Raw genomic sequence first — 54,778 nt, 5'->3', positions numbered from 1 at the left:
TCGGAGCGCCGGTGAGCGACATCCGCAACGTGCTGTCACCCGCCGCCCGGCCAGTGTCAAGATCGGCGAGCAGTTGGGAGAGCGCCAGCCAGTTGAAGGGATCGTAGAAGGCGCCCAGCGCCGCGTTAGCGATCACGAACGCGGTCACCGGGACGTCGGGCTCCCCCGGTACGTGCAGTTCACCGCGATCGGCCCGCTCCAGCAGCCCCCGCCAGAACGCCTTGACGTCCTGGCCGTGCTGGAGACAGCGGCTGTCCCGGTCGCACCAGGCCGCGAACTCGTTGAAGGCGTCCTGCGCGCCCCACGTCTCGGTGTCCATGAACGCCTGCGTGCCCAGGCTGTGGTCCATGGTGCTGTCGAGGACGAAGGCGCGGACCCGCTTCGGGTAGCGCTCGGCGTACAACTGGCCGAGGAGGGTGCCGTACGAACCGCCCCAGAACGACAGTTGCCGCTCACCGAGCGCGGCGCGGAAGGCGTCGAGGTCGGCCGCCGTGCTGAGCGAGTCGACGTGGTCGAACAGCGGGCCGGTACGCGCCCGGCAGTCGTCGCGCAGGCGCTTGTTGTAGGCGACCATCCGGTCGAAGTCGGCCTGGCTCTTCATGAGCGGCTCCGGCGCCTGCGTCAGCAGGTCCGTGGAGCAGAGGATGGGGTGGCTCCGGTTCGTGCCGCGCGGGTCGAGGCCGACGATGTCGAAGCGGCGCAGCACCTCGGGGCTGAAGCGGCGCGGGCTCGTGAGGACCAGGTTCACTCCCGAACCACCTGGGCCACCGGCCCCCAGCGTGAGCACACCGATCCTGGCCGCCGGGTCGGTGGCCTTGCGGCGGGCGACCCCGACCTGGAAGGTGCCGCCTTCCGGATGCTTCCAGTCGACGGGAACGGTGATCGTCCCGCAGTCCACCTCGGGAACCTCCGGACACGGCGTCCAGGAGATCGCGGCAGGGGCCGGTTCGGCCCGCTCGGCGGTGGCCGTGGCCGGCGTGATCAAGAGGAGCGGGATTGTGAGCCCCGATAACAGGGCGACGAATCTTCGCATGCCCCGATCTTTGACCGCCTCCGGTCAGAAGGGAATCGAGCGAAGGTATGGACGTGACCTCATCCGCAGGTATGACGGCCGGGCGGATGCGAGGTGCTTCACACGGCATCACAGCCGGGCGGAACGTGTCGTCCATGGGGCATGACGAACTCGCGACAGACCTCGGTGCTGATCACCGGAGGCAACAAGGGACTCGGCTTCGAGGCGGCCCGCCGGCTCGCCGAACTGGGCTGGACGATCTTCCTCGGCTCGCGCGTCGGTTACGAATCGATGCCGCTGGATGGCACCCTGGCCCAGCGTTTCGTCATGTTCTACGCCGAGCCGGGGACAACCGATCACGACAAGATGGTTCTGCTCGACATGGACAGGTCCGCACCCGCGACGGCCGACCCGTGATCACCACGCGCCCTCGCCGAGCCGGACGGCAGGTGAGTCTAAGCGTCGCCGGTCAAGGTGTAACCGCGGGTGACCGCGATGAGGCCGCCGTCCTCTCTGGTGGCCGCGACCAGGTGCGGTGGCCTGGGGACGAAGCCCGGCACCGCGGTCAGCCCGTCGGTCTCGCCGATGACGGTGAGGCGAATCCGGTCCGCTTCCGGTACGCGCAGGGTGATCTGGACTCCCTGGGCGGGGATGCCACGGAAGCGGATCTCTGAGGGCCAGGTTCCGGCTCGCGTACCGGTCACGGGGACGCTCGCCGACCCGAACCGGCCGGCCGACGCGGTGGTGTGGCTGATCGGCTGGTCGAGCCTCAGCGTCAGCGAGCGCGCGCCCTTCCCCGCTGTCACGTGCAGTTTGAGCGTGCCCTCGCGGTGGGCCAGGACGGTGGCTCGCGGGCCGTCGGCGGCGATCGCGGGTGCGGGACCGGTCCACAGCGTGCCTCGCGCGTACCCGGTGGGCAGCGTGGTGGTGTCGTGGCCGGTCACGTACTGCCTGGTCCACTGTGGCGGGTCCGTGTCGGCGCTGACCCAGTGAGCGGTGCGGGTGTCGGCGTTCATGACGTAGGCCAGGTGTGTGCGCTGCGGCTGACTGGCGTCGAAGTCGTCCGCCACGAGCCCGGTGGCGATCAGTCCCGTCGTCAGGAGAAGGGCCGCCAGAGACACGGGGAGGAGGACGGCGCGTTTCGGCCGGGCGGCGGGATCCGGCAGGCGGCGGGTGGCGGAATCGGGCAGGAACAGTTCCGCGATCGGCACCACGGCCAGTCCGAACAGCGCCAGTATCAGCGCGCTCACCCCGCCGAGTGCCAGCCCCATCCCGTCGAAGACGTCCCCGGCCAGGGACGGCAGCAGCATCGCGGCCGTGACCGGGCCCAGCAGCGCCGCGGCCGCCCGCGCCCAGGCAGGTCCGCGCGACAAGGCGGCGGCCAGGCAGCCGAGCGCGCCCAGCAGTGCCGGCAGGGCGAACAGGAAGGACGCGCCGGGAGCGACCTGAGCGCACAGCACGCCCAGCCCGGCGAGCCAGGTCAGCGCCCCGACGGTCAGCGCCGCCGGACCGAGCCTGCGCCGCAGCACCAGATACCAGCCGAGAACCGCCAGCGCGCACAGGACCGCGATCGCCGCCTGGTACGGCCGCGGGCGGTGCAGCAGCCCACCCATCAGGTCATAGGCGGGCCGCCAGGCCACCAGCAGTTCCCACAATCCCTGGGCCAGGGCGACCGACAGCACCAAGGGCACCACGGCCGAGACCGCGGCCGCGATCAGCCGGGGCAGGCTCAGCAGTCGCCTGATGCGGGCCAGCACCGCCAGGCCCGCCACCGCGAGGAGGGCCAGCACCGCCAGCGGCCAGACGAGCCGGTCCGGGTAGGTGATCATGGTGCCGAGGGCGCGGAAGTAGGTGACGTCCTGATCGGAGGTCAGCGTCCGCAGGTCCGCGTCGCCGAGGGCGCGCGTCAGCGCCAGCATGTTGGTGCCGTGATGTTGCAGGCTGCCCCGGTTGAGGTTGGCGATGGAGTCGCCCGCGGTGTGATACAGCGAGGAACGCTGGATGTAGGCGAAGTTCATGCCGGTGAAGCCGGCCTTGGTCAGCGGGGTGAAGTCGGTGTTGTTGGGCAGCAGCCGATAGACCTCCACCATGGCGGAGTGACCGCGCGGCGCGGGGACGGCGTTGACGAAGGTTTCGACCAGGTGGGAGTTGCCGGCGGTGGTCTCGAACATCAACGAGGGGCCGCTGACGCCGCGGGCCTCCCAGTTCAGCAGCACGCCGCCGGCTTTGCCCAGGGGGTGGTCGCGGACGAAGGCCTCGGCGCCGAGCACGCCGTCCTCCTCGCCGTCCGACATGAGCAGCACGATGTCGTTACGCATGCCGGGACCGGTGCGCAGCGCCCGGACGGTCTCGATCATCGCGGCCACCGCGGCGCCGTCGTCGGAGGCACCCGGTCCCATGGCCGCGGAGTCGTAGTGCGCGGCGATGAGCACGGTGCCGGTCGAGCCCGTTCCCGGCAGCCGGCCCACGATGTTGTCGACCTGGCCGAACGCCGCCAGCCCAGCGGAAGACCAGGCACCGACCGAACGCTGGATCTCGACCTGAAGCCCTGCCGCCCGCAGTTGCCGGGCCAGGTAGTCCCTGGCCCGGCCGCTCGCCGGGCTGCCGATGGGCCGCGGCTCAGCAGCGAACTCCTTCAGGTGCGCCAGCGCGCGTTCGGCGCTGAACCGCGCGCTCGGGGCGCTGGCCGGCAGGGGTTGCATGGTGCTGTCGGCCATGGCGGACAGCATGATCACCGCCATCAGGGTGAGCAGGGCCGCCAGCCCGGCCGGCAGCCGCCGTGGGACGTCGAACAACTTTCCGATCATGGCCAGGAAGGCTAGGCCGGGCCACGCACCTCGCGGAATGAGGCGCTCACCCGTTCACACCTGCGGTTTTCCGCAGCCCTGTTCCAGCTGGGGCAGCAGAGCGCCGAGCGGTGCGTGATCGAGGCTGAACGTCCGACGGATGGCGGATGATCCCGTAGGTCGCAACCATGAAGATGGCTGACATGGATCCCGAACTTGAAGCATTCATCCCGCTGTTCCCCAAGGCCGACCTGACCGACCCGGTCGCCGAACGCGAGAACTTCGCCGCGCTGGCCGCCGCGCTGCCGCCACCCGACACCGGTGACCTGGAGATCGAGGACCGCATCGTGCCCGCCGATCCGGACGTGCCGGTACGGATCTACCGCCCGCGCCACCCGCAGGGCGCCATCGTCTGGCTGCACGGCGGCGGATTCGTCATGGGTGACCTGAACACCGAGCACCCCTGGGCCGCCCGGCTCGCGGCCGTCTCCGGCGCGGTGGTGGTCTCGGTGGGTTACCGGCTGGCCCCCGAGAATCGGTTCCCGGCCGCCCTGGACGACGTCTACGCCGCGCTGACCTGGACGGCCAAGAACGCCGCCGAGCTCGGCGGCGACCCGGAACGGATCGCGGTCGGCGGCCACAGCGCCGGTGGCGGACTCGCGACGGCGGTGGCGCTGCGAGCGCGTGACGAGCAAGGGCCGCCCATCCGCTTCCAGCTGCTCAACCAGCCCGGACTCGACGACCGGCAGGAGACCTGGTCGGCGCGGCACTTCACCGACACGCCGTGGATGAATCGCGACAAAGTCACCGCGATTTGGCGGCACTACCTGGGCTCCACGCCCGCCACGCCGTACGCCGCCCCAGCGCGGGCCGACGACCTGTCCGGACTGCCGCCCGCCTACATCGCCACCGCGGAATTCTGCCCGAACCGCGACGAAGGCGTCACGTACGCGCTGCGGCTGCTGCGGGCGGGCGTGTCGGCCGAGCTGCACCAGTGGCCCGGCACCTTCCACGGGTCACAGGCGATCCTGTCCGCCGAGGTGTCGCAGCGGCAGATCGCCGAACTCGGCGCCGCCCTGCGCCGCGCCCTGGCCGAGTGAGGCGACCCTCTCTGGTAGCCGGCCCAAGGAAGGCTGCTCGGTGAAGACGAAGAGCTGTCCGTGGCCCGCGACCGCGCCGGCCCGGCGAGCGGCACGCGGCCGGTGTCGCGCTACTTCGCGATCGCCTCGCGGACGGACGGGACGATCTCCTGGGCCCAGCGGGCCAGGACGGTGAGGTCAGCGGCGCCATGGCCGTCGGAGAAGAGCGTGAAGCCCGACGCGCCGTGCTCCAGCACGGCTCCGGTCAGCTCCTCGACCCACTGGCCGACGGAGCCGCCGAGCCAGCGGCCGTCGCGGTCGCGGGTGGCGGGCAGCGGCTGGTCGGTGATGCGTCCGGGGAAGTTGAAGACCGTACGGATCTCGCTCGGATCGCGGCCGACGGACGCCGCCGCGTCGTCGATGATCGGCCGGGAGGTTCGGTAGCGTTCGCTGAGCCAGTCGGCCGCGTGGCCGGGGATCCAGCCGTCGGCCACCCGGCCGGTGGCGGCCAGGGACTTCGCGCCGACCGAGCCGGTCCACACGGGCGGCGCGGCGACGGGAGCGGGCTCGATCTGGTGCACCTGGTAGTGGTTGCCCTCGTAGGTGACCGGCGGGCCGCCGCCCGACAGCAGCTTGATCAGGACGATCGCCTCCTCGAAGGCGTCCACGGCCGCGCCGGGCGTCAGCCGCGGCACTCCCATGTCGGCGATGCGATCCCACAGCCCGCCCGCGCCCATGCCGAGCACGATCCGGCCGTCCGACAGCGCCGACAGCGACGTCACCGTCCTGGCCAGCATGGCGGGCGGCCGGGTCGGCAGGTTGGTGACGTTGGCGAAGCCGGCGATGTGCCGGGTACGACCGAGGATGAAGCCGAGCGCGGCATAGGCGTCCAGGCGCCCGCCTATGTAGGGATGGTCGGACAAGGTGAAGATGTCCAGCCCGTCCTGGTCGGCCTGCTGGACCAAGCGCAACAGCTCGGGGATGTCGTCGATGCTGGAATGCGCGCCAAAACCGAAGACGACGTTATGTGCGGACAACGTGCCGCCTTTCTCTGCGAATGATCGTCAGCGCGCCCCGGTGTGCCGCGCGGCGCGTTGAGTTCGTACTACGAACCATATTAGTTCGTAGTACGAACTGCAACTCTCGCGCAGCGGTTCAGCGCGGGCGATCCGGTTCCACGAAGACGGTGGGCACCTTGTTGTCCGCCACGATCCGGCCGAGCAGCGCGGCGAGCGTGTCGCGTTCGGCCGGGGCGAATCCCGAGGTCAGTTCCTCGACGCGGCGGCAGGTCTCGGCGTAGAACTCGTCGACCAGCTTGGCGCCCCGTGGGGTGAGCGCCACTCGCACCGCGCGGGAGTCCTGCGGGTCGGGCCGGCGTTGGACCAGGCCGTTGCGTTCGCTGCGGTCCACCAGGCCGGTCAGGCTCGACTTGGCCAGGCCGAGCATCGCGCCCAGCTCGCTCATGCCGTACGGCTGCGGCATCAAGACGCACAACAACTGGCCCTGCTGCTGGGTGAGACCGTACTCGCGGGCGGAATCCGCGTACACGGCATTCACCAGAAAGGTAGACCGTACGAGCGCGGCCACCGTCCCGATCTGGCCTTCGACATCTTTACTCACCGGCCCAGGCTAACAAACTTCGTGGGACGAACTACCGCTATGAGCGAGCCGTCTCGTAATCGGGAAGTGCGGCCGGGGTGGTCCGGGTCGCCGGGCGCATGGTCAGGATCAGTACGGCCAGCCCGGCGAAGATGACGGCGGCGATGGCGCCGGTGACGTGCACGCAAGCGGTGAACGCCTCCCGCGCTGCGTGCAGCAGTTCCGCGCCCTGGCCGGCGGGCAGGTGCCGGCTGGCGGCGACCGCGCCGGCCAGCGAGTCGGACGTGCCGTCCATCTGGCCGCGGTAGACCACCGCGGCCACCACGCCGAGCAGCGCGAAGCCGAGGGAACCGCCGAAGTAGTTGCTGGTCTCCGACATCGACGCCGCCGATCCGGCGCGCTCCGGCGGTACGGCCCCGACGACCAGCCCCGTGCCCAGCGCGAACAGCGGACCGGTGCCCAGAGCCAGCACGGTGATGCCGATCATCACCAGCGGCAGGGCGCTCGCCCCGCCGACGCCGACCAGCAGCAGGCTGCCCAGCGCCGACACCACCAGCCCGCCGGCGATGGCGGTCGGCTGCTTCATCCGCCGGGCCAGCGTGGGCGCGGCCATGGTGCCGAGCGCCGTACCCAGGCCCATGGGCGCGAACAGCAGCGCTGACGCGACCGGCGAGAAGCCCAGCACGCTCTGCAGGTACTGGGTCACCAGCAGGCCCGTACCGGCCATGGCGATGCCGGCGAAGACCAGCGCGATGAGTACGGCCGTGAACGGGCGGTTGCGCAGCAGCCGCAGGTCCAGCAGCGGCGTGTCCAGCCGCAGCTGCCGGCGTACGAACAGCACTCCGATGGCCGCGCCGACGACCAGGGCCACCGCCGGGACGACCGGTACGCTCTCGACCGGCAGCTGCTTGATGCCGTACACCATCAACAGCACAGCCACGAGCGACAGACCCACGCTGGCCAGGTCCAGCCGACCGGCCCGGTCGGTGCGGAACTCCGGCAGCAGGACCGGCCCGGCCAGCAGCAGCAACGCCATCGCCGGCACGGCGACCAGGAACACCGATCCCCACCAGAAGTGCTGGAGCAGGAATCCGGCGAGCACGGGCCCGAGCGCGCCGCCGGTGAACTGGCAGGTCGCCCAGATCGCGATGGCCTGCCCACGCTGCCGTTGATCGTGGAACATGTTGGTGATCAAGGCGAGTGTGGACGGCATCAGGGTCGCGCCGGCGACGCCCAGCAGCGCACGCGCGATGATCAGCATCAGCGGGCTGACCGAGAAGGCCGCGGCGACCGACAGCACCGCGAACGCCGCTCCCCCGATCATCAGCAGCCGGCGGCGGCCGATCCGGTCGCCGAGCGTACCCATGGTGATGACCAGGCCGGCCACCATGAATCCATAGCTGTCACTGATCCACAGCTGCTGGACGTTGGTGGCGCCCAGGCCGGCGCTCAGCTGTGGGAGCGCGAGAAGCAGCGCCGTCATGTCCATCGCGACGAGCAAGGTCGGCAGCACCAGGACGATCAGTCCCAGCCACGCCCGGTTGACTCGCATATCCGAAACTCCCGTTTGTTGTTCGATCGACGTTTCGCCGGGTGGTCGGAGCGGTCGCGAGCTTCTTGACATCGCCGCGGTCGCGCGACAGCGAAAAAGACGCGGGTAAGTTTTGGCGGGGGGATGTCAAGACGACGGCGGCGGCTCCGACCAACCGGTCGAAGGGCCCCGGCCGGGGCTCGCGACCACGAGGAGTACAAAATGAAGTTCCTGATCAGCATGCACATCAACCCGGCCGTGCTGGACGCGCTGACCGACGCGGAGAAGGCGGCGATCGGCGACGGCCACGGCGCGTTCATCGAGGCGCTGAAGAAGTCCGGCGAGCTGATCACCACCCAGGCGCTGGTCGACCCGTCGCAGGCTGCCGTGGTGTCCGTACGCAACGGCCAGCCGGTCGTGACCGACGGCCCTTTCCTGGAGGCGAAGGAGTATCTGGGCGGCTTCTACCTGATCGACTGCGAGAACAAGGAGCGGGCGATCGAGCTGGCGACGCAGATCCCCGACACCGCGATCGAGGGTCTGGGGGTAGAGGTGCGACAGGTGATGTTCGCTGACGGACAATTGGAGGCATGACGACATCGGCCATCGAGGACCTGCTGCGTGAGCTCACGCCGCAGGTCCTCGGCATGTTGGTACGGCGGAACGGGCAGTTCGAGGCGTGCGAGGACGCCCTGCAGGAGGCCGTCCTCGCCGCCACCGTGCAGTGGCCGGCCGAGGGGCTGCCGGACAACCCGCGCGGCTGGCTGATGACCGTCGCGTCCCGGCGGCTCATCGACCAGATGCGCAGTGACCACGCGCGCCGCGAACGGGAGTCGGCGACAGCCACCGAAGTGGTGCCCGAGGACGTGCCGGACACCGACGACACGCTCGTCTTGCTGTTCCTGTGCTGCCATCCGACGCTGACCGCGGCCTCTCAGACCGCCCTGACGCTGCGTGCGGTCGGCGGCCTGACGACCGCTGAGATCGCCCGCGCGTTCCTGGTGCCGGAGGCCACGATGGCGGCCAGGATCAGCCGGGCCAAACAGCGCATCAAGGCGGCCGGCAGCTCGTTCAGCCTGCCGGAGGGCGCGGAGCGCGAGGAGCGGCTGCGGGTCGTCCTGCACGTGCTCTACCTGATCTTCAACGAGGGTTACACCGCCTCTTCGGGCAGCGAGTTGCACCGCACCGACCTCGCGCACGAGGCGATCCGGCTGGCCAGGATGGTGCACGCGCAGCTGCCCGAGGACGACGAGGTGACCGGGCTGCTCGCGCTGATGCTGCTGACCGACGCCCGCCGTGAGGCGCGTACGACGGCGAACGGCGACCTGGTGCCGCTGGACGAGCAGGACCGTACGAAGTGGGACCGCGCGCTGATCGACGAGGGCACCGAGCTGGTCAAGGTGTCACTGGCCGGCCCCGCGCTGGGGCCCTACCAGCTGCAGGCCGCCATCGCCGCCACGCACGACGACGCGGACACGGCCGCGGCGACCGACTGGGCGCAGGTGCACGCGCTGTACCTGGTCCTGGAACGGATCGCGCCCAACCCCATGGTCACCCTCAACCGGGCCATCGCGCTCGCCGAGACCGAGGGCCCGCAGGCCGGGCTGGCCCTGCTGGCCACATTGGACAGTGACGAGCGGATGGCCGGGCATCACCGGTTGCTGTCCGTACGGGCGCATCTGCTGGAGAAGGCGGGAGACGCGGCGGGGGCGTACGAGCACTTCCGGCTCGCCGCGAAGTCCACGGCCAGTATCGCCGAGCAGCGCTACCTGGAGTCCCGGGCCGGCCGGGTGCGAACGTTCTAGGCGGCATGTCACAGATGGGCGGGCTGTCTCGTCTCGGGTTCCGAAGACAAGCTCTGGGATCCGGAAGGTGATGGTCATGCGGGTGTTCGTGGCGGGCGGGGCCGGGGTGTTGGGGCGGCGGCTGGTGCCGTTGCTGGTGGCGCGTGGCCACGAGGTGACGGCGACGACGACGAGCACGGCCAAGCGGGGCCTGCTGCGGCAGTTGGGCGCCGAGGCGGTCGTGATGGACGGGCTGGATGCGGTGTCAGTCGGTGAGGCGGTGGCCCAGGCCCGGCCGGACGTGATCGTGCACCAGATGACCGCCATCTCCGGCAAGCCGGATATCAAGCACTTCGACCGCTGGTTCGCCGCCACCAACCGGCTGCGCTCCGAGGGGACGGACCATCTGCTGGCCGCCGCCGAAGCGACCGGTGTGTCCCATTTCGTCGCGCAGAGCTATGGCTCCTGGAACGGCATCCGCGAGGGCGGATGGGTGAAGACCGAGGAGGACCCGCTGGACCCGACGAGCACGGGCAAGGGGGCGGCGGCGATCCGCCACCTTGAGGACGTGGTCGTCAAGGCCGGCGGCGCGGTCCTGCGCTACGGCGCGTTCTACGGGCCGGGCGCCACCGATGACCAGGTCGAGCTCGTGCGCAAGCGGCAGTACCCGGTCGTCGGGAACGGCGCCGGCTACAGCTCATGGGTGCATCTCGACGACGCGGCGAGCGCCACTCTCCTGGCCGTGGAACGCAAGGTGAAGGGCGTGTTCAACATCGTCGACGACGAACCGGCCCCGGCCCGTGAGTGGCTGCCCTACCTGGCGGCATGCGCGGGGGCGAAGCCGCCGATGCGGGTTCCAGTGTGGCTTGCCCGGCCGCTGGCCGGGAGTACGGCGGTGGCGATGATGACCCAGGGGCGCGGCTTCTCCAACGCCAAGGCCAAACGGGAGCTGGGCTGGCAGCTGCGCTACCCCTCCTGGCGGCAGGGCTTCAAGGAGGAGCTGGCATGACGCGCGCTGAGGAGTTCCTGGAGCTACGGCCGCTGCTGTTCTCCATCGCCTACCGGATTCTGGGCAGCGTGAGCGAGGCCGAGGACGCGGTCCAGGAGACCTGGCTGCGCTACGAGGCATCCCCGACGCGACCCGCCTCGACGAAGGCGTTCCTGTCGGCCACGGTGTCCCGGATCGCCATCGACGTGCTGCGCTCGGCACGCGTCCGGCGGGAGGAGTACGCCGGGCAGTGGTTCCCCGAGCCGCTGCTCGCCGATCCGTACGAGGATCCGGAGCGGTCGGCGGAGCTGGCCGACTCCGTATCGATGGCGGCCCTGTTGCTGCTGGAGCGGCTCAGCCCGCTCGAACGGGCGGTCTTCGTGCTGCGGGAGGTGTTCGGGTTCGGCTTCGGGGAGGTCGCCTCGGCGGTGGGCAGGTCGGAGGCGGCCTGCCGCCAGCTCGCCGTGCGGGCGCGCCGCCACATGGACGCGGGCCGCGCCCGGTTCGAGGCCGATCGACGGGAGCGAGCCGAACTCGCCGAGCGATTCTTCGACGCCTTCCGGGAAGGGGACGTCGACGGCCTGCGGAAACTGCTCGCCGCCGACGTCCAGATGATCGGTGACAGCGGAGGCAAGGCCCCGCTGTGGGGCAAGGGCGTCTTCGGCGCCGCGAACGTGGCCCGGACGCTGGCCGCGATCGTCGCGCCCTTCGCCCGGATCGGCGGCGTCGTGGAGCCGCACGAGGTGAACGGCCGGCCGGGCGCCATCTTCCGCGACCGGGACGGCAACGTCGTCAACATCCTGGCGCTCGACACCCTCGACGGGCAGATCCAGACGATCCGCGCGGTGCTCAACCCCGACAAGCTGCGACACCTGGGTCCGGTGGCGGACGCCTGGGCGGTCGTTCGCGAGGCGAACCAGGCCCGCCGGCCCACGAACTGACCATACGCGCCGACCTGATGGTGTCGTAACCAAGGAAGGACAGCCGTCATGTTCATCACAGTCTTCGGAGCCAACGGTCCGACCGGCCGCCTGCTCACCGGCCAGGCCCTCGCGGCCGGGCATCGGATCACCGCGGTCACCCGGCAGCCGGACTCCTTTCCGCTGCGCCATGATCGGCTCGAGGTGGTCGGTGCCGACGTGCTCGACGCGGCGGCCGTCGACGCCGCCGTGGCGAAGCGGGACGCGGTGCTGTCGACGCTCGGGGTGCCCGCCGGGAAGGAGCCGATCAGCACCTATTCGCGGGGTGTGGCGAATATCGTCGCCGCTATGGCGCGGCATCGGGTGCGTCGCCTCGCCGTGGTCAGCTCTAGCGGGGTCGCCCCGCACTCGTACTCCGACGGCGGTTTCCTGTTCAACCGAGTAGTGCTGCCGTACGTGACGCAGGTGCTGGGCAAGACGCTTTATGACGACATGCGGCGGATGGAGACGCTGGTCCGCGCCAGCGATCTCGACTGGACGATCGTGCGCCCGAGCGGGCTCTACCACCTGCCCTCGCCCACCGACTACACCCTCGTCGAGGGCCAGGCCGACGGCAGGTTCACCGCCCGTACGGACCTGGCCGCGAGCATGCTGGCGCTGCTGGACGACGATCGCTATTTCCGTACGACGGTGAGCGTCATCACCACTGTCGAAAACCCCACCCTGCTGCGGTGGATCCGCCGCGAAGCACTCGCCAAGAGCTGACCTTCATGGGCTCAGACCGCCGCGCTGCGAGAGACCGGCGACGCCCGGGTCGTCTCGGTCAGCTCATACCAGCACCGGCTCTCACCAGTCGTCTTCGACGCTCGTCCAGCCGACGCCACGCCCACAAGGCCGAACCTCGTGACTGACACTACGGCGCGGTGAAGGCTCCATAGGAACTCAGCTGACCTCAAGGTTGGCCATCATGCCCATGTCCTCGTGTTCGGCGTTGTGGCAGTGAAAGAGGTAACGGCCGCGGTAGCCGTCGAAACGGGTGATGATCTCCACCGATTCGCCCGGCCGAAGTGAGACGGTGTCCTTGAGCCCCGCGTCGTGCGGCAGCGGCGGCCGGCCGCCGCGCGAGAGCACCCGGAAGCCGACCAGGTGCAGGTGGACGGGGTGATGGACGTCGGCGACCAGCCGCCACACCTCGACATCGCCGAGACCGACGGTGACATCGGAGCGGGCGGGGTCGAACGGCAGCCCGCCGATCAGCCAGCCGTGGTCGCCGTGCATTCGCCCGGTGCGGAAGGAGAACTCGCGCGTCCTGACGGCCTCCGAGCGGCGCCAGTCCGGGAGATCCGTGGACAGGGTGCCGGGAATGCGGCTGTCGTCGGCGGCCTTGCGCGCGACGCGGAAGGCCATCACGTCGCGAGTACGCCCGGAGCCCAGCCGGTTGACGATTCTCACCCGGCTGCCGACCGGCAGGCCCGCGAAGTCGATGATCACGTCGTAGCGTTCGGCGGGGGCGATCGGCAGGAGCCGGTGGGTGACCGGCGCCGCGAGCAGTCCCTGGTCGGCGCCGATCTGGACGAGGTCGAGCGGGCGCCCGTCGTCGCTGACCGCTTCGAGCTCGTAGTGACGGGCGTTGGAGGCGTTGAGGACGCGCAGCCGGTAGCGGGCCGCGTCGACCTCGTGCACGGGCCAGGGGGCACCGTTGACCAGGATCACGTCACCGAGGACACCGGCGAGGTACGGCTCCTGTACGCCCGGCCGCCCTGGCAGGGCGGGGTAAGCGAGGCCGCCGTCGGCGGCGAACGCCCGGTCGGCGATCATGAGGGGCAGCTCGCGCCGCCCCGAGGGCAGACCGAGGGCGTCCTCGGCGTCGTCGCGGACGATCTGCAGCCCGGCCAGGCCGCGCCAGATCGCGGGGGCGGTGAAGTCCATCCGGTGGTCGTGGTACCACAGCAGCGCGGAGCGCTGATCCAGCGGGAAGGTGTAGTCGCGCGTCAGCTCGGTCACTGCCGCCCGCGGATCGTGTCCGTGCCCCATGTGCGAGGTTGCCTGCGGCCAACCGTTGGGCAGGACGAGGTCGGTCGGGTACCCGTCGGAGGCCGCCGGGGTCCGTCCGCCATGCAGGTGTACGACGGTCGGTACGGGCAGCTCGTTGTGGTGCGTCACAGTGATCGGCCGGCCGCGGCGCGCCTCGATCGTCGGTCCGGGGAAGGTGCCCTCGTACGTCCATAGTGCTGTCCTGACCCCGGGCAGGATCTCCGCGCTCGCTTCACGCTGGGTGATCTCGTACCGGTCGGCTCCGCCCGAGGTGCCGACCGGCGCCAGCACGGCGGGAATCGGCAGCGGCACCTGGAACGGCGGTGGCAGCGGTACGGCACTGCGCAACTCGGCACCGGTCATCGACGGGCGGCGGGCCAGCGCGGCCGAGGCGGACAGCCCGGTGGCCGCCATCAGCCCGAGCGCCCCGCCGATGCCCAGAATCCGCCGCCGGGTCACACCCTCACGCATGGTGGACCTCCCGCCGCGGCGCTTTGTCGTCACGTACGTGACCGCCGCCCAGCCAGACGGCGATGAACAGCACGACGAGCGCGACGACGGTCATCACACCCAACGGGATGTGCAACCACAGCGCGCCGTCCAACCCGGCGAAGTACTGCACGGTCTCGGCCGCCACCACCGCCATCGTGGCCAGGAACGGCCAGACCCGGCGCAGCCGAATCCACACCACGATCGCCACGACCACCTGCAGGTAGCCGATGGAGGTGACCACGTCGGCGCCGATCGCGTGCCAGCGCAGACTGTCGAAGTCACCGGTCAGGTACGCCCCGGCGAACACCGGCTGGCCGACGACCGCCACCACATGCGCGCTGACGACGGCCCGCAGTGTCCACCCCGTCGGTGTCGTCCGATGCGCGGGCATGGTGAGCATGGGATATCCCCCCCTTTCGTTGTCCGGCCTCGACGCTATGGCCCGTGGGTTATCTTGTCTAAGATCAATATCGCTATACTGTTATGTAATGAGGGGCATGATGGAGCTGAACACGCTCAAGCAGTTCCTGGTGGTGGCGCGGCTCGAACACCTCAGCCGCGCGGCCGACGAGCTGCGCGTCGCCCAGCCATCGCTGAGCCGTACCATCGCCCGCTTGGAGAGCGAACTGGGCACACCGCTGTTCGACCGCGGCGGTCGGCTCCGGCTGAACAACACGGGCAAGCTCTTCCGCGACTACGTCGAACGCTCTCTCGGCGAGCTCGACGCGGGCCGGCGAGCCGTCGCCGAGGCCACCAGCGAGGGCGTGGGCACGGTGCGGCTGGCGTCGGAGACGTTCCTCACCCTCACCCGGCCGCTGGCGGCCTACAAGCGAGCCCATCCCTCCATGGAGGTCGAACTCCGCTGGGCGGCGGCCGAGGACATGGCCCGCCACCTGCGGGCCCAAGAGGTCGATCTGTGTGTCGCCTCGCAGCCGATCCACGCCGAGGGCTTGGAGGCGGTTGAGCTGCTCGATGAGGAGGTGTGGGTGGCCACATCACTCGACCATCCCTTTGCGGGCCGTACCTCGGTGAGCATCGACGAACTCGCCGACCAGCCCTTCGTCGCCGCCCGCAAGGGGCACTGGCAGCGCCGGCTCCTTGACCGGCTCTTCGCCGCCAGAGGCCGCACACCGAAGATCGTCTGTGAGGTCGACGAGCTTAGCGCCATCGCCGACCTGATCGGCGCGGGGCTCGGCATCGGCCTCGTCCCTGCCTTCGCCCGGCACACCGCGGTCCGTGCTCCCCTTGCCGCGATCACCGTCGACAGCCCTGACTGCCGCCGCGCGCTCACGCTGTACTGGGGCGCCGACAGCCACCTGTCGACCGCCGCCCGCCTGATGCGCACCACGATCACCAGTTGGAACTGGGTCACCGGCGAACCGCAGGAGAGACCGCGGCACGCCCGGTAAGCGGTTCGGTCTATCGAGGTCACCAGCAACCTCCCAGACCGCCATCAACATGACGGCATGACCGAACCCCCAGCCCGTGCGGCCGGGGGTTCATTCTTTCAAGGTCGTTTGAGGCATGCGCGTGAGGGGCCGCCCCGAGAACGAGGCAGCCAGGCTAGGTCCTCCAAGCTCCCCAGATCATCCTGCTCGAGTTGTCCAGACCTTCAGCGCGGGCCTCGTCTCGCGCTTGGTGGCCGTGGTCCGATTAAGAATTCTCCACGCACTCGCCCATTGCTGCTGCTCTTGCGCGTCGCCCCCGCATCCACGGATAAGCCCCAGCAAGTACTGCATCTTCAGAGGCGGTTTTCCCGGCTTATCGTAGATGATCTTCGCTACAGTGGCGTGAGAGAACGCACCGCGGGACTGCTCGGCGAGCTGGCGAGTAGAGGGTGTACCAGCCCACCGCCAAAACTCCCGAGCGAGTTCTTCCAGTTCAGAGACGGAATTCGCGGTGAACGGATCGGGCTTGAGGTCATAGCCGGGCGCGTCCTGGATAACCGGTTCAGCAAGGCGCTCCGTTCTCCGGGGATATCGACGTTCGGCCTGAACATTGACTGTGCCGCCGGTGTTGTGGATGACGTACATGCCGGTGCCGGCATGGTCCGCGTCCTGGCTAATGCGGATGGTGTCGGACCATGGACGGTAGAGCTTCGCCCGTTCGTAGGCGGCGTGGAAGTCCGGCAGGCTCGATTCCGGCGCTCCCAGCTGGACCAGAAGGCTGTTGACCATCCGCCAGGCGGGGAGCTGAAGGCCCGAGTTGAGCGCCTGCCTCAGCACGCCGGTACTCGTGCCAGGAGGCCATGAGTATTGGCGCCAGTCCTGTCCCTGGGTCTGAATCTCCAAGAGGGCCGTCAACAGCCCTTCGAATGTTGCGAGGCTTTCCGATGCTGCGATGGGCGTCATGGCGGAATGCGCGGTTGGGGGTACGGGGCTACTCACGCGTGCCCGCTCTTGGTCTCGACTGCCCTGCGCCTGGCCGACGTGGTCAGAATGCGACCGTAAGACACACCCATGATGAACACGATCGCCGTCGTGACGACGGTCGGCTGTTGGGCGATCTCCATGTAGACCACGCCCCCACCGGCCACCACGGTGTGGATCACCGCCATGAGCCAGGGCGGTGGGCTGATCTCAGCCTTGAAGGTAAACTTCACTACCTCTCCCCTGCGTGAAAACACAAGGGAGGGCCCGTCAGCCACTCCCTTGTGCGACTGGAACACTTCGGGGCAAACATGTCTAAGGTACGCAGAAGGGTCGGCCTCGCACAGCCGACCCGTTGCGGAATGTCTTGCCCCGCAACACCAATAGTGGCCCTTCTCGCGCCCAGACGCAAAGTCGTAACAATTTATTTTCCATTTGTGGACATGTCGCATCCCGTCCGCACTTTAGGCCTTAGATGATCTTCCTGTGCATCGCCGTCCAAGGAAGTATTAAATATAGTCAAAACCGTAAACATCTGTCACAGACTGTAAAAGCTACTTTCGAGTAAGCGCTAAATGATTGATACTCGAACCTGTCGCGCGACAGAGGCAACAAGATCGCGGGGCGGTGCGTACCGGCTTTCCCTTGCTCGACTGGAACACGACAAGACGGCGGACGCGCAACCAAGGGGGGAAACCCGTCGCACCGGATCCCCCGGACGTGAGCGGAGGCTTGAGGCCTCCGCTCATTGTCATTTCAGGAACCCAGCACCCGGGCGGCGGCGAGGGTGGGTTAGGGCGGGACTCCTCGCCCGAACTGCGCTTGAGGATCGTCCCGAGCTTGGCCGTGGCCACGAGATGGAAGCCGAGGGCGTCGGCGATGATCGGGGTGGGGCCGTCGTGGATGTGCTGGAGGGGGGCAGACCAAGTACGAAAGAAAGGGATAGTCATGTCGCTGACCAGGGCGATCACACGGCCCCACTCAGCGTGCCGCATGGCTCGCCAGCACGTTGGCCACCGGCGCCAGCGCCTGGCAGATGGTTACCCCCAGACCCGGCACAGAGCGCCACCCGCGCCTTACACCGCACCGGGGCAACGACGTTCGGGAACCTGGTGCCCACCGAGCCGTCCCGGCTGGGGACGGTCAAAAGGCAACGGGGGTCCACCGACGTCTTGGTCAATGGGTGATCACGATCTTGCCGTTGGCCTTGCCCTGCTCGACGTAGGCGAGGGCGTCGAGGTTTCGTCGAAGTCGAAGGTGCGGTCGAGCACGGGGCGCAGCGTGCCGGCGTCATACAGGGCTGCCATGGCCTTGAGCTGGGCACCGTCGGCGCGCATGAAGAAGAACGAGTACCGGACGCCCAGTCGCTTCGCCCGGCTGCGGAGCTTGCGGCTCAGCACGGCCATGACCGGCTTGAGGAGCGGCTGGCCGAGCTGCGCGGCGAAGGCCGGGTCGGGTGGGCCGACCACGCTAATGGCCAGTCCGCCGGGCTTCAGGACCGTCAGCGACTTCTTCAGGCTGGCCGGGCCCAAGCGAGTCGAGGACGACGTCGTAGCCGTTGAGGACGTCGGCGAAGTCGGTCGTGGTGTAGTCGATGGCTTCGTCGGCGCCTAGGTCTCGGACCTTGTCGATGTCGCGGGTGTGGGCGGTGGTGGCGACGTACGCGCCGAGGTGCTTGGCGAGTTGGATGGAGGTCGAGCCGAGGCCGCCGGCGCCGGCGTGCACCAGCATCTTCTGTCGGGGGCGGACGTCGGCGAGGTCGACGAGGCTCTGCTGAGCGGCGAGCGCCACCAGGGGTACGGCGGCGGCCTCGGCGAAGGAGAGCGAGGAGGGCTTGATCGCGACGTCGTCGGCGTCGATCGCGATCGACTCGGCGAAGGTGCCGATCCGCAGGTCACGTGGTCGTGCGTAGATCTCGTCGCGAAGTCGGCCCCGCCCTGGTCGCGCGGGGATAAAGATCGTGGCTATGAGTGAGCCTTACCCGGACGAGCTGGTCGACGCGGTGGACCTGTATGTCGATGTCCAGCAGGTTCTGCTCCTTCCTGCAAACGCGGTCCGAGTTGGCGGAGCGGCGGCCGAAGTACCACCGTCTGCTGGCGGCGAGGCGTTCCGCGACTGACCGTGCAGTTCAAGCCCGGCGACACCGCGCATGCGGTGGAGCAACTCGACTGGATGCGGGCGCAGTTCTTCGCCAATCGCCCAGACGACCTCCCGGCGGCGCGTAAACCTACGGGCGGTGCCGCCGCGGCGTCGAAGGGGGCCGACCGGATCAGGTGCCTGTGCGGCGAGGCCGGCCGTGCCCTTCTCAGCGGTGGTGCGGGCGGGGCAACAAGGCGAACGCGCTCTCCGCGATCGAGGTCAGGCGGGCGGGGCTGTGGCCGTACGCGCCGACGACATCGGTCCCGCGGATGATGGTCAGCAGAAGGTACGCGAGGTCGTCGGGATCCGCGTCGGGGTCGATGTCACCGTTGCGTTGCGCCGCTCGCACACACTCGGCCACCGCCGTCCGGACCACGGAGAAGCACTCCTTGGCCAGGCGTTTCACCTCGGGGTCGGAGGCGCCGACCTCCAAGGCCATCTTGGCGGCGAAGCAGGCCGCCCCCGCCCGGTCGGAGGCGGGGAGTACGTCGGCGGCGAGTGGCACCCCATGGACGGCGCGGAGCAAGTACTGGTGCAGTCGTTCCAGGGCACCCTCGTCCGGTCCGGCGAGCATCTTCCGCGGCCCCTGGCTCAGCCGGGCGAAGTAGCCGGTCATCGCCTCCAGCAGCACGCCGTGCTTGCCGTCGAACGCGGCGTAGAGGCTGCCGCGGCCCAGGCCGGTAGCAGAGCTGATGTCGTCGACGCTCGTGCCGTTGTAGCCCGAGGCGCGGAACTGCCGCTCGGCGGCATGCAGGACGTGGTCGCGGTCGAAGCTTCGTGGTCTCGCCATACGCCGAAGGTAATGCCGACCCGCCGTACTTGACAACTCAGTACAGAACCGCCTAGGTTTCTGACAGTTCAGTACACAATCATCCTGGCGACCCCGCACTGGGCACGACGAAGTCATGCCCGCAACCGAAGGAACCACCATGCAGACAGCTTCCCCAGTGGCCCTTGTGACAGGCGCCTCCTCCGGGATCGGGCGGGCGGCAGCGCTCGCCCTCGTGGACGCCGGCTTCGCGGTGGTCGGCACGAGCCGCAACGCGGCGAACGCCGGGCCGCTGGCCGGGGTGACGTTCCTCGATCTCGACGTGGCCAGCGACGAGTCGGTCCGCTCCCTGGTCGAGGAGGTGATCAAGCGGTTCGGTCGGATCGACGTCCTGGTCAACAACGCGGGCGTGGGCGCGGTCGGCGCCGGCGAGGAGAGCTCGATCAACCAGGCCAAGGAGGTCTTCGACATCAACGTCTTCGGTCTGATGCGGATGACAAACGCAGTGCTGCCCCGCATGCGCGCCCAGGGCAGTGGCCGCGTGGTCAACGTCTCCTCGGTACTCGGTCTGATCCCAGCGCCCTTCATGGCCGTCTACGCCGCCGCCAAGCATGCGGTCGAGGGCTACTCCGAGTCCGTCGACCACGAGCTTCGCGAGCACGGCGTCCGGATGCTGCTGATCGAGCCGGCCTACACAAGCACGAGTTTCGAGGCGAGCAGCCTGGCACCCGACTCGCCCCTGCCGGTCTACGCCGCGCAGCGGGAGATCGCCCGAGACGTGCTGGCCACCGCCGTGCGCACCGCCGACGACCCGGACGTTGTCGCGAAGGTGATCGTCGCGGCCGCCACCGACTCCAAGCCCAAGCTCCGGTACACCGCCGGCTCGATGGCCGCACGCGTCAGCCTCCTGCGCCGGATCGTGCCCTCGCGCGCCTTCGACAACCAAATCCGCAAGCTCAACCGGCTGGCCGGCTGACCCCGCAGGACACCCGGCGCCTGAGCAGACGCCCATGTCCAAAACCAGAGACACCGAAGCCAGCATCAGCATCTGTCGTCCGACCGCTCGTGGAAAAGGCTGCTGACACACATGGAGTTCGAACGCGTCACCTTCGACCTGCCACACGGCACCTTTCACGCGCTGCAGGGTGGTGATCCCGATGGTCAACCGACGCTCGTCTTGCACGGCTTCCCGGACCATCCGCCGACCGCGACGCCCTTCCTCGCCGAGCTCGGCCGCCGCGGACGTCACGTCGTCGCGCCCTGGCTTCGCGGTTATGCGCCGTCCCCAACCGCGGGGCCGTTCGACCTCGCAGCCCTCACCAGCGACGTGCTCGCGCTGATCGACCGCTGGTCTCCCGGGCGAGCCGTGGAGTTGATCGGCCACGACTGGGGCGCCGCGATCACATACCATACCTGCGTCACCGCGCCGGAGCGGATCGAACGCGCGGTCACGCTCGCATTCCCCCACCCACTCACGTTCCTGAGCCGGCCGCGCCCCGCTCAGCTACGCCGAAGCTGGTACATGGGGCTCTTTCAACTGCCGGGAAGCGGCTTGATGGTCGCCGCCCGCGATCTCGCCCTCATCGACCGCCTCTGGCGTCAGTGGTCGCCCGGCCTCTCGCTCGATCCGGCTCTGCAGGCGGAGCTACACGAGCACCTGCGGGCGAGCATGCCCGCGCCCATCAAGTACTACCGGGCGATGCTGCGACCCGGCATGCTTGGGGCGACGCGCCGCCTGTCTCAGCCGATCACGGTGCCCCTGCTGCAGCTCCACGGTGCCGACGACGGCTGCATCCTCCCCCCGCAGGTCGACGACCGACATCGGTTCGCCGCCCCGCACGCGCTGGAGGTTGTCCCCGACGTCGGTCACTTCCTGCACATCGAGGCCCCCGAGGCGATCGCGGAACGGATCGCGGCATGGGCCCAGTAGCGGATCACTCGACCCTCGCGGCGAGACCACCGGGATAGGCGGCGCACGGCGGACTCTGACACGGCGTTGCTGCCGACGGCGGGAGGGGGCGGATCTCCGCCCGATGACCAGCGATGCAACCTTCAACCCGCTCGGTCAGAACCGTCAGGTAAACGCTGCTCGTCGATGACGGCGACCATCCGCCGTTGCAGAGGTCGAGCTCCCCGAAGAAAGTTGTGGCCGCCTTCAGAATCGCGTCCGCACGCAGCCGACGGTTCTCCTCGTTCTCCTCGATCGTGACACCGGGCGCCTCGCCGCCGTCAATCTCGGCCTGGGCGACCCAGCGCCACAACGACTTCTGCCTACCGCGACCTTCTTGGACACCGCCAGCACCGCCACGGTATGTGGTCGGGTACTCGGCACGGTGCTACAGCACCAGCCGGACAGCTCGGGCCCCAGCTCGGGATCCAACCGCTTCGGCATGACATGCATCCCTTCCAACTCCGAAAGAATGCGGCATCAAACCGGCAAGGCCCCGCGAGGAGCATCGACTGCTCCTGGATGCGGTCCGGCGCTGGGGCTCGGTGGACGCCGAGCGCGATTGCGCTCCGGTCACATCCGCCGGACCGGGGTCGAGCTGACCCGGCATCCGGAGCTGTTCAACCATGGCTCGCCGTAAGGCTCGGGTCAGAACGTCCTTCTGCTGGCGAGGTAGGCGTGGACTGCGGAGATGACCACGGATCCCTCGCCGACGGCCGATGCCACCCGCTTGACGGAGTCTGCGCGCACGTCACCGACGGCGAACAGCCCGGGTATCGAGGTGGCGAAGCTGTCGTGGGTGAGCACGAAGCCCTTGGCGTCGAGGTCGACGCCGATGTCGTGCAGCCAGGGTGTGCAGGGGTCCGCGCCGATCATCAGGAACAGTGCGGCCGCGTCGAGTCGTACGTCCCGGTCGCGGGCGCGGTCGTGCCAGGTCAGCCCGCTGAGCCGACTGCTGCCATGGGCGGCGGACAGTTCGCAGCGAGGGTGCACGGTGATCCGCTCGTGGTGGGTAAGGCGCTGCGCCAGGTAGTTCGACATGGTGTCGCGCAGGTCATCGCGGCGGATCAGGACGTGGACGTGGCCGGCGTTCCGCGCGAGAAACAGGGCCGCCTGGCCGGCGGAGTTGGCGCCCCCGACCACGACGGCGTTCCGCCCGGAGACCTGGTTGGCCTCCAGTTGGCTTGCGGCGTAGTAGACGCCACGGCCCTCCAGGTCGACGAGGCCAGGCAGGTCCAGGCGCCGGTAGCGCACGCCGCTGGCGATGATCACCGCTGAGGCGAGGACGTCGTGCTCGTCGTCGAGCCGCACCCGAAACCCGCCGGGCACCTCCGACAGCCCAGTGACTGAGCGGGGTGATAGAAGCCTGGTCCCGAACTTGACCGCCTGCGGCATCGCCGCCCGTGCCAGTTCAACCCCGGACACGCCGCGGTAGAAGCCGAGGTAGTTCTCGATCCGTGACGAGTTGCCGGCCTGGCCGCCGATGGCGACGTCCTCGACGACGACCACGTCCAGTCCCTCCGACGCCCCGTACACAGCAGCGGCCAGCCCCGCCGGTCCGGCGCCCACCACCAGCAGGTCACACCGAGAATCGTCGGCGATGCCCCACAGGTCGATTCCCAGCGCGGTTGCCAGGTCACGCGTGGTAGGCGCCGTCATGACGCGGCGCTGTGCCGTGACAACGGCCGTACCGGTCTCGGGCAAGGCACAGGTCTGCGCCAGCTCCGACCACGCCGACGGGTTCGAGCGCAGCACCGTCCGGTAGGGAATCTGGTTGCGTTCAGCGAAGTCCTGGAGGCGGTGCAGGTCGCGGTCGTCGTCTCCGGCCAGTACCAGACCACCCTCGCCCTTCCTGCTCAGGAAGCGCCGCCGGGCGTCCAAAGCGGACAGCAGGACATCGCTCAGCTCCCCCGAGATCTCCACCAGCCGGCGCAGTTCCTCCACCCGAACCCGCAGGATCGCGGTGTCTTCCATGGCCACGCCCTGGAAGACGGCGCGTTGTCCCATCAGCATGCCCAGCTCGCCGACGAAGTCACCGGCCTCGATCACGAAGACGACCCGGTCCTCCCGGCGGTCCACGAGGAGCACGCCACCGGTCAGCACGAGGTGCAAGTCGGTGGGATCACCGGCGTCCCACAGCAACTCGCCGGGCGCGGGGTGCAGTTCCTCACCGGATGACCGCAACAGGTCCAGGGCGTGTTGGCTCAACACCGGCCAGGCCACCTCATCGACCTCGCCCAGCCGACGGGACGAGTAATGGGTCAGCTCGTCCGGCACGGGGATGATGCTCATGCTTCTCCCTTGTCTGGCAGGCGAATCACTCCGGTCACGATTCTTCTCCGCTCGTTTTGCCGGCGTCGGCCCCGACTTCCGTTTTCCTGGGCTCAACTCTCGCCACGGCCATCGCCGCCGTGCCCAACCACCACAGCGAGCGTCCTTCGTGGACCTGACCAGTCTGATCGTATGGCCGACCTGCCGTACTTTGACAAGTCAGTACAGAACCGCATAGGTTTCTGACAGTTCAGTACACAACCGTCCTGGGCTCGCCGGACCGGCTTGGTCCGGGCTTGCGGGACCGTGATGCCGCGAAGGCGGCTTGGAGGTTGAACTCATGACACAGGTGACCCAGCCGCTCTTCGGCGAGGACTCCGCGAGCGATGCGCTGGCCGAGGGGACCGTCGACGTGGTGGTGATCGGCGGGGGCGCCGCGGGGCTGAACGGTGCGCTGATCCTCGCCCGCTCCCGCCGCTCGGTCGTCGTGATCGACAGTGGCTCCCCGCGCAACGCGCCCGCGGAGGCCGTGCACGGCTTCATCGTCTTCGACGGCACTCCGCCGTCGGAGATCCTTCGACGGGGCCGCGAGCAGGTGCGCCAGTACGGCGGACGCGTCGTCCAGGGCGAGGTGGTCTCGGCCGAGCCTGCCGCTCCGTCGGCGGACGGGGACCTGCGGTTCACCGTCACCCTGGCCGACGGCCGCAGCGTCACCGCTCGCCGCATCCTGGTGGCCACCGGCCTCACGGATGTGCTGCCGGAGGTGCCCAGGCTCGCCGAGCACTGGGGGCACAGCGTGGTGCACTGCCCGTTCTGCCACGGCTGGGAGGTGCGCGATGAACCCATCGGTGTCCTCGCCACCGGCCCGGCCTCCATCGGCCACGCATTGCTGTTCCGTCAGCTGACCGAGGACCTGACCTACTTCACCCACGGCACCGACCTGGACGAAGACAGCCGCGCCCGTTTCGCCGCCCGTGGCATCCGCGTCATCGACACCCCGGTCACCGAGGTCGTCAACGACACCAGCGGTGCCCTCGCCGGGGTGCGCCTGGCCGATGGTCAGGTCGTGGCCCGCCGCGTCCTCGCGGTCGGCCCGCGGATGCAGGCCCGCACCCAGGGCCTGGAAGGTCTGGGCCTGCCGGTGCAGGACCTGCCGAACATGGCCCGCGGTTTCGCCTCCGGCGCGGCCGGCATCACCGAGGTGCCGGGTGTGTGGGTGGCCGGCAACGCCACCGATCCGGTCGCCCAGGTCGGAGCCTCCGCAGCGGCCGGCGCACTGGCCGGCGCCGACATCAACAAGGTGCTGGCCATCGCGGACACCGACGCGGCCCTGCAGGGGATCGCCGAGGTGAGCCTGAAAGCGGCCACAGCATGAACGGCCGACCCACCCCAACCCGATGAAGGACACGACGATGTCGGAGCGCAATCCCATTCTGATCACCGGCGCCGGCGGCCAAGTCGGTGGCGTGAGCAGGGTGATGGTCGACATGCTGCTCGAACAGGGCCACCCGGTGCGCGCGTTCGTGCGACGGGACGACGAACGCGCGCAGTCGCTGCGCGAGGCCGGGGCCGAGGTCTTCGTCGGCGACCTGCTCAAACTCGCGGACGTGGCCGCCGCGCTGAAGGGTGTCAGGCGCATCTACTTCAGCATGACCCCGCAGCCGTACTACGCCGATGCCCTCACCTTGATGGTCGCGGCGGCGCGAGCCCAGGGCGACATCGAGGCCTTCGTGCACATGTCCAACTACGAGCAGTCGTACATGACGCTCGAGAAGATGACCACACCGGAGGAAGAGCGGCGTTCCTGGCTCGGCGGACTGGTCACGGACTGGTCACCGCAGCAGCGGGCGCACTGGGTCTGCGAGCGGGTGCTGGACTGGTCCGGCATCCCCACCGTCAACGTGCGTGCGACCCTGTTCGCCGAGAACCCCCATCTGACCTGGATGCTCCTGGGCCCGCTGAGCAACGGCGAACTGCGCCTGCCCTTCGGCAACCAGCGGCTCGCGCCCATCGCCGTGCACGACGTGGCCGAGGTGTGCGTGAAGATCCTGGCCGACCCCGCACCGCACATCTCGAAGTCCTACGCGCTCACCGGCCCGGAGCTGAAGGACATGTACGGGTTCGCTGAGGACTACGCAGCCGTGCTGGGACGCCAGGTCGTCTACATCCCTGAGGAAGTGGAGACCTGGAACGAGGCCTTCCTTGATGAGACCGTCCTGCAGGAGACCCTGGGCGATCCGGCTGCGGCCCGGCACGTGGCAGCGCACCTGAAGATCCAGACCAGGCTGATCGCCAGCGGGCGGTACAACGTCCTCTCCGACCAACTGGAAACCCTGCTCGGACGCCCACCGCGGACCATGCGATGGGCGCTGCAGAACAATACTCGCCTGCGCGAACTGGTGGGTGCCCCGAGCCACTGAGCGCTCCGGAGCAGAACATGACGTCACACCGGAGTCCTCAGCAGGCGGATCTCATCGGTCACGACTTCGGCGCCGCGGCGGCGTACGCGGTAGTAAGCCCGGACGTGTGGCGTCTCCGCAAGCTTGTCCCTTTGGCCGGCAACTGCTGACCGCAAAAGGGGGCCACAGGATGATCTTGAAGCCCTGAGATCTCAGCCCGTCACCCGCTCGCCTCACCTTCGTTGGCGAGGAACCGATCTGTTTCCCAGGTGGAAACCGATCAGTTTCCAGACGGTTTTCAGCCATGCCAGCAAGCAAGCAGGAGCGTCCCGCCGAGGTCAACGCCACACTCCTCGGCTTCCTCGCCCGCCTCGACGACTCCACATCCTCGGCTTCCTGAAGGGCCGACCCACCCCAACCAGATGGAGGACACGACAATGTCGGACCGCAATCCCATGGACAAGAACACGACATCGCGACAGCGGGCCCTGGTGGTCGGCCTCGGGATCAGCGGGATCGCCTCCGCGCTGCGACTGCATCGCGCGGGCTGGGACGTGGTGGTGCTGGAGAAGGCCCCCGAGCGGCGCCGCGGCGGATACTTCATCGCCCTGTTCGGGACCGGGCTCGCCGCCGCGCAGCGGCTGGGCATCGCCGATGCGGTGCCGAATCGCTTCGCTCCGGAAGGCGTGAGCTACGACGTCGACCGCACGGGCCGGCGCCGCCGCGGTGTGGGCTACGCCGATGTGTTCGGCGGGTCTCGAATGGTGATGCGGGGCGACATCGAAGACGCGGCCTTCACCGCCCTGCCCGACGAGGTCGAGATCCGGTACTCGACCGTGCCGATCGCGCTGGACCAGTACCTCGACGGGGTGGACGTCGAGATCCGCGACCTGACGACGGAGACGACGACCGTCGAACGGTTCGACCTGGTGGTCGGGGCAGACGGACTGCGCTCGACGGTGCGCCGGCTTGCGTTCGAGCCCGAGCAGAGCCCGATCCGTCGGCTGAACTACATGATCGCCGTGTACAGCCTGCCCGAGCCGGTACCCGGCTACCGCCTACAGGACGGGCTGTACATGGCCGAGGCGGGCCGATCGGTGTGGGTGTTCTCGTTCGCCGACCGTCCGCCGTCGGTGCTGTTCTCCTACCGCACCGACGACGTGGACGCCGAGTTCACCCGGCCGGCCATCGACTCGCTGCGCGCCGCCTACGGCCCCGAGCCCACCGGCTCCACGCTCGGTTGGCTGCTCGACCAGTTCGAGAAGGCCCCGGACCACCTGTTCGACTCCGCCGAGCAGGTGCACCTCGACCACTGGCACCGCGGCCGAGTCGTGCTCGTCGGCGACGCCGCGTGGTGCCTGACCGTTTACTCCGGCATGGGGGCATCCACCGGCCTGGCCGGGGCGGACCTGCTCGGCACCATGCTGGAACGCCACCCGCACGACGTGCCACGAGCGCTGCAGGACTGGGAGGACCACCTGCGCCCGTTCATCGACCACCACCTCGGCAGCGGTGTGAGCATGCGCGGTTTCTTCACCCCAGGCAACCGCGCCGAGTTGCTGCTTCGGTCCGTGATGATCCGCCTCGCCCGGCTGCCGATCGCCGGCCGGCTGCTCGCCAAGATGATGACCAACAGGGCGCGGATGAAAAGTCTGGATATCGCCGCCGCTGCAGCGTGAGTGGAGTTCCTCGAATACGAGCGGGAGAACGAGGTCGTCTGGGCCCGCAACTTGGGGTGCCGGTAAGAAACGTGTCATGAGCCCCAAACGGCGTTGATCTTGCTGTAACTTGCCTGGTCAATGCTGGGTGGTCATGAAACACCCCCCGATGCACATCGACGAGTTGGTCGAGCACTGGACGATCCTGGATGAAGAGCGCGACCTGATCGCCGGAAAGCGCGACGCCACGCGACTCGGCTTCGCGATCTTGCTGAAGTTCTACACGCAGCACGGCAGGTTCCCGCGCGGCCGTTCAGAGCTGCCGGAAGACGTGGTTGAGCACGTGGCCAAGCAGGTCCGGGTTCCTGCCTCGGAGCTCGGCTTTTATGAGTGGTCCGGCTCCACGATCGAGTACCACCGCAGTCAGATCCGTACGCACCTGGGCTTTCGCACCTGCACGACCGAGGACGCGACGAAGCTGGCGGTGTGGCTGGCCGAGGAGGTCGCGCACGCCGAGCGGCGGCCTGAACGGGTTCGGGAGGAGTTGCTCAAGCATCTGCGCGAGGAGCGGATCGAACCGCCAGCGCCTGGACGGATCTCCCGGATCGTGGCCTCGGCCCTGCACAACGCGGAGGTCGCCTGGTCGGTGCGGATCGCCTCCCGGTTGAGTCCCGAGACCACGCAGCGGATCTACGCGCTGGTCGGCATCGAAGATGCGAGCCGCGCGGTGAACGAGGGGGCCGGTGACCGTCAGGAACCTATGGGTGAGGCACCTGCCGGGGACGATGACGACGTCGACTCCGGCCTCCTGACGTTGATCAAGTCCGCGCCGGGCAACGTGAGCCTGGAGTCGATGATGACCGAGATCCGCAAGCTGGCGGCGGCGCGCTCGATCGAGCTGCCGCCCGGGTTGTTCGCCGACGTGGCGCCCAAGGTGCTGGCCGCTTGGCGGGCCCGGGCGGCGGTGGAAGCGCCCTCCCACATGCGCACGCATCCGCGCGAGCTGACGGTGCTGCTGCTGGCGGCGCTGGTCCAGGAGCGGGAGCGGGAGATCACCGACGCGCTGGTGGAACTGCTGATCGCCACCGTGCATCGGATCAAGGCGCGGGCCGACAGCAAGGTGACCAAGGAGCTGATCAACGCGTTCAAGCGGGTGAACGGGAAGGAGAACATCCTATTCAAGGTCGCTGACGCCGCGCTCGGCCAGCCCGACGATTCGGTCCGCCAGGTCAGCTTCCCGGCTGTCAGCGGCGGCGAGCAGACGCTGCGGGATCTGGTGCACGAGTTCAAGACCAAGGGCCCGGCCTACCGAACCACGGTGCAGACCACGCTGCGCGCCTCCTACACCAACCACTACCGGCGCGGCCTGATCGCGCTGCTGGACACCCTGGAGTTCAAGAGCAACAACACCGCCTTCCAGCCGGTGATCGAGGCAATGAAGTTGATCCGCCGCTACGCCAAGGCGGGCAACACCACCTATTACCCATGCGGCGAGGTGGTGCCCGAGCACCGCGGCACCGCTGGTGAGTGGGAGGACCTGGTGTTCAAGAACGACAAGCGCGGGCGTCGGTGGGTGGTGCGGATGGTGTACGAGATCGTCACCTTCCAGGCGCTGCGCGAGGCCCTGCGGTGCAAGGAGATCTGGGTGGTCGGCGCTCATTCCTTCCGCGACCCGGAGGAGGACCTGCCCAAGGATTTCGCCGCCCGCCGCGTGGAGAACTACGCCGAGCTGCGCAAGCCGCTGGACCCGAAGGACTTCATCGCCGAGTTGAAGGCCGAGATGCGCGCCGAGCTGGAGTCGCTCGATACCGCGCTGCCGAAGCTGGGCTGGTTGGCGATCTCCGAACGTAAGTCCGGCGCGATCAAGCTGACGAAGCTCGGCCCGGCGGATGAGCCGCGGAACTTGCGCCGGATCAAGAATGAGGTGGGGCGGCGCTGGGGCTCGGTCCCGCTGGTCGACATGCTCAAGGAGGCGGTGTTGCGCACCGGCTGCCTGAAGGCGGTCACCTCGGTGGTGGGCGGCTCCAGCCTCAAGCCCGAGGTGCTGGCCGAGCGGCTGATGCTCGCGATCTTCGGGTACGGCACCAACACCGGGATCCGGGCCGTGGCCTCCGGTGGCCACGCCCACAGCGAAGACGATATCCGCTACGTCCGGCGCCGCTATCTGACCCCGCAGGTCGCCACCGACATCGCGATCGCCATCGCGAACGCCACCTTCACCGCCCGGGACGTGGCGCTGTGGGGCGAGGGGACTACCACCGTCGCCTCCGACTCCACGCACGTGCGCGCCTACGATCAGAATATTTTCACCGAGTGGCACTCGCGGTACGGCGGCCGCGGCATCCTCATCTACTGGCACATCGAACGCGGGTCCATGGTCGTGCACTCCCAGACCCTGCGTGCCTCGGCCTCGGAGGTGCACGCGATGATCGAGGGCGCGGTCCGGCACGGCACCACCATGAAGGTCGAGGGAAACTATGTCGACTCTCACGGCCAGACCGAAATCGGGTTCGGCGTGACCAGGCTCCTGGGCTTTGACCTGCTACCGCGCATCAAGCAGATCAACAAGGTCAAGCTCTACCGGATCGAGAGCGGCGAAAGCGACCTGTACCCGCGGCTGACGCCAGCGATGACCCGGCCGATCCGCTGGGACCTGATCGAACAGAACTACGACCAGATGATCAAATACGCCACCGCGATCAAGCAGGGCACCGCCTCCACCGAGGCGATCCTGCGCCGCTTCACCGAGTCCGCCTCCCATCCCACCTACCAGGCCATGCTGGAGGTCGGCCGGGCGCAGAAGACCATCTTCGTCGCCCGCTATCTGCGCCTGCGCGAGCTCCAGCGAGAGATCCAGGAAGGGCTCAACGTGGTGGAGTCCTCCAACGGAGCGAACTCGGTCATCTTCTACGGCAAGGGCGGCGACATCGCCACCAACCGGCGCGAGGAGCTAGAGATGAGCGTGTTGTGCCTGCGCATCCTGCAGGCCGCGCTCGTGTACATCAACACCCTGATGCTTCAAGATGTCCTGGCCGACCCCGAATGGGTCACCATGCTCAAACCCGCCGACCAGCGCGGGCTGACCCCGCTGTTCTGGCAGCATGTCCAGCCCTACGGCGAGGTACGGCTGGATGTGGCCAAGCGCCTTTCGCTCGGCGGCGCTGCGCAAGCTCCGGAGGCGGGAAACCCGGACTAGCTTCATGATCGTGGTAGGGCGTGCGCGCCCCTGGGAAACGGGTCCCGGCGCCGCTGCCGGCTGAGGTCGCGGGATGCCCGGTCTGCTTGACAGCCGCGGCGCAAGGTTGCATGGTTAGCTACACATGTAGCTAACCAGTTGGGCGGCTAAGCCAACGATGGACGACGACCGACCGATCTTCCTTCAGATCGCCGAGCTGATCGAGAACTCGATCATCGACGGGTCGCTGGTGGAGGAGGCCCAGGTCCCGTCCACCAACGAGCTTGCCGCCTTTCACCGGATCAACCCGGCCACCGCGGCCAAGGGCGTCAACCAACTCGTGTCGGAGGGAACGCTCTACAAGCGACGCGGCATCGGCATGTTCGTCGCCGGTGGCGCCCGGGCCAGGCTGCGCGAGCGGCGACGGGAACGGTTCACCGAACAGTACGTGGAACCCCTGCTCGCCGAGGCGCGCAAGCTCGGTATCGGCCACGACGAGCTGATGAAGATGATCGATTCATTCGGTGCGGTTGTCGGGAGGGACCTGGGATGACGGCGGTGGTAACCGCACACGGGGTGACCAAGCGCTTTGGTGACGTCACGGCGCTCGACGACGTGAGCTTCGCGCTGGCCGAGCACACGATCTACGGCCTGCTCGGGCGCAACGGGGCGGGCAAGACCACCCTGATGCAGATCCTCACCGGGCAGGCGTTCGCGTCGTCGGGGAAGGTGTCGGTCTTCGACGCGCCACCGGTGGAGAACCCGGCCGTCCTGTCGAAGGTCTGTTTCGTCCGGGAGGGCCAGCGCTACCCCCACGTCTACACCGTGCGCCACGTCTTTCGCACCGCACGCCGGCTGTTTGTGAACTGGGACGACACGTTCGCGCACGGCCTCGCCGCGGACTTCCAGCTACCGGCCGGGCGGCTGGTCCGCAGGCTCTCGCGGGGCATGCTGTCGGCCCTCGGCGTGACCGTCGGGCTGGCCGCGCGGGCGCCCCTGACGTTCTTCGACGAGCCGTACCTCGGGCTCGACCCGGCCGCCCGGCAGCTTTTCTACGACCGCCTGCTCGCCGACTACGCCGGGCATCCCCGCACCGTGGTGCTGTCCACCCACCTCATCGACGAGGTGAGCGATCTGGTCGAGCGGGTGCTGCTCATCGACCGTGGCCGGCTGCTGCTCGATGAGGACGCCGACGACCTGCGCGGGCGGGCGGTGGCGGCCACCGGACGGGCGGAGGCCGTGGACGGGTTCGCGGCCGGACGCACCGAGTTGCACCGCGAGCGGTCGAGCGGCCTGGTCCGGTCGACCATCCTCGGTGGGCTCGGACCGCACGCGAAGGCGCTCGCGCAGACGCTCAACGTCGAGCTGGAGCCGCTGTCGTTACAGCAACTCGTGGTCCGCCTGACCGCAGAGCCGACGACAACGGCGCCGGCGGACCGGGAGGCCGCCCGATGAACCGCATCCGTCAGGTAGTCCGTCTCCAGATGCCGGCCTGGCCGCACATCGTGGGCTGGACGTGGAGCATGACGGCCGTCGCGTTCGGCATCAACCTGTTGGGCTTCATGGCGAACTACGACCCGGGCGACGGCGTGACGAACACCGGCGGCCTGGTCAGCCTGTGCGGCGTCGCGATCGGGATGGCCACCGTCTCGGTCACCCAGATCTTCCCGTACGCGCTGGGCATGAGCGTGACCCGCCGGGAGTTCTACCTGGCCTGGTCGCTGCTCGCGGTCGTCCAGTCGGTGGTCTACGCGCTGGTGCTCTGCCTGCTGCGCGCCGTGGAACAGGCCACTGGCTACTGGGGGATGGGGATGCGCTTCTTCGGCCTGCCGTTCATGGATGACGCCAACCCGGTGCTGCTCCTGCTCGGGTACGCGGTACCCATGCTGGTCGTAACCCACCTCGGGATCCTGCTCGGCACGTTGTACCTGCGCTGGGGCACCACCGGCGTCCTCGCCAGCCTCACCCTGGCCTTCACCGCGCTCGGGCTGGCCGCCGCGCTGATCACGTGGACCCGGCAATGGCACGCGATCGGCCGCTGGTTGCTCGACCAGTCCCCCACGGCGCTGCTCGCCGGCTGGCCGGTCCTGGTCGCCGCCGCGTTCGCCGTCGGCGGGTACACGCTCATCCGCCGTGCCACGGCGTAGCCGCGGCGGGCACACGGCCGCTCCGCACCACCGAACAACGCGAACACCAACTCCGCCGTGATGGGCCGCCAGATTGTCAGCCCTGTCCGCCCGCGTCCTTAGGAGAGATGCAATGACGAGCAACAACACGCCCCCGCCCGCAGGTCTCGGGATCTGGGCAAATCTCGGGATCTGGATCGCATTTGGCGCTGCCTTCGGCCTCCTCGTCGGGGGTCTTTTCGACAACGTCGCTCTCGGCGTCGCGCTAGGTCCGGGCCTGGGTGTGGCCGCCTGGGCCGTCTTCATCGCGCCGCGAAGGAATGCCCGCCGCGACTCCTGAGCGTCGCACCCGGGTATCGGCTACGGAGGTCGTAGGCGCCACCGGGAAGTCCAGGAAGCAACGCAACGGCGCTGGCGATGGTGGCCGCGTCAGATGATCGCGCCCCGGCGGGCCGAGATCTGGTGGCGGTTGAGTTGGATCAGCAGCCGGCGCGGAGCGCGCCACCACCATGGCGATGTGGTATCGGTACAGCTTGGTCGAACCGACGCCAGGCCAAGCGGTGTTCCATACTCGGCCCACACTCAGCGTCATCGACGCAGCTGGCGGTCCAGGCGCTCCCGGCGTCGCGCCTGCCGTCATAGCACTCGCCGACCCGGATCGTCGACTGGGCGGATGGCTACGCTGCCCGTCGCGTTGGGGTGCTCAGGTCTCGCGGTCATAGGTCTTCGACGTAGTCGGCGGCGATGTCGTCGGGTGGGTTGGTGTACAGGCGCAGGTAGCGGTCGTTGGCGTGGCCGAGGCGGCGCTCGAGTTCGGCGCGGTTGTGGCCGGAGGCCTGCGACAGGCCGTAGGCGAAGGTGTGCCGGGCGTCGTGCGGGCGCAGGGTGCCGAGCTTGCGGTCGGGGTCGGGCATCTGGGCGTCGTGCAGGCGGCCGATCTCGCCGACGATGGTGTTGATGGAGCGGGCCGAGAGGCGGCCGTCGGGGCGGCGGGCGGCGATGGAGGCGGCCGACAGCAGCAGCGCGGCCGGGCCGGAGCTGGCGGCGGCGTCGCCGGGCCGCTCCTGGTCGAGGTAGTCGGCCAGCGCCTGGCGGGCGTCGCGGCCCAGGAACACGGTGCGGCTGGTGCGGCCCTTGCCGCGCACGCCGACAAGGCGCGCCTTCTTGGCCTGGCGCAGCCGCTCGGGGGCGGCCGGCTCCAGCTGGTCCAGGTCCAGGCCGACCAGCTCCGCGCGGCGCAGCCCGGTGCCGAACAGCAGGTAGATGATGGCCCGGTCGCGCAGCGGGCGAGCGTGGGCGTGCACCCGGGGCGTGGCGGCGCCACGGTGACGGCGGCCCTTGAGCTCGTGGAAGGTCTCGATCCGGTCCACGACGTTCTTGACGGTGCGCACCTGGGCGGCGGCCAGCGCTCGCGGCTGCGGGGCGGGCAGTGGTAGCGGGGGGACTTTCTTGGTCGGGTCGCCGTGGCGCAGCAACCCTTCGGGGGCGTGCGCGGTGATCCAGGTGAACAGCGCTGACAGGTGCGCGAGGTGGTTGTTGACGGTCGCTGGCGTCATCGGCGCGGGCATGTTGTCGCGGCCGCGGTTGCCGGCGGCGGCCAGGTGGTCGCGCCAGGCTGCGATCTCGCGCGGGGTGACGGCCGAGAGCCGGTCGTGCCCGAGGCCGCCGGTGATCCAGGCGCCGAAGCGCTCCAGGTGCCGGGAGATCTTGGCGGTGACCTCAGCTGAGCGGACTCCGCGCACGGCGAGATCGAGGTAGCGCTCCGTCCAGACCGGGAGGCTGTCGTCGGCCGGATCGAGGCGTTCGGGAAGCCCGACCACCTTTCGTGAAGTGATTTCGGCGCGATCCTGCCCGGCGAGCAGGGACGCCGAGCTGGGGGTGGAGGACGGCATGCAGCCACATTACTTCACGGAAGGGTCATTTCCTGAAGAGAGTCAGCCAAGCGCGAGCTTGGGCCAGCAGCTCGTTTGGGGCTCATGACACGTTTCTTACCGGCACCCCAACTTCGTCGAACGAATGCTCGGACGCAGGTCGCGGGGATGGCCGGGAGGGTCATGTACCGTAGATTAGGCTGTTATCACGTACATGCCTGGACTCTTCGCGGCAAGTGCTAGGCGGGCGGTGCCTGTCATGTCCGGGCTGTCATCGCGGGGCGGCCAGCCAGCACCAAACGCCTCCATGATCAAGCGGCCAGCTCGACGTCGCTGAAGTCGACCTCCTTCAGCAGCGGATCGAATGGATCGGGCCGGTGACGAAGCTCATCGGTCGCGTACGCACCGAAGCGGCTGATGTGGGCCCGCAGGTAGGGGGCGATCTGGCCGAGGTGGTCGGCGGTGATGCTCCAGCCTTCGGCGACAAGCTGCCGCACGACGTCGGAGATGTCCAGCGCGTTGTGGAAGACGACCAGGTTGGCCAGCAGGGTGTTGAACTTGATCAGTTTCTCCTGCTCTTCGGGGTCGTTGTCGGCCAGCACCCCGCCGAACCCGAGCCACTTGGAGAATCCGTTGTAGGACTCGACCTTGTTGGTCGCCGCGGTCACCCGCGCCCGCAACGCCGGGTCGGCCAGATACCGCAACAACGCCACTGTGCGCACGCTGCGGCCGACCTCACGGAAGGCCTTGTAGATGAGGTTCTTACGGGAGTTGGACCGCAGCCGCCGCATCAGCGTGGCCGAGGACAGGCGGCCCTCACTGATGGAGATCGCCACCTGCATCAGGTCGATCCAGTGCTTGTCGATCAGCTTCCAGTCGATGACGTTGCGGCCGCTCTCCCCGAACAGCTGGTCGATGTGCGGATAGGCGATCTTCTCAGAGGCGCGGAAGAAGATCAGGTCCTTGAAATTGCGGATACGCGGCATCAGGTCGAACCCGAACAACGTGTCCAGGGTGAAGACCGGGAAGTTCTGGCCCTGGGTGTCGGCATGCACGGTGGAGGGCTGGATGTCGGAGTCGTTGGCCAGCAACCCTTCGATCAGGTGCACCGCCTCCCACACCCCGCACGGGATGAACCGGGAGAACAGCGCCACGTAGGTGTCGGAGATGTAGTGGTAGGCGATGCCGCCGAATCCTCCGTACCGGATGCTGGTCTCGGCCAGGAGATTGTCGATGTAGGTGTCCACCTGGGTGCCGTCGGCGGCCACCGTGCTGCCGTCCCCCCATGCCTTGATCACGTCCAGCTCGGCGAAGGCGTTGACCACGTCGGCGATCGCGGCGTTCAGCTTCTTCAGGGTGATGTGCCGGTTGCGGACCATGGACAGCTCGCGGGCGGTGACGCCGGCGATGTGCTTGGCCGCCTCGTACGGGCCGATGTTGATGCCGCCGGTGAACACGGCCAGCGAGTACCGCCCCAGCTTGTCCTTGATCTTGGGGTCGGAGCCGGAGGCCGGGCCGAAGTGGCGATACCAGGTGAGCCAGTGGGCCGTGCGCGCCACGATCGACAGCAGCGAGCGTTCGGGCATGCGCCGCTCGATCTCGGCCGCCAGCCGCTCGGCCTCCGCATCGCTGCCCTTACCGCGGCGGCGCTTGAGGGTGGGCACACCACCCTCGTCGATGACCAGGTCGGCGTTGTCGAGGTAGCCGGCGTCCAAATGCGCGGCCGCGCTCAGATGGGCGCCCTTGAGGTGGGCGACGAAACCGGCGGGGGTGTCGGGCAGGCCGACCTTCTCGCAGAACGCCGCCAGTTTCGGCTGGCATTCGTCCCAGGGCAGCAGGTGAGCGCTCCAGTCGGCGTAATCGTTCGAGCCGAGCACGGCCACGTCGCCGGTGCGCAGTTCCTCGGCCAGGTAGCAGAACACCATGGCCTCGAAGTGCCGCCGCGCGACCATGCCGGGCCGTCTGCGGTCGGTCACCGCGCGCCGCCAGTTGCCCGAGGCGAACGCGATGCCCGACTCCGGGACGTCCTCCTCCACCGGGGGCGGCAGCGGGATGAAGTCGCGCCGCTTGGGTGAGTGCTCGCGGGGGTGCGCCAGCGCGGCCAGTACCGAATCGTCGCTGGAGGTGGCCTTCAGCCGCAGCTTGCCCGCCAGTTCGAACGGCGCCGGCCGGTCCTTCTTGAAGAACCGGTACACCAGCAGCTCGTGGGCGTCGCCGTGGAAGGCAGCGACCTCCTCGATGTCGGCCAGCTGCGCGGCGAACCCGCCGGCCTGCTCCACCGCCGCCCGTACGGTCTGCATGCTGTGGGTCTGCACTACGAGCGCCGACAGCATCTCGCCGAGCGCTTGGACCTGCCCGGCGCCTGCCGCGCAAGAGGTCACCGCCTCCATGGCCCGCGCCACCGCCTCGACTCCGGCGGCCGAGGTCTCGCTGCCGGGGTCGAGACGTTCCAACACCTGGCGGTAGGTGCCGATCAGCCGCTCGCTCATCGCGCGCTGGCGAGCGCGGATCTCCTCCAGCTCCGCCTTGGCCCGCTTGACGTGGGAGGCCATCCGCTTGCACAACATCTCGGCCAGGTCATCTCAGGCCCGCATCCGGGCGGTGTGCGTCAGGCACGCCAGCAACGCCACCTGCTTGACCGGGTCGTAGCGCGACAGAATGTCGACATCCTGGGCGTCGGCCTCACCAGCGAAGTCGGCGATCTTCGACGGCGCGATGCCGTCCAGCCAGGCGTCGGTGTCGCCGAGCGCGTCCACCTGGTCCAGCCATCTCACCTGCTCGCGGAATCGCGACCAGGTGGCCCGCTGGGCGGGCTTCTTGAGCCGGTTGAACGTCGATTTGCCATCCGGCCCGACGACGAGCAGACCTTCCATCCGGGCCCGGCCGGCCTCGCCCATCCGCTGCAGGATCGTGGCGAAGATGGTGGTGTTCACCTCGGCCCGAATGCTGGTGGCCAGGTCCTCCAGCGTCGTGTATCCGAGTAGTTCCAGCCGGAGCCGGAGTAATTCCTCGATCGCGACGTTGATCAGGTCTGCCGGGTTGTTCTTGGCTTGGGCCGCCTTCCGGATCGCCACTGCGGCAATCGCCCGGGCCCGGCCCGCGTCGTACTTCACGCCCTGACGCTGGCGCACCAGCTTGCGATGCGCCTTTGCGCTGCCGGAGGAGCCATGGTCCGGCCAGACATCGTCGGCCAACTCCAGGCAGCGCCGAACGTGGTCGATCACCACCTCGGGGATCTCGTCCGGGGACGGGAAGCGCGCCATCTTCTGGAAGCACTTCAACGCCAGCACCAGCGCGAAGCACGACTCCGGGCTGCCGGTCCGTTTTTCAGCCCAATCCACCTCTTCCGGCGACGGCGTGAAGAACACGTGCAGCACCTGCGCCGAGGTCAGCCGCTTGAACTGCGGATAGGCGGTCCGCTCGATCCACGTCATCCAAGGCCGTCCCTCGCCTCGATCCCGGCGTCCAGACGCCGAAACCGTAGCGACGACCAACTCCAGCAGACGCCTTGTTCACCAAACCGCAATCAAGCCCAAGCAGAGGGCCACATCATCCGAGGAACACCCCCTCTGACTAGCCGTTCAGCAGCCCCACTGTCCCTTTCTCCCGTACTTGGTCTGCCCCCTGGAGGGAGAGCGGCTCCGCGGGCGGGGAGGGCCAGAATGCAGAGTTGACGGATCTGCTTGGCGAGCGATACGCGCGAATGACTGACGACGGCGGGTTCGGCCGCTGAGGCGGGGCTCGTGATCAGCGCGGTCATCGCAATGAGTAGAACCGCGACGGTGACGCATAAGCGCCGCCTTGCTAAGGCGCTCACCCCGCGATTGCGGGACCTGACCCGGGTCACCCTGGCACGGGACGACACCCCGACCGAGATCGCCAAGCGCTACCCGCGCGCCGGGCCGCTGCTAGGCGCGCGCTGGAATGAGGACCTCATCGCCGACTGCTGGCTGGACCTGCTGCGGATAGCTGGATCGCTGAAATACGGACAGGCCACCGCCTCGCTGATCGTCGGCAAGTGGTCGGCCGCCTCCCGGCAGAACACCCTGGCCGCCGCTCTGAAGGAATGGGGCATGCTGCGCAGGACCGTCCATCTGGCCAAATACCTGTCGGACCCAGCCTTCAGAAGGAAGATCTCGCGACAACTGAACAAGAGGGAAAGCCTGCACGCACTGCGCCGCGACCTGCACTGCGCCCAGCAGGGCACCATCACCCGCCCGTACCCGGAACAGCAGACGGAGCAGGCGTGGTGCCTGACCCTGCTGACCAACTCGGTGGTCGCGTGGACGGCCGAATATTATTCCAGAGCTGTGCTGGAGCTGCGCTCCCAGGGCCGGGAGGTGAGCGACGAGATCCTGTCACACATCTCGCCCGGCCACAGCGACAACATCAACTTCTTCGGCGTCATCAACGTGGACGTCGAGGCGGCACCGGCCAAGCTCGACACCAGCGGATGGCGACCGCTTCGGCCCGTCCAACTGCGCCAACCGGGGCTGACCCCGTGACCTGAGTCCCTCGAAGAGGCACAAAAGCCCCGCAGCTGCCCGGACGGAGTGCGAGGCCGGTGGGCCAACGGCGCGGGGGTTATCGGTTCGTCGGCTGGCCCGCGATCAAGGGCGCGGTGGACTTGCGGTGGTGAGAGGCGCGGGCTTTGGCGCGGTTCCCGCAGATGTCCATGGAGCACCAGGTCCGGCGCCGATTGCGGGAGTGGTCGTAGTAGGCCCATCGGCAGCTCGGCTCCCGGCAGGCCTTCAGCCGCGTCCACGTGCCCTCCGCTACGGCCTCGGCCACGACGGCGAGCAGCCTGGCCAGCGCCGCCTCCACCGGTGCCGCGGTGCGGGCGATCAGCCGGGGCGGGAAGACGGTCACGTCGAGCATCAGCGGGAAGTCGCGGGTGAGGTCGGCGAGTTCGGCGCGGGCGGCGGGATTGAGGCCGTCCGGGCGCGGACTGGAGACCGGCTCGGTGTTGTTCTCGGCGATCAGCGCGCGTAGTCCCTCGCGGATGCGTTCGGCACGGTTGCGCTGCTCGGCGTTCACCACCGTGTCGGCTGGCACAAGGCCGCGGGCGCGCAACCACGTCGCCAGCTGTTGCGGGGTTGCGATGTCGTCGCCGTCGCGGCGGCGGGTGTTGATGAATTCCTCGATCACGCGCAGCGGCATCGGCGCCGTCCCGGCCTCGAGGTTGTCCGGCACGGGCTCGGCAGCACGCTCATCCATCACGCCTCGTAGCCTACCCGGCTATCGGCGATGGTAGGTTATCTAACTGGCGTAACCGATACGTCAGTTAGATCGAAGGGATCGCTGGTGAGCATCAGCATCGGCAACATCTGCATCGACACCAACGACCTGGCCGGCGGCACCGCCTTCTGGCGGGCGGTTACGGGGTACCAGGTCGCGTCCTCGGACGAAGGCACCACCTACCTGCAGGACGCGAACAAGAACGGCGTCGGCCTGTCCCTGCAGTCCGTGCCCGAAAGCCGGGAGGGCAAGAACCGGCTGCACCTGGACCTGTTCACCGATGACCTGGCAGGCGAGGTGGACCGGATCCGGGCTCTCGGCGCGACCGAAGTCCAGCGTTTCGACGGCTGGATCGTGCTGGCCGACCCCGAGGGCAACCAGTTCTGCGTCGTAGCCGCATAGGCATCCCATCCCCACTACAGAAGAGACAGACATGGCCTCCGTGCAGAAGGAAATCATCATCGACGCCGACCCCGCGGCCGTGTGGGAGATTATCAGTGACTTCACAGACGGGCCCGTCCGGATGGCGCCGGGCTTCGTCACCGACAGCCGGCTCGACGAACACGAACCGGACGTCAGGGTCGTCACGTTCGCCGACGGAACGGTGCTGCGGGAGCGGCTCATCGCGCTCGACGAGGAGCCGCGCCGGCTCGTCTTCTCAGTCATCGGCGGCACCATGCAGCCGGACCACGACAACGCCTCGATGCAGGTCATCCCGCGCGGGGACGGCGGCAGCCGGTTCATCTGGATCCACGACGTGCGACCGGACGACCTTGCCCTCCCGATGGGCGCCGGAATGGACCACGGCCTGAGCGTCTTCAAGCGGACGGTGGAGTCCGCCGACGAGCGCCTCGGCTAGGTGTACTGATCGGGGACGTTGACCAACCGCGAGAAGGGCGGCTGGTTGGCGCACGCGGTGTGGGGCCGGTGGTGGTTGTAGTCGTGCAGCCAGTCCGGGAGCGCGTCTCGGCGTTCTGCCTCTGAGGCGTAGCAGCGGGCGCAGGCCCATCCGTCGGCCATGGTGCGGTGGAGGCGCTCGACGTTCCGTTGGTCTGGGGCCGGTACGGCCGGGTGTACTTCGGCCGGATCGACAGCGCCTCGCGGGTGTCCCGCCATAGGTGGGACCGGTAGGCGCTGCCGTTGTCGGACAGGACGCGCTCGATGGTGACGCCGCGCTGGGCGAACCAGTCGACGGCTCGGTGCAGCACGCCTGCAGCCGTGATGGCGGTTTCGTCCTCGTGGACCTCGGTGTACGCGAAGCGGGAGTAGTCGTCGAGGACGGTGTGGACGTAGGCGCAGCCGAGCTTTGGGCCACCGTACTGGTTGCGTGGCTTGCCGGGGGTGCCGGCTCGGTTGCGGTCACCTTGGCGGCGGCCGACGTAGCGCCGGCCGCCGCCGTCGGGGATGTTCCCGAGCTCCTTCACGTCGACGTGGCTGAACGGGGGCCCTTCCCGCAACCGCATTCGCAAGCTCACGCACCGCTTCGACACGGCCTTGGACGGCTTGTTCGGCGACGACTTCGGCCGGGACGAGCGGTCATGCATGGGCTCGGCGGCCAGGTACACAGGTTGAATGCGTAGAGTCTTCACGGCGTGACGGATAGCGCCCGGTGCGATACGACCGTGGTATGCGGTACGGGCAAAGGGGCGGGTATACGCCCGCCGAGCAGTGTCGGCGGTCTTCTAATTGAGCCGGAAAGACCGCTGACAAGCAGGAACGGCGCGAGCGTCTACGGCTGCAAGCGGCCGAGTGGTTCGAGGCCGGAGAACGACCAAAACGGTCGCCGCACGGTTACGGGTCCACGAGCGGTCGGGGACCTGCTGGCGCAAGGCCTGGCGCGAGGGCGGGACGCAGGCGCTGCGCTCGAAGGGGCCCGTGTCGAAGGAGAAGCTGTCGGCCAAGCAGTGGGAGCGACTCGAGACCGAGCTTCGGCGCGGCCCGCTGGCCTGGGGATACGACGAAAACCAGTGCTGGACGCTGAACCGCATCAAGATGCTGATCGGCCGGCTGTTCCACATCGGCTACACCATCGAGGGCGTGGGCGGGGTCTTGGGACTATCCGGCCGGAATTGAACGATAAGCCTCCACCGCAGGTCAGGGGTGCGTGCGAAGGGGCGTTGGTGGATGGGGTGCCCCAGATGCGGCACGCCTGCCCTATCTGTAGGTCATCGGCCTGGAAACGACCGGTACGATCGGGAGAAGATCACGAGCTGTCGCGCGGGCGTGGAATGAGGAGACCGGTTGAGCGATAGCGGGGCCGCTGATGCTGACAACGAGGCCGCGAAGGCGGCGCCTTCGTTCGAGCCGGTGCGGGTAGGGATGGCTGGCCGGACTGGCTCGGCCGTAGGCCGATCAGCTCGGTCGAGCGGGATCGGATCCTGAAGGATCTGAGCGCCGATCAGGAAGAGCTGGACGCTGTCCAGCGACAGGCTGGCCTGCGTCTTGCGCCGCTGTTCTCGTCCGTGACCATCGAAGGGTTCGGCGGGCAAGGTGATCCACGGAAGGTGGCCCGGCTGCGAGTCGCAATCAATGCGGCGTGCAGGGTCGCGGCGGGCGATCGGCGGACCAGGTATCACGCGACCGATGGGCGCATCACGATCGGGATCGCTGGGCCGGACGCGCGTGAGCGGATCGCGGTGCTGCGCCGGCAGATCGCCAAGATCGGCGGTAGCCGGGGCTGGACGATCACCGAAGATCTGAACTGAGCCGGTTCTCGTGGTGAGTGGAGGCACTTCTCCACCATTCGAGAGCCGCTCCGGCGACCGTGCCGAGGTCAGCCAGATGCCACAGCCTCACCCGCCGGCTCTGCCGTCACCAACCGCACGGTGATCGTGGTCCCGTACATGCGTGCGGCCTCGAACAGGGTGTTGAGGACGTTGCTGAGGTGCTCGGCGTGGGAGCCGCTCAGCCGGTAGTGCCAGAGCGTGGTGACCGGAGCCCAGGTCATCACGGGCCTGATCATCGCCACTTGCCGGTCGAACTGCTCGGAATTCAACTCGCCGTTGGAACGAGCCGTCACGACCACGTCGAAGGTGTCCATGACGCCGTTGTACGCCATGGGACCTACACGATTACGGATGCCATCGGCGCGTAGGCGATGAAGAGGCCTGCCTGGATGTGCTCTGCGCGGTCCTATCGCACCCTTCGACGTTCCGCCGCCGCATGGGCCGCCGCCGAGGCCTGGTCAACCACTGCGTTCGTGGGGACTGGTCGTGTGTCACCCGGTGGGCCTCCGCTCCCGAAGATGTCCCCAGCCGCCAGGTTGCGGAGTGAGAGATCGCGATTGCGGTTCGTGATCGTTTCGGTGCGGTGAATGTGGCTGATTGGGCGGGCCGTCTCATCGTGTTCGTGCGGCACGTTCGTCGCCGAGCTTGCCCAGGAGAAACCCAGGAGAAAGAAGGGGGTCAGCCCACAAAAGCCCAAAACCCACATTGAGATGGTCTTGAAGGGTTGGGCGGGTGGGTTTGATGAAGCTGTGATCTTCTTCGTCTGTTGTGTGCGTGTTCGTCTCGCTACGGTGTGTCTCGTTTGTTGAGCGGGCCGGCCGGGAGGCGTGTGCGGTGACGTCGGTGGAGCGGACCGCCTATCGGGTGTTGCCGCGGTTGATGACGACGCGTGAGTTGTATCTGTTCTTCTCTCCTTCACAGGAGGAGAGGGCGTGGGCGCGGGAGAAGACCGACACCGATGAACACCTGTTGGCGTTGACGCTCGCGCTCAAGTGCTCTCAGCGGCTGGGCCGCTTCGCCAAGGCTCGCGAGGTGCCAGTCGTGGTGGTGGAGCACGTGCGGCGGTGTCTGGAGCTGATGGATCGCGGGATCGCGGCCCTGGTCGACCCGGCCCGGCTGGCGGCGATGGACCTGCCCGACCCGGCGTGAGTCGCCGGCCGGAATCGTCAGAAACGGTAGTGCGCGACCGTGGTGCCTAGCCTGGAGAAGGTCGTGCTGAGCGCCGACAGTCGGGTCCACAGGCGCAGGGCCGTCGGGAACTGGTCGACCTCGGGCTCCCGGGTGAGCAGGATGTGCCGGATCAGGGTCAGTCGCGGGTTCCACCGTACGGGGTCGAGGCGGTCGAAGCCGGGGGACTTGAAGAGGGGGATTAGGAACCGGCTGCCAGAGTAGTGTTTCGCGGCCCAGACGGTGAATCGGGTGTAGACGTTGAACGCTATCTCCCCGCTGGGAAAGTGGCTGGTGAGACGGTCCAGCAGAGTGATCATCTCTTCCTGGGAGAGGAAGGGCAGCACGCCGTCGGCGACGATCACGGCGGGGCGGTCGGCGGGGAGCGCCTCCAGCCAGCCGGGCTCGGTCAGGTCCGCGCCGATCGTGTGCGTGTGCGGCCGATCGGGGATGACCCGGTGCCGGGCGTCCACGACTTCGGGGAAGTCGACGTCATACCAGTCAGCCGTGTGCGGCGGGTCGATGCGGAGGGCCCGGGTGTCGAGGCCGGCCCCCAGGTCGATGCCGATCGCGTTGGGATGGCGGGCGATGAACTGCTGCGCGATCTCGTCCAGTTTCTTGGCGCGCTGGGCGACGTCGATGGCCGAGGCCGCGCTCCAGCGGAGTTTGCGGTGGTCGTAGCCGGTCTTTTGGATGATCTCGTAGGCCATGCGGTCTCCGAGCATGGGGCTTGGCAGGCGGCTGTCGAGTGCTCGGCCGCACAGCGTCACCCACAGGGTTTCCTGCAACGGGGTCAGGGTAGGAAGAGTCACTCCCAATGATGTCCTCCAGGCTCAGGTGGTGGGCATGTCGCGTCGGGTGAATCCGGCCAGGCCGGCCGCGACGAAGGCTGCCGCGGCGACGGTCATGATGATCAGAGGCGCGGCCGCCATGTCCCCGCCGGGAAGTTTCGGTACGTGCTCGAAGACCGACAGGTCGATGACCCATTGGTCGAGCTGCAGTTCTCCGCCGACCCAGCCGAACAGCATGCTCACCATGGCCACGGCGAACGTGCCGGCGACCAGCCGGGGCAGCAGCCCGAACAGCGCGAACGCGATCCCGGTGAACACCCACACCACCGGGAGCTGCACGAGTGCTGCGGTCAGGAGACGGGGCAGCTCACGGGCGACGTCGCCGGTGTTGAGTCCGTGCGCCAGGCCGGCGGCCGCCCCGAAGGCCACCACCCCGAGCGCAGGACCGAGCAGCGCGAAGGCGAAGTGGCTGCCCGCCCAGCGCAGCCGGTTGGCCGGCGTGGCCAGCAGAGGCTCGGCCCGGCCGTCGCGCTCTTCATTCCTGAGCAACAGCGCGGACTGGATAGCGAAGCAGGCGCTGACCAGGCCGAGCATGGTCATCAAGGGCCCGAGGAACTGGTCGACGAGCGTGCCCGGACCGCCGAGCCGGGCGAGCGCCTCTCGCGCCGCGGCACCGCCGTTGTCCATCAGCGCGCCGAGGCTCGCCGACATCGCGCCGATCACCAACCCGACCAGCGTGAGCCCCACGACCCTGCTGATCAGCGGGCCGCGGTGCAGCCGCCAGGCCAGCGCCAGCGGGCTGCGCAGGCGCGGTCCCGCGGCGGCCGGCCCCAGCCGGGCCTGGAACATGCCGCTGCCGAGGTCGCGCCGCGCCGACAGCACTACGGCCAGCGCACTGAGTGCGATGACGACGATGGCTGCGGGCGCGAGGACCCACCAACGCTCGCCGCTGTAGGGCCGCAGCGCCTCCGCCCAGCCGAGCGGCGTCAGCCACGACACCCAGGCCGGCCCGTCACTGGTCTGTCCCGCGATGTCCCCGATGCCGCGCAGGATGAGCGCGGCGCCGAGCACGGTGATCCCGATGGCGCGTGCGCCGCCCGCGCCCGTCGTGAGCTGCGCGGTCACGGCGCCGATCGCGGCGAACACGCAGCCAGCCGTCGCTAACCCGAGCCCGAGCGCCAGGGAACCCGCCACCGGCAGGTCCTGGCCGATCAACGCCAACGCCGACGCCACGCCCAGGACGAGGCTGGCCACACAGGTGACGATCAGGGCGGCGGCCAGGTTCGCGTGCCGCGCCACCGCGGTCGCCCCGACCAACTCGCGCCGCCCGGCCTCCTCTTCCGTACGCGTGTGCCGGACGACCGTGAGCAGGGCGAGCAGCCCGACCATGAACGTGACGAACCCCGACCGCCAGGCCACAAGCTCGCCGAGGCTGGAGCCGTTCAGCACGCCGTAGGCGACGGTGAAGGCCCTGGTGTGGACGCTGGTCTCGTAGTAGGCCTGACGAGCCTCGGCCGTAGGGTACGCCCCGGTGAACGCGCCGACGAACACCACGGGGACCAGGCAGATGAAGACCACCCACAGGGGCAGCAGCCACCGGTCACGCCGCAACACCAGGCGGACGAGCTTTCCGGTGCCTGTCAAGGGGTTCATCGTGCCGCCTCCGCGTGCCTGCCACCGGCGCTCGCGCCCGCGCGGTCGTAATGCCGCAGGAACAGCTCCTCCAGCGTCGGCGGCCGGCTGACCAGGCTGCGCACGCCCGCTGCGGTGAGCTGACGCAACGCCGCGTCCAGCGCGGCGGCGTCGACGCTGAAGCGCACCCGGCCGCCGTCGGCACGCAGACCGTGCACCCCCGGCAGGCCTGCCAGCCCGTCCGGTGAGCCGGCCAGCTCGGCCTCGATGGCGGTGCGGGTGAGGTGGCGCAGTTCGGCCATGGTGCCGGACTCCACGGTACGGCCGTCGCGGATGATCGTGACGTGGTCGCAGAGCGCCTCGACCTCGGAGAGGATGTGGCTGGACAGCAGCACCGTACGGTCACCCGCGCGCTGCACTTCCTGGATCGTCTGCCGGAAGACCTCCTCCATCAGCGGGTCCAGGCCGGAGGTGGGTTCGTCGAAGACGAGGAGTTCGGCATCGGAGCACAGCGCGGCGACCAGGGCCACCTTCTGCCGGTTGCCTTTGGAGTAGGTGCGGCCCTTCTTGCGCGGGTCGAGGTCGAAGCGTTCGATCAGTTCGTCCCGGCGCCGCCGGTCGAGGCCGCCGCGCAGCCGGCCGAGCAGGTCGATGGTCTCGCCGCCGGACAGGTTGGGCCACAGGGTGACGTCGCCGGGCACGTACGCCAGGCGGCGGTGCAGTTCGCCGGCCTGTGTCCAGGGGTCGCCGCCGAGCAGCCGGGCGGTGCCCGCGTCGGGGCGCATCAGGCCCAGCAGGATCCTGATGGTGGTGCTCTTGCCCGCGCCGTTGGGCCCGAGGAATCCGTGCACCTCGCCGACCCGTACGACGAGGTCGAGGCCGTTCAGTGCCCGGGTCGGGCCGAACGACTTGACCAGTCCGGCCATAGTGATGGCATCGGTCTCAGCCATGATGGGTGTCCTTGCGCTGGAAATGATCTCCCTGCTCGGCCTCCCAGGCGGTCCGGGCGGCCTTGAGCATCGTGTCGTCCACGTACATGCCGTGGGTGTAGATCTCGAGCATGGGCAGCCCGACGCGCTGCAGCACGTCGAGGCCCATGCGGTCGTAACCGAGCGCCCGCGTCAGGGCCGGCGCCATGGTCAGCGTGGCGAGGCTGATCAGCACGGTGAGCACGGCCAGTGCCCGCACGTCCGAGGAGGGGCGCATCGAGCCATCGGCGATTCCGGCCCGGAAGAACTCCTCGGTCTCCTCCACCAGCGTGTTGACGAACGTGGTGGCCGCCGAGGAGTCCTCCTCGATCGCGCGCACCATGTACTGCACGTGGAGGCCGTATTCCTCCGGGTTCGCCAGATATTCGCGGGACAGATCCGGCACGCCGGCCGGGCGGGCGGAGGTCCGGGCGCGCCGCACGAGTATCTGCAGGACATGGTCGTCGCAGACGCTGCGCAGATGGTCCTTGCTTCCGAAGTGGCGAATGATCAGGGCGGCGCTCACTCCTGCGGTGGCCGCGATGGCACGCAGGTTTGTCTTCTGGAAGCCGTCGCGGGCGAAGTGCGCGATGGCGGCATTACGGATCTTGGCCTGAGCGGTCAGATCCGATAAGAGAGATGAACACACATTTACTATAATAAACATGTGTTTAGTGACGTGGCAACCCGGGGTCAGAACGTGGTCAGGACGATCTTTCTGGGGGCGGCCGGAATACGCCAGAAACGGGCCGTAGGGAGTCCATGGCTAGCTCTCACCTGCGGCTTCAGGCGCAGTGACGCTCCCGAGCCCGGCGACGACGATGGCGGTGATGTCCGCGATGTGGGCCGAGCGCTTCCTCAGGCGCGGGTTGGCTGGCCGGGCCAACACGCTGCCGGACTTCGCCCCGGGCGAGTGAGAGCGCTCCGGCGAAGAGGCGATCGTCGCGGGCTGAGGCTCGTCACCGGCAGATGCCACCCTCGGTCGGGAGGTGCGGGGGCAGCGCTACACAACCAGCCCGGGTGCGGGGTTCACGCCCGCCTGCGGTTGCCCCGCCGGAGTGGATCGCGGGCGACGTGGTCGGCGACGGCGTCGACGCCGGGCCGGGCGTAGCGTTCCAGGGAGCGGACGGAGGCGTGGCGGGAGCGGACCAGCAGGGTGGGGGTGTTGGTCCCGTCCTCCGCTTCATGGGTCAAGGCGGAGTGACGCAATTGGTGCAATGTCCACCCGCCGCGAGCCTCGAGCTCGGCCGGGTCGGTGATGCCGGGGTGGGCCAGCGGCCGGGTGAGCGTCTCGAACAGTTCGGCGGCGCGCCGGTACGACAGCCGGGCCCGCCCGGTGGCTGGGCAGACATCGCCGCTCGGGGTGCGGGCGGGCGCGCGGCGGTCGGTGAGGAACACCGGGCCGCGGGTGCGGCCCTTCAGCAGTCGGGGCAGCAGTTGGGCGGTGCCGGACTGCCAGTGCACCCAGTCGATGCTGCCGCCCTTGGAGGTAACCCGGCCGCGCTTGTCGGCCGGCAGCAGGTCCTCGATGTCGAGGCAGAGGATCTCCTCGGCCCGGGCGCACGTTTCATACAGGGCCTTCCAGAGCGCGCGTTCGCGCAAGCCGGCCTTCAGCTCGAACAGGTCGGTGATCTGCTCGCGCGTCAGTGCCCGGGTGCGGTTTGGTGGTGCGGGCCGGCGCTCGATGCCGATGATCGGGTTGCCGGCCAGCCAGCCGCGGGCGCACCACCAGGCGATGGCGGCCTTCATCACCGCCAGCCATGTCGCTCCCTTGGACCGTTTGGACTGGCCGAAGTAGTGCGGGTTCGGCCGCCCGTAGAAACGCATGGCGTCCCTTCGATAGGTCGAGGAGGCCGCCAATGGTGGCGGCCCCCTCGGTGCGGTGAGGTGGGTGCGATCAGTGGTTCCGCGCGCTCAGGCGCGTCGCGAGGGTGGTGATGAAGGTGGCGATCTCGTCGGGGTTCTCTTCGGCCATGAAGTGCCCGGACGTGGTCGGCTGGTAGGTCAGGTCCGGCGCCCAGGCCCGCCACAGCGATGCGGCGTCGAAGCCGAGCTGGGAGCCCCAGTCTTGTGAGATGACGCCAACCGGCATCGCGAGCTGCGCGCCACGTTCACGGTTGGCTCGATCCATCTCCAGATCGATGCTCGCGGTGGCCCGGTAGTCGGCCACGATGGAGTCGATCGCGGCGACCGAGCTGTCGATGTAGTAGGCGCGCTCCTCATGGGTGAAAGTCGTGCCGCTGGGGTCCCATGCGTCCAGGAAGGAGCCGAAGAACTCCGGAGCGACTGCGCGGATCATCTTCTCGGGAAGCCCGATGGGCTGAGCCATCAGGTACAGATGCCAGGCGACCTTGGCGTCGACTCCCTGCAGAACGGCCCACGTGTCGAGGGTGGGCAGGACGTCGAGGATCCCCAGGTAGTCCACGACGGCGGGGTGGTCCAAGCCTGCGCGGACGGCGACCAGTGCACCGCGGTCGTGCCCGACGAGCCCGAAGTGGTCCACGCCGAGAGTGGACGCGACCGTCACGATGTCCTGAGCCATCGTGCGCTTGGAGTACGTGGCGGGGTCACTCCCGTCCGGCTTGTCGCTGTCGCCGTATCCGCGCAGGTCAGGGACGATAACCGTGTGGTCGTCGGCGAGCCTCGCCGCGACGTGGCGCCACATGTAGTGGGTCTGCGGGAACCCATGCAGGAGGACCACGGCCGGCCCGCTCCCGCCGACGGCGACGTTGAGGTTGACGCCGTTGGCGCCGGGGATGGCCTGGTAGTCGAAGCCGTTGATCGTCAGTCGGCTGGTCATGCGTTCTCCTTCGCGGCAGGCGCGGCGGTCTCATGGGCGGTGGGGGCCGGGTGGCCGGAGAAGATCCCGGCGGGCAGGGGGGCCCGCCCGGACGATGCCTTCAGGGCTGGGATGACGATGGTGTCGACGAGTGCGGACAGGTACTCCTCGTCGACTGCGAGGTCGTTGACCCGTCGCAGCAGGAGGGCGGCACCGACCACCTCCTCGAATGCGAAAGGGTCCGCGCCGTCGGGCAGCTCGCCGCGTGCGATCGCGGCGTCGATGACCTGTCGCGGCAACCGAGCTCCTGTCGGGCCGACGGCGTTCTCGATGGCCTCGCACAGGTCCGGGTCCTCCAGACCCGCCTGCAAGAGCAGCATCGCGGTCTGACTGTCCGCAGCGCGCATGGTCTGGTCCAGGCGCCGACACAGGCTCAACACGTCCCCGCGCAGGCTGCCCGTGGCGATCGGCTCGCCGGCCCCGCGCTGTGCGGGCCCAGCCTTGACCGCAGCGATCACCATCTCCCGTTTGGACCCCCACCGTCGATACAGGCTCGCCTTGGATGTCTGGCACCGTCGGGCGACCTCCTCGAAGGACACCCCCTCGTAACCGGACTCCGCCAGCACCTCCAGTACGACACCAGTGATCCGCTGATCCAGAGCTGCATCACGGGGACGGCCGCGCGCCGCCCCCTCAACGTTATTTCGATACGTCACGCCCCGTATCGTAATGGACGGGGCTGAACTCCATCAAATCAACGTCTCCGGTCAGTACAGCTAGGCCGGCCGCGTCGTCGCCCGTCGCGGTCCTCCCCCGTGAGGACTGTGACCAGCCGCGTGACCGGACGGGGCCCGCCCCATGCGGCGACGGGGCGCTCACCCGGTTGGATCACCGGGTGCCGATGAGGTGGTCGAGCGGAGGTACCGGTCGGCGAGACGGCGCAGGTGCGTGCGGAGTTCCGGCGGCCCGGTGACGTCGAAGTCCGCGTCGAGCAGGCCCAAGTGGACGCCGAGGGTCTCGATCGTGTCGGTGCCGGTGTGCAGGACGCAGGTGCGTTCGTCGAGGCGTTCCACTGTTCCGACCGCCGGGCTGATCCGATCGGCGATGACCTCGGCCGGCGCGTGCACGGTGACCTGCGCCCGGTAACGCCAGGCGGCGGCGGACACCCGGCGTGATACGTATGCGGCGATGTCGTCGTCGGGCAGGTCGCGCGGGGTGAAGCGGGGGCCGGTCGGGGTGCGAGGTCGGATCCGGTCGACGCGGAAGGTACGCCAGTCGTCCCGTTCGACGTCCCAGGCCAGCAGGTACCAGCGGCGTCCCCAGTTGACGAGCCGGTACGGCTCGACAGTGCGCACGGTGGCCGCGCCGGCGTGGTCGTGGTAGTCGAAGCGGAGCCGTTCCCGGTCGCGGCAGACCGCGCTCAACGTGGTCAGGAGCGACGCATCGACGCTGGGGACGGCGACCGCCTCCTCGTCGTCGAGCAGCAACGGCGGCAGCACGGCACCGGCGCCGAGCCGGTAGCCGCTGGCGGAACCGCGGGTGGCCGGCACCGGGTAGCCGAGGGTGCGCAGGCGCTCCACGTCGGCGCGCACGGTTCGCCCGCTCACGCCGAGGCGTTCGGCGAGTTCGGTTCCGGTCCAGTCGCGTGGGGTTTGCAGGAGGGAGAGCGGCCGCAGGAGGCGGGCCGAGGTTTCCAACATTCCTCAAGGATCCCCGACAATTAGGAGCGATTTCTTCCTAATGGTCCGGCACGATCGGCGCCATGACCGAGAGTGACACGGCCGAGATCCGTGATTTCCGTATCGACATCCCGCAAGCCGACCTGGCCGAGCGCCTGGCCCGGGTCCGCTGGACCGACGAGCTGCCCGACGCCGGCAGCCACTTCGCCGCACACGACGTGCCCAACCTGCTGATCGACGACATCCACGGCTTCTTCCGCCGGCTGCGCTGAACCATGCCGATCGGGGTGCGCGCCGCGCGCACCTCCTGTTAGACCTTTCGGGAGCACCGCCATGCAGACCCTGACCCGCCGCGCCCTCAACCGCGCCACCCTCGATCGGCAGCTGCTCCTGCGCCGCGCCGACCTCACCCCGCTGCAGGCCATCGAGCACCTGGTGGGCCTGCAGGCGCAGACCCCGCACACCTGGTACATGGGACTGTGGAGCCGGCTCACCGCGTGCCGGCCCGAGGAGATCGCGGCGCTGCTCACCCAGCGCCAGGCCGTGCGGATCGCCCTCATGCGCTCGACGATCCACCTCGTCAGCACGGCCGACGCGCTCGCGCTGCGCCCGCTCGTGCAGCCGTCGCTGGACCGCGACCTGTTCGCCAACCACACCCACGGCCGGGCGATGCGCGACCTGGACACCGGCCTGGTGGTGGCCGCGGGCCGGGAACTGCTTGACGAGCGGCCCCGCACACCGGGCGAGCTCGGCCGGCTGCTGGCCCAGCGGTGGCCGGACCGCAACCCGGCGAGCCTCGCCTACGCGGTGCGTAACCTCCTGCCGATCGTGCAGACCCCACCCCGCGGGGTGTGGGGCGCCGGCGGCCGGACCGTCCACGCTCCTCTCGAGTCGTGGGCAGACGCGCCGCTGCGCACCGACCACACGATCGACCAGATGGTTCTGCGTTACCTGGCCGCGTTCGGCCCGGCGACCGTACGCGACGTGCAGACCTGGTGCGGCCTGACCCGGCTGGCAGAGGTGCTCGACCGGCTCCGGCCCCGCCTGGCCACGTTCCGCGACGAGAACGGCGCGGAACTGTTCGACCTGCCCGACGCGCCCCGGCCCGATCCGCAGACCAGTACGCCCGCCCGGTTCCTGTACGACTTCGACAACCTGCTGCTGTCACACCACGACCGCACCAGGGTGATCACGGACGGCCTCCGCCAGCAGAACTTCAAACCGCACGGACCCGTCCCTCGCCTGGTGCTCCTCGACGGCTTCACGGCAGCGACCTGGACGTTCGCCACCGCACACGGCACGGCGACACTGACCGTGCACCCGTTCGCACCGCTGTCCGCGCCCGATCGCGACGCGTTGACCGTCGAGGGCGGCGGCCTGCTGGACTTCCTCGCTGCCAAAGCGTCACACGAGATCCGCTTCACCGCCCCAGGTCACCGAGACCACAGCGATCCCGGCAACGGGTAGCCGGAGGAGTCCTCGCTGCCGCGGAGCTCGCTCCCATTGCCATGGCTCTTGCTCCGCCGCGTCCAGGACACATCGCAAGGAGGTTCGGTGGCTGACCCTAAACCAGAGAGGTGTTTCATAAGCGAAACGCCTATGAAACAGCGGCCAGGCGTCCGGACACGCCAAGATCGGATACGCCCGCGCCTCGACGGTGCGCCAGTCGCTGCAGACCCAGCTCGACTCCCTCGAGGCCGCCGGGGTCACCCGGGTCTTCTCCGAGAAGATCTCCACCCGCGCCACGCGGCGCCCCGAACTCGAGCGGGTCGTCACCCTGGCCCGTGAGATGCGCGCTTCCGGCGTCGCGGTCACCTTGGTCGTCCACGAGCACAAGCGGCTCGGCCGCGGCCTGGCGCTGGCCGAGCTCGCCAAACAGCTGCGCGCCTGCGACGTCGGCCTGGAGTTCCTCACCGGCGAGCTGCAAGGCAGCCACGATCCGTCCGGCGTGGTGTTCACCGTGCTCGCGGCCCTACCGGGGATGGAACGCGAATACATCCGCGACCGCACCCTGGAAGGCCACGAGTCCGCCCGCAAGAACGGCAAGGCCATCGGCGGCGCCACCGTCACCGATGAGGCCATGCTTTCCATGGCACTGCATCTGCGCGACCAAGACCTCAGCCTCCGCGAGATCGCCTCCCGCCTGGTCATCACCCAGGGCGCCAAGAGGGGCCGGCACCCCTCCCCGGCCACCGTCATGCGCATGCTCCGCGACCACAACACCAGCATCACCGAGCTGGGCGCCGGAGCCGACGATGCGAAGCAACGGCCGTAGTCCCTGACAGGCCCTGCCGCAAGAAGGTGTCGCCGTTGGAGTGGATGCGCACAGCGGCGGCGGTTGTGTCCGGGGCGGGGATGAAGGAGGCGTTGAACCGGTCGGTGGCGGTGTGAGTGTTCGGTGCGGGCGCGGTGGATGTGGGCGGGGTCCGGGGTCAGAGAGATTGGAACGGAATCCGGCGTTGACGGGGTTCCCGCTGATCAGCGAGCCGACGTTTCCTTGCTTCCAGCCCGTCGCCCTCCAGCCGAGTCTCAACGGGCGGGGGTGCGGCCGAGCCTGGTCTCCAAGCCATCCAGGATGCGCTCGACGCCGTAGACGAAGGACTCCGCGCGGATCTGCTCCGGATCCTTGGTCTGCTCCGCGGCGCGCCCGTCGCGCAGGAGCGGGTAGTCCCGCAGGACCTGTTCGGTGGTCGGTCGCAGGCTCTCAAGCCAGTCTTGCTCGTTCTGGCCGCTGCGGGCGAGCACCGACAGGTAGGCGGCCTCGCTGGTGGTCATCCCGATGACGTAGGCGATGAGCAGATTCATGGCCTGATCGGCCTCGTCAACGGCAAAGCCCGCCGCTTTGAAC

General features: G+C 68.9%; 55 protein-coding genes and 2 pseudogenes (2 of these 57 running past the window's edge). 29 read left to right on the top strand and 28 right to left on the bottom strand.

Annotation, left to right across the window (positions count from 1 at the left end):
• On the bottom strand, positions 1 to 1,033 hold the 5' portion of the coding sequence (locus tag ACIBO2_RS52500) for an alpha/beta hydrolase (RefSeq protein WP_397304804.1). 518 nt of this gene lie to the left of the window's left edge; the window shows 1,033 of its 1,551 coding nt (coding positions 1–1,033); it begins with the start codon at positions 1,031 to 1,033; the stop codon falls past the left edge of the window.
• 141 nt (positions 1,034 to 1,174) lie between these two features.
• Here ACIBO2_RS52500 and ACIBO2_RS52495 point away from each other — a divergent pair, with 141 nt between their 5' ends.
• Positions 1,175 to 1,429 carry a hypothetical protein gene (locus tag ACIBO2_RS52495; RefSeq protein ID WP_358548206.1) on the top strand — a complete coding sequence of 85 codons (255 nt, stop codon included), beginning with the start codon at positions 1,175 to 1,177 and terminating at the stop codon, positions 1,427 to 1,429.
• A 38-nt stretch (positions 1,430 to 1,467) separates the two neighbouring features.
• Here the strand turns inward: ACIBO2_RS52495 and ACIBO2_RS52490 are convergent, their stop codons facing one another.
• A complete protein-coding gene (locus tag ACIBO2_RS52490) occupies positions 1,468 to 3,819 on the bottom strand; it encodes a M28 family peptidase (protein ID WP_397304803.1) in 2,352 nt (783 codons plus the stop codon).
• 182 nt (positions 3,820 to 4,001) lie between these two features.
• On the opposite strand from ACIBO2_RS52490, the gene ACIBO2_RS52485 reads away from it, so the two are divergent.
• Positions 4,002 to 4,898: an alpha/beta hydrolase gene (locus tag ACIBO2_RS52485; RefSeq protein WP_358548202.1), complete on the top strand. Its 897-nt coding sequence runs from the start codon at positions 4,002 to 4,004 to the stop codon at positions 4,896 to 4,898.
• A gap of 110 nt (positions 4,899 to 5,008) precedes the next feature.
• Here the strand turns inward: ACIBO2_RS52485 and ACIBO2_RS52480 are convergent, their stop codons facing one another.
• From ACIBO2_RS52480 to ACIBO2_RS52470, 3 genes are all read right to left on the bottom strand, one after another.
• A complete protein-coding gene (locus tag ACIBO2_RS52480) occupies positions 5,009 to 5,914 on the bottom strand; it encodes an LLM class flavin-dependent oxidoreductase (RefSeq protein ID WP_358548200.1) in 906 nt (301 codons plus the stop codon).
• Between the two features lie 118 nt (positions 5,915 to 6,032).
• Complete coding sequence (locus ACIBO2_RS52475; RefSeq protein ID WP_358548196.1) at positions 6,033 to 6,497, bottom strand: MarR family transcriptional regulator; 465 nt, start codon at positions 6,495 to 6,497, stop codon at positions 6,033 to 6,035.
• A 37-nt stretch (positions 6,498 to 6,534) separates the two neighbouring features.
• Positions 6,535 to 8,028: an MFS transporter gene (locus ACIBO2_RS52470; RefSeq protein WP_358548194.1), complete on the bottom strand. Its 1,494-nt coding sequence runs from the start codon at positions 8,026 to 8,028 to the stop codon at positions 6,535 to 6,537.
• A gap of 201 nt (positions 8,029 to 8,229) precedes the next feature.
• On the opposite strand from ACIBO2_RS52470, the gene ACIBO2_RS52465 reads away from it, so the two are divergent.
• The 5 genes from ACIBO2_RS52465 (at position 8,230) to ACIBO2_RS52445 (ending at position 12,464) form a co-directional block, all read left to right on the top strand.
• Entirely contained in the window at positions 8,230 to 8,601 is a 372-nt protein-coding gene (locus ACIBO2_RS52465; protein ID WP_357955210.1) for a YciI family protein, read from the top strand.
• Positions 8,598 to 9,812 carry an RNA polymerase sigma factor gene (locus tag ACIBO2_RS52460; protein ID WP_397304802.1) on the top strand — a complete coding sequence of 405 codons (1,215 nt, stop codon included), beginning with the start codon at positions 8,598 to 8,600 and terminating at the stop codon, positions 9,810 to 9,812. Before ACIBO2_RS52465 ends, ACIBO2_RS52460 begins: the two co-directional genes overlap by 4 nt.
• A 76-nt stretch (positions 9,813 to 9,888) precedes the next feature.
• The gene (locus ACIBO2_RS52455) at positions 9,889 to 10,800 is read left to right on the top strand and encodes an NAD-dependent epimerase/dehydratase family protein (protein WP_397304801.1); all 912 of its coding nucleotides are present in this window, start codon (positions 9,889 to 9,891) and stop codon (positions 10,798 to 10,800) included.
• Positions 10,797 to 11,720, top strand: coding sequence for an RNA polymerase sigma-70 factor (locus ACIBO2_RS52450; RefSeq protein ID WP_358548185.1), 924 nt, complete (start codon positions 10,797 to 10,799; stop codon positions 11,718 to 11,720). The genes ACIBO2_RS52455 and ACIBO2_RS52450 overlap by 4 nt, the downstream gene beginning before the upstream one ends.
• Before the next feature lie 48 nt (positions 11,721 to 11,768).
• Positions 11,769 to 12,464 carry an NAD(P)H-binding protein gene (locus tag ACIBO2_RS52445; protein ID WP_358548183.1) on the top strand — a complete coding sequence of 232 codons (696 nt, stop codon included), beginning with the start codon at positions 11,769 to 11,771 and terminating at the stop codon, positions 12,462 to 12,464.
• A 177-nt stretch (positions 12,465 to 12,641) separates the two neighbouring features.
• On the opposite strand, the gene ACIBO2_RS52440 is transcribed toward ACIBO2_RS52445, so the two are convergent.
• Entirely contained in the window at positions 12,642 to 14,204 is a 1,563-nt protein-coding gene (locus tag ACIBO2_RS52440) for a multicopper oxidase domain-containing protein (RefSeq protein WP_358548180.1), read from the bottom strand.
• Positions 14,197 to 14,625 (bottom strand): hypothetical protein, encoded by a 429-nt coding sequence (locus ACIBO2_RS52435; protein ID WP_358548177.1) that lies wholly within the window; start codon positions 14,623 to 14,625, stop codon positions 14,197 to 14,199. The genes ACIBO2_RS52440 and ACIBO2_RS52435 overlap by 8 nt, the downstream gene beginning before the upstream one ends.
• Positions 14,626 to 14,722: 97 nt before the next feature.
• Here ACIBO2_RS52435 and ACIBO2_RS52430 point away from each other — a divergent pair, with 97 nt between their 5' ends.
• Positions 14,723 to 15,634 carry a LysR substrate-binding domain-containing protein gene (locus ACIBO2_RS52430; protein WP_358548174.1) on the top strand — a complete coding sequence of 304 codons (912 nt, stop codon included), beginning with the start codon at positions 14,723 to 14,725 and terminating at the stop codon, positions 15,632 to 15,634.
• A 177-nt stretch (positions 15,635 to 15,811) separates the two neighbouring features.
• Here the strand turns inward: ACIBO2_RS52430 and ACIBO2_RS52425 are convergent, their stop codons facing one another.
• The 3 genes and pseudogenes from ACIBO2_RS52425 to ACIBO2_RS52415 form a co-directional block, all read right to left on the bottom strand.
• Positions 15,812 to 16,576 (bottom strand): hypothetical protein, encoded by a 765-nt coding sequence (locus ACIBO2_RS52425; protein ID WP_358548171.1) that lies wholly within the window; start codon positions 16,574 to 16,576, stop codon positions 15,812 to 15,814.
• 32 nt (positions 16,577 to 16,608) lie between these two features.
• Positions 16,609 to 16,827, bottom strand: a complete 219-nt coding sequence (locus ACIBO2_RS52420; protein ID WP_358548168.1) for a hypothetical protein — start codon at positions 16,825 to 16,827, stop codon at positions 16,609 to 16,611.
• A 954-nt stretch (positions 16,828 to 17,781) separates the two neighbouring features.
• A pseudogene (locus tag ACIBO2_RS52415) lies at positions 17,782 to 18,325 on the bottom strand (zinc-binding dehydrogenase).
• Positions 18,326 to 18,560: 235 nt separating this feature from the next.
• Between ACIBO2_RS52415 and ACIBO2_RS52410 the strand changes: the two are divergent.
• Entirely contained in the window at positions 18,561 to 18,713 is a 153-nt protein-coding gene (locus ACIBO2_RS52410; RefSeq protein ID WP_358548162.1) for a hypothetical protein, read from the top strand.
• Between the two features lie 186 nt (positions 18,714 to 18,899).
• Here the strand turns inward: ACIBO2_RS52410 and ACIBO2_RS52405 are convergent, their stop codons facing one another.
• Complete coding sequence (locus ACIBO2_RS52405; protein WP_358548159.1) at positions 18,900 to 19,523, bottom strand: TetR/AcrR family transcriptional regulator; 624 nt, start codon at positions 19,521 to 19,523, stop codon at positions 18,900 to 18,902.
• A 139-nt stretch (positions 19,524 to 19,662) separates the two neighbouring features.
• Between ACIBO2_RS52405 and ACIBO2_RS52400 the strand changes: the two genes are divergently transcribed.
• A complete protein-coding gene (locus ACIBO2_RS52400) occupies positions 19,663 to 20,478 on the top strand; it encodes an oxidoreductase (RefSeq protein WP_358548157.1) in 816 nt (271 codons plus the stop codon).
• 111 nt (positions 20,479 to 20,589) lie between these two features.
• A complete protein-coding gene (locus ACIBO2_RS52395; protein ID WP_358548155.1) occupies positions 20,590 to 21,432 on the top strand; it encodes an alpha/beta fold hydrolase in 843 nt (280 codons plus the stop codon).
• Positions 21,433 to 21,436: 4 nt separating this feature from the next.
• Here the strand turns inward: ACIBO2_RS52395 and ACIBO2_RS52390 are convergent, their stop codons facing one another.
• Positions 21,437 to 21,763, bottom strand: coding sequence for a hypothetical protein (locus ACIBO2_RS52390; RefSeq protein ID WP_397304799.1), 327 nt, complete (start codon positions 21,761 to 21,763; stop codon positions 21,437 to 21,439).
• A gap of 335 nt (positions 21,764 to 22,098) precedes the next feature.
• Positions 22,099 to 23,742, bottom strand: a complete 1,644-nt coding sequence (locus tag ACIBO2_RS52385; RefSeq protein WP_397304798.1) for an FAD-dependent oxidoreductase — start codon at positions 23,740 to 23,742, stop codon at positions 22,099 to 22,101.
• A 319-nt stretch (positions 23,743 to 24,061) separates the two neighbouring features.
• Here ACIBO2_RS52385 and ACIBO2_RS52380 point away from each other — a divergent pair, with 319 nt between their 5' ends.
• The 8 genes from ACIBO2_RS52380 to ACIBO2_RS52345 all read left to right on the top strand — a co-directional run bounded on the left by ACIBO2_RS52380 (position 24,062) and on the right by ACIBO2_RS52345 (position 33,419).
• Complete coding sequence (locus ACIBO2_RS52380; RefSeq protein WP_397304797.1) at positions 24,062 to 25,096, top strand: NAD(P)/FAD-dependent oxidoreductase; 1,035 nt, start codon at positions 24,062 to 24,064, stop codon at positions 25,094 to 25,096.
• 37 nt (positions 25,097 to 25,133) lie between these two features.
• Positions 25,134 to 26,141, top strand: coding sequence for an NAD(P)H-binding protein (locus ACIBO2_RS52375; RefSeq protein WP_358548143.1), 1,008 nt, complete (start codon positions 25,134 to 25,136; stop codon positions 26,139 to 26,141).
• Between the two features lie 416 nt (positions 26,142 to 26,557).
• Positions 26,558 to 27,799: an FAD-dependent monooxygenase gene (locus ACIBO2_RS52370; RefSeq protein WP_357618265.1), complete on the top strand. Its 1,242-nt coding sequence runs from the start codon at positions 26,558 to 26,560 to the stop codon at positions 27,797 to 27,799.
• Positions 27,800 to 27,932: 133 nt separating this feature from the next.
• Entirely contained in the window at positions 27,933 to 30,974 is a 3,042-nt protein-coding gene (locus tag ACIBO2_RS52365; RefSeq protein WP_397304796.1) for a Tn3 family transposase, read from the top strand.
• Between the two features lie 157 nt (positions 30,975 to 31,131).
• Positions 31,132 to 31,506, top strand: coding sequence for a GntR family transcriptional regulator (locus ACIBO2_RS52360; RefSeq protein ID WP_189140698.1), 375 nt, complete (start codon positions 31,132 to 31,134; stop codon positions 31,504 to 31,506).
• A complete protein-coding gene (locus ACIBO2_RS52355) occupies positions 31,503 to 32,408 on the top strand; it encodes an ABC transporter ATP-binding protein (protein ID WP_358548132.1) in 906 nt (301 codons plus the stop codon). The genes ACIBO2_RS52360 and ACIBO2_RS52355 overlap by 4 nt, the downstream gene beginning before the upstream one ends.
• Positions 32,405 to 33,100 carry a hypothetical protein gene (locus ACIBO2_RS52350; RefSeq protein WP_397304795.1) on the top strand — a complete coding sequence of 232 codons (696 nt, stop codon included), beginning with the start codon at positions 32,405 to 32,407 and terminating at the stop codon, positions 33,098 to 33,100. Before ACIBO2_RS52355 ends, ACIBO2_RS52350 begins: the two co-directional genes overlap by 4 nt.
• Before the next feature lie 112 nt (positions 33,101 to 33,212).
• Positions 33,213 to 33,419, top strand: a complete 207-nt coding sequence (locus ACIBO2_RS52345) for a hypothetical protein (protein ID WP_358548127.1) — start codon at positions 33,213 to 33,215, stop codon at positions 33,417 to 33,419.
• Positions 33,420 to 33,795: 376 nt separating this feature from the next.
• On the opposite strand, the gene ACIBO2_RS52340 is transcribed toward ACIBO2_RS52345, so the two are convergent.
• The 3 genes from ACIBO2_RS52340 to ACIBO2_RS52330 all read right to left on the bottom strand — a co-directional run bounded on the left by ACIBO2_RS52340 (position 33,796) and on the right by ACIBO2_RS52330 (position 38,384).
• Complete coding sequence (locus ACIBO2_RS52340; RefSeq protein ID WP_397304794.1) at positions 33,796 to 34,971, bottom strand: tyrosine-type recombinase/integrase; 1,176 nt, start codon at positions 34,969 to 34,971, stop codon at positions 33,796 to 33,798.
• Positions 34,972 to 35,261: 290 nt separating this feature from the next.
• On the bottom strand, positions 35,262 to 37,517 hold the full coding sequence (locus tag ACIBO2_RS52335; RefSeq protein ID WP_397304793.1) for a transposase: 2,256 nt from the start codon (positions 37,515 to 37,517) through the stop codon (positions 35,262 to 35,264).
• Between the two features lie 15 nt (positions 37,518 to 37,532).
• Positions 37,533 to 38,384, bottom strand: a complete 852-nt coding sequence (locus ACIBO2_RS52330) for a DUF4158 domain-containing protein (RefSeq protein WP_358548122.1) — start codon at positions 38,382 to 38,384, stop codon at positions 37,533 to 37,535.
• Positions 38,385 to 38,714: 330 nt separating this feature from the next.
• Between ACIBO2_RS52330 and ACIBO2_RS52325 the strand changes: the two genes are divergently transcribed.
• Positions 38,715 to 39,455, top strand: a complete 741-nt coding sequence (locus ACIBO2_RS52325; RefSeq protein ID WP_397304792.1) for a Tn3 family transposase — start codon at positions 38,715 to 38,717, stop codon at positions 39,453 to 39,455.
• 79 nt (positions 39,456 to 39,534) lie between these two features.
• Here the strand turns inward: ACIBO2_RS52325 and ACIBO2_RS52320 are convergent, their stop codons facing one another.
• Positions 39,535 to 40,167 (bottom strand): CGNR zinc finger domain-containing protein, encoded by a 633-nt coding sequence (locus ACIBO2_RS52320; RefSeq protein WP_397304791.1) that lies wholly within the window; start codon positions 40,165 to 40,167, stop codon positions 39,535 to 39,537.
• Between the two features lie 87 nt (positions 40,168 to 40,254).
• Between ACIBO2_RS52320 and ACIBO2_RS52315 the strand changes: the two genes are divergently transcribed.
• The gene (locus tag ACIBO2_RS52315) at positions 40,255 to 40,590 is read left to right on the top strand and encodes a VOC family protein (RefSeq protein WP_358548114.1); all 336 of its coding nucleotides are present in this window, start codon (positions 40,255 to 40,257) and stop codon (positions 40,588 to 40,590) included.
• Positions 40,591 to 40,621: 31 nt separating this feature from the next.
• Positions 40,622 to 41,047: an SRPBCC family protein gene (locus ACIBO2_RS52310; RefSeq protein WP_358548112.1), complete on the top strand. Its 426-nt coding sequence runs from the start codon at positions 40,622 to 40,624 to the stop codon at positions 41,045 to 41,047.
• On the opposite strand, the pseudogene ACIBO2_RS52305 reads toward ACIBO2_RS52310, so the two are convergent.
• Positions 41,044 to 41,750, bottom strand: a pseudogene (locus tag ACIBO2_RS52305) (integrase core domain-containing protein); the annotation flags it as partial. The gene ACIBO2_RS52310 and the pseudogene ACIBO2_RS52305 sit on opposite strands and share 4 nt — an antisense overlap.
• A 313-nt stretch (positions 41,751 to 42,063) precedes the next feature.
• Between ACIBO2_RS52305 and ACIBO2_RS52300 the strand changes: the two are divergent.
• Both ACIBO2_RS52300 and ACIBO2_RS52295 read left to right on the top strand, forming a co-directional pair.
• A complete protein-coding gene (locus ACIBO2_RS52300) occupies positions 42,064 to 42,261 on the top strand; it encodes a hypothetical protein (RefSeq protein WP_397304790.1) in 198 nt (65 codons plus the stop codon).
• Positions 42,262 to 42,692: 431 nt separating this feature from the next.
• Complete coding sequence (locus tag ACIBO2_RS52295) at positions 42,693 to 42,893, top strand: hypothetical protein (protein ID WP_358548107.1); 201 nt, start codon at positions 42,693 to 42,695, stop codon at positions 42,891 to 42,893.
• A 68-nt stretch (positions 42,894 to 42,961) separates the two neighbouring features.
• On the opposite strand, the gene ACIBO2_RS52290 is transcribed toward ACIBO2_RS52295, so the two are convergent.
• Complete coding sequence (locus tag ACIBO2_RS52290) at positions 42,962 to 43,246, bottom strand: hypothetical protein (protein ID WP_358548104.1); 285 nt, start codon at positions 43,244 to 43,246, stop codon at positions 42,962 to 42,964.
• Between the two features lie 502 nt (positions 43,247 to 43,748).
• On the opposite strand from ACIBO2_RS52290, the gene ACIBO2_RS52285 reads away from it, so the two are divergent.
• Positions 43,749 to 44,063, top strand: a complete 315-nt coding sequence (locus ACIBO2_RS52285; protein WP_397304789.1) for a DUF4158 domain-containing protein — start codon at positions 43,749 to 43,751, stop codon at positions 44,061 to 44,063.
• A 17-nt stretch (positions 44,064 to 44,080) separates the two neighbouring features.
• Here ACIBO2_RS52285 and ACIBO2_RS52280 read toward each other — a convergent pair whose 3' ends face one another.
• The 4 genes from ACIBO2_RS52280 to ACIBO2_RS52265 are packed head-to-tail and all read right to left on the bottom strand — an operon-like array spanning position 44,081 to position 48,121.
• Positions 44,081 to 44,869 carry a class I SAM-dependent methyltransferase gene (locus tag ACIBO2_RS52280; protein ID WP_358548099.1) on the bottom strand — a complete coding sequence of 263 codons (789 nt, stop codon included), beginning with the start codon at positions 44,867 to 44,869 and terminating at the stop codon, positions 44,081 to 44,083.
• Between the two features lie 45 nt (positions 44,870 to 44,914).
• Positions 44,915 to 46,525 (bottom strand): ABC transporter permease, encoded by a 1,611-nt coding sequence (locus ACIBO2_RS52275; protein WP_358548097.1) that lies wholly within the window; start codon positions 46,523 to 46,525, stop codon positions 44,915 to 44,917.
• Positions 46,522 to 47,454: an ABC transporter ATP-binding protein gene (locus ACIBO2_RS52270; RefSeq protein WP_358548095.1), complete on the bottom strand. Its 933-nt coding sequence runs from the start codon at positions 47,452 to 47,454 to the stop codon at positions 46,522 to 46,524. Before ACIBO2_RS52270 ends, ACIBO2_RS52275 begins: the two co-directional genes overlap by 4 nt.
• Positions 47,447 to 48,121 (bottom strand): TetR family transcriptional regulator, encoded by a 675-nt coding sequence (locus ACIBO2_RS52265; RefSeq protein WP_358548092.1) that lies wholly within the window; start codon positions 48,119 to 48,121, stop codon positions 47,447 to 47,449. Before ACIBO2_RS52265 ends, ACIBO2_RS52270 begins: the two co-directional genes overlap by 8 nt.
• Positions 48,122 to 48,266: 145 nt before the next feature.
• Between ACIBO2_RS52265 and ACIBO2_RS52260 the strand changes: the two genes are divergently transcribed.
• The gene (locus ACIBO2_RS52260) at positions 48,267 to 48,389 is read left to right on the top strand and encodes a hypothetical protein (protein WP_397304788.1); all 123 of its coding nucleotides are present in this window, start codon (positions 48,267 to 48,269) and stop codon (positions 48,387 to 48,389) included.
• 112 nt (positions 48,390 to 48,501) lie between these two features.
• Here ACIBO2_RS52260 and ACIBO2_RS52255 read toward each other — a convergent pair whose 3' ends face one another.
• The 4 genes from ACIBO2_RS52255 to ACIBO2_RS52240 all read right to left on the bottom strand — a co-directional run bounded on the left by ACIBO2_RS52255 (position 48,502) and on the right by ACIBO2_RS52240 (position 51,951).
• The gene (locus ACIBO2_RS52255; RefSeq protein ID WP_397304787.1) at positions 48,502 to 49,299 is read right to left on the bottom strand and encodes a tyrosine-type recombinase/integrase; all 798 of its coding nucleotides are present in this window, start codon (positions 49,297 to 49,299) and stop codon (positions 48,502 to 48,504) included.
• A 70-nt stretch (positions 49,300 to 49,369) separates the two neighbouring features.
• Positions 49,370 to 50,272, bottom strand: a complete 903-nt coding sequence (locus tag ACIBO2_RS52250; protein ID WP_358548088.1) for an alpha/beta hydrolase — start codon at positions 50,270 to 50,272, stop codon at positions 49,370 to 49,372.
• Positions 50,269 to 50,967 carry a TetR/AcrR family transcriptional regulator gene (locus tag ACIBO2_RS52245; RefSeq protein ID WP_358548085.1) on the bottom strand — a complete coding sequence of 233 codons (699 nt, stop codon included), beginning with the start codon at positions 50,965 to 50,967 and terminating at the stop codon, positions 50,269 to 50,271. The genes ACIBO2_RS52250 and ACIBO2_RS52245 overlap by 4 nt, the downstream gene beginning before the upstream one ends.
• A 159-nt stretch (positions 50,968 to 51,126) precedes the next feature.
• A complete protein-coding gene (locus ACIBO2_RS52240; RefSeq protein ID WP_397304786.1) occupies positions 51,127 to 51,951 on the bottom strand; it encodes a helix-turn-helix transcriptional regulator in 825 nt (274 codons plus the stop codon).
• Between the two features lie 62 nt (positions 51,952 to 52,013).
• Between ACIBO2_RS52240 and ACIBO2_RS52235 the strand changes: the two genes are divergently transcribed.
• From ACIBO2_RS52235 to ACIBO2_RS52225, 3 genes are all read left to right on the top strand, one after another.
• Positions 52,014 to 52,202, top strand: a complete 189-nt coding sequence (locus ACIBO2_RS52235; RefSeq protein ID WP_397304785.1) for a hypothetical protein — start codon at positions 52,014 to 52,016, stop codon at positions 52,200 to 52,202.
• Positions 52,203 to 52,263: 61 nt separating this feature from the next.
• The gene (locus tag ACIBO2_RS52230) at positions 52,264 to 53,397 is read left to right on the top strand and encodes a winged helix DNA-binding domain-containing protein (protein ID WP_397304784.1); all 1,134 of its coding nucleotides are present in this window, start codon (positions 52,264 to 52,266) and stop codon (positions 53,395 to 53,397) included.
• 166 nt (positions 53,398 to 53,563) lie between these two features.
• Entirely contained in the window at positions 53,564 to 54,205 is a 642-nt protein-coding gene (locus tag ACIBO2_RS52225) for a recombinase family protein (RefSeq protein WP_397304848.1), read from the top strand.
• A gap of 254 nt (positions 54,206 to 54,459) precedes the next feature.
• On the opposite strand, the gene ACIBO2_RS52220 is transcribed toward ACIBO2_RS52225, so the two are convergent.
• Positions 54,460 to 54,778 carry the final stretch of a TetR/AcrR family transcriptional regulator gene (locus ACIBO2_RS52220; RefSeq protein ID WP_397304783.1) on the bottom strand. Its footprint extends 419 nt past the window's final position, so 319 of the gene's 738 nt are visible here — the last part of the coding sequence; the start codon falls outside the window, past its right edge; the stop codon is at positions 54,460 to 54,462.

Origin of the sequence: Nonomuraea sp. NPDC050022 (assembly GCF_044460705.1) — a bacterium.
GTDB lineage: Bacteria > Actinomycetota > Actinomycetes > Streptosporangiales > Streptosporangiaceae > Nonomuraea.
Note: the sequence above shows the minus strand (reverse complement) of the source record. Positions and strands in the feature narration are given on the sequence as shown.

Bases quoted from the DNA above. Each gene is read 5' to 3' on its own strand.
- ACIBO2_RS52370 (WP_357618265.1), top strand. From the start codon at position 26,558: ATGTCGGACCGCAATCCCATGGACAAGAACACGACATCGCGACAGCGG.
- ACIBO2_RS52385 (WP_397304798.1), bottom strand. From the start codon at position 23,742: ATGAGCATCATCCCCGTGCCGGACGAGCTGACCCATTACTCGTCCCGT.
- ACIBO2_RS52455 (WP_397304801.1), top strand. From the start codon at position 9,889: ATGCGGGTGTTCGTGGCGGGCGGGGCCGGGGTGTTGGGGCGGCGGCTG.
- ACIBO2_RS52460 (WP_397304802.1), top strand. From the start codon at position 8,598: ATGACGACATCGGCCATCGAGGACCTGCTGCGTGAGCTCACGCCGCAG.
- ACIBO2_RS52345 (WP_358548127.1), top strand. From the start codon at position 33,213: ATGACGAGCAACAACACGCCCCCGCCCGCAGGTCTCGGGATCTGGGCA.
- ACIBO2_RS52275 (WP_358548097.1), bottom strand. From the start codon at position 46,525: ATGAACCCCTTGACAGGCACCGGAAAGCTCGTCCGCCTGGTGTTGCGG.
- ACIBO2_RS52430 (WP_358548174.1), top strand. From the start codon at position 14,723: ATGATGGAGCTGAACACGCTCAAGCAGTTCCTGGTGGTGGCGCGGCTC.
- ACIBO2_RS52230 (WP_397304784.1), top strand. From the start codon at position 52,264: ATGCAGACCCTGACCCGCCGCGCCCTCAACCGCGCCACCCTCGATCGG.
- ACIBO2_RS52410 (WP_358548162.1), top strand. From the start codon at position 18,561: ATGAGTGAGCCTTACCCGGACGAGCTGGTCGACGCGGTGGACCTGTAT.
- ACIBO2_RS52250 (WP_358548088.1), bottom strand. From the start codon at position 50,272: ATGACCAGCCGACTGACGATCAACGGCTTCGACTACCAGGCCATCCCC.
- ACIBO2_RS52440 (WP_358548180.1), bottom strand. From the start codon at position 14,204: ATGCGTGAGGGTGTGACCCGGCGGCGGATTCTGGGCATCGGCGGGGCG.
- ACIBO2_RS52360 (WP_189140698.1), top strand. From the start codon at position 31,132: ATGGACGACGACCGACCGATCTTCCTTCAGATCGCCGAGCTGATCGAG.
- ACIBO2_RS52335 (WP_397304793.1), bottom strand. From the start codon at position 37,517: ATGTTGTGCAAGCGGATGGCCTCCCACGTCAAGCGGGCCAAGGCGGAG.
- ACIBO2_RS52450 (WP_358548185.1), top strand. From the start codon at position 10,797: ATGACGCGCGCTGAGGAGTTCCTGGAGCTACGGCCGCTGCTGTTCTCC.
- ACIBO2_RS52235 (WP_397304785.1), top strand. From the start codon at position 52,014: ATGACCGAGAGTGACACGGCCGAGATCCGTGATTTCCGTATCGACATC.
- ACIBO2_RS52365 (WP_397304796.1), top strand. From the start codon at position 27,933: ATGAAACACCCCCCGATGCACATCGACGAGTTGGTCGAGCACTGGACG.
- ACIBO2_RS52395 (WP_358548155.1), top strand. From the start codon at position 20,590: ATGGAGTTCGAACGCGTCACCTTCGACCTGCCACACGGCACCTTTCAC.
- ACIBO2_RS52330 (WP_358548122.1), bottom strand. From the start codon at position 38,384: ATGACGTGGATCGAGCGGACCGCCTATCCGCAGTTCAAGCGGCTGACC.
- ACIBO2_RS52290 (WP_358548104.1), bottom strand. From the start codon at position 43,246: ATGGCGTACAACGGCGTCATGGACACCTTCGACGTGGTCGTGACGGCT.
- ACIBO2_RS52380 (WP_397304797.1), top strand. From the start codon at position 24,062: ATGACACAGGTGACCCAGCCGCTCTTCGGCGAGGACTCCGCGAGCGAT.
- ACIBO2_RS52485 (WP_358548202.1), top strand. From the start codon at position 4,002: ATGGATCCCGAACTTGAAGCATTCATCCCGCTGTTCCCCAAGGCCGAC.
- ACIBO2_RS52350 (WP_397304795.1), top strand. From the start codon at position 32,405: ATGAACCGCATCCGTCAGGTAGTCCGTCTCCAGATGCCGGCCTGGCCG.
- ACIBO2_RS52240 (WP_397304786.1), bottom strand. From the start codon at position 51,951: ATGTTGGAAACCTCGGCCCGCCTCCTGCGGCCGCTCTCCCTCCTGCAA.
- ACIBO2_RS52355 (WP_358548132.1), top strand. From the start codon at position 31,503: ATGACGGCGGTGGTAACCGCACACGGGGTGACCAAGCGCTTTGGTGAC.
- ACIBO2_RS52400 (WP_358548157.1), top strand. From the start codon at position 19,663: ATGCAGACAGCTTCCCCAGTGGCCCTTGTGACAGGCGCCTCCTCCGGG.
- ACIBO2_RS52425 (WP_358548171.1), bottom strand. From the start codon at position 16,576: ATGACGCCCATCGCAGCATCGGAAAGCCTCGCAACATTCGAAGGGCTG.
- ACIBO2_RS52310 (WP_358548112.1), top strand. From the start codon at position 40,622: ATGGCCTCCGTGCAGAAGGAAATCATCATCGACGCCGACCCCGCGGCC.
- ACIBO2_RS52495 (WP_358548206.1), top strand. From the start codon at position 1,175: ATGACGAACTCGCGACAGACCTCGGTGCTGATCACCGGAGGCAACAAG.
- ACIBO2_RS52405 (WP_358548159.1), bottom strand. From the start codon at position 19,523: ATGGCGAGACCACGAAGCTTCGACCGCGACCACGTCCTGCATGCCGCC.
- ACIBO2_RS52465 (WP_357955210.1), top strand. From the start codon at position 8,230: ATGAAGTTCCTGATCAGCATGCACATCAACCCGGCCGTGCTGGACGCG.
- ACIBO2_RS52325 (WP_397304792.1), top strand. From the start codon at position 38,715: ATGAGTAGAACCGCGACGGTGACGCATAAGCGCCGCCTTGCTAAGGCG.
- ACIBO2_RS52435 (WP_358548177.1), bottom strand. From the start codon at position 14,625: ATGCTCACCATGCCCGCGCATCGGACGACACCGACGGGGTGGACACTG.
- ACIBO2_RS52445 (WP_358548183.1), top strand. From the start codon at position 11,769: ATGTTCATCACAGTCTTCGGAGCCAACGGTCCGACCGGCCGCCTGCTC.
- ACIBO2_RS52320 (WP_397304791.1), bottom strand. From the start codon at position 40,167: ATGGATGAGCGTGCTGCCGAGCCCGTGCCGGACAACCTCGAGGCCGGG.
- ACIBO2_RS52375 (WP_358548143.1), top strand. From the start codon at position 25,134: ATGTCGGAGCGCAATCCCATTCTGATCACCGGCGCCGGCGGCCAAGTC.
- ACIBO2_RS52255 (WP_397304787.1), bottom strand. From the start codon at position 49,299: ATGCGTTTCTACGGGCGGCCGAACCCGCACTACTTCGGCCAGTCCAAA.
- ACIBO2_RS52470 (WP_358548194.1), bottom strand. From the start codon at position 8,028: ATGCGAGTCAACCGGGCGTGGCTGGGACTGATCGTCCTGGTGCTGCCG.
- ACIBO2_RS52270 (WP_358548095.1), bottom strand. From the start codon at position 47,454: ATGGCTGAGACCGATGCCATCACTATGGCCGGACTGGTCAAGTCGTTC.
- ACIBO2_RS52340 (WP_397304794.1), bottom strand. From the start codon at position 34,971: ATGCCGTCCTCCACCCCCAGCTCGGCGTCCCTGCTCGCCGGGCAGGAT.
- ACIBO2_RS52490 (WP_397304803.1), bottom strand. From the start codon at position 3,819: ATGATCGGAAAGTTGTTCGACGTCCCACGGCGGCTGCCGGCCGGGCTG.